Annotated in this window: 51 protein-coding genes (2 of these 51 running past the window's edge); 30 read left to right on the forward strand and 21 right to left on the reverse strand. The window is 50.9% G+C overall.

Annotated features, from left to right (window positions below; translation table 11 throughout):
• The 3 genes in view from ACS5NO_RS13095 to ACS5NO_RS13105 are tightly spaced (at most 29 nt apart) and all read left to right on the forward strand, a layout consistent with a single transcriptional unit that may run on beyond the window.
• A protein-coding gene (locus tag ACS5NO_RS13095) for a histone deacetylase family protein (RefSeq protein ID WP_439415564.1) crosses the window boundary here: on the forward strand, positions 1-810 show its 3' portion. The gene continues 93 nt to the left of window position 1, outside the view; 810 of the gene's 903 nt are visible here — the last part of the coding sequence; its start codon lies off the left edge, out of view; it ends in the stop codon at positions 808-810.
• A gap of 19 nt (positions 811-829) precedes the next feature.
• Positions 830-1,336: a Cif family virulence factor gene (locus tag ACS5NO_RS13100; RefSeq protein WP_439415565.1), complete on the forward strand. Its 507-nt coding sequence runs from the start codon at positions 830-832 to the stop codon at positions 1,334-1,336.
• Positions 1,337-1,365: 29 nt separating this feature from the next.
• A complete protein-coding gene (locus tag ACS5NO_RS13105) occupies positions 1,366-2,670 on the forward strand; it encodes a hydantoinase/oxoprolinase family protein (RefSeq protein ID WP_439415566.1) in 1,305 nt (434 codons plus the stop codon).
• 97 nt (positions 2,671-2,767) lie between these two features.
• Here ACS5NO_RS13105 and ACS5NO_RS13110 read toward each other — a convergent pair whose 3' ends face one another.
• From ACS5NO_RS13110 to ACS5NO_RS13120, 3 genes are all read right to left on the reverse strand, one after another.
• A complete protein-coding gene (locus ACS5NO_RS13110) occupies positions 2,768-3,742 on the reverse strand; it encodes a transglutaminase domain-containing protein (RefSeq protein WP_439415567.1) in 975 nt (324 codons plus the stop codon).
• Between the two features lie 81 nt (positions 3,743-3,823).
• A complete protein-coding gene (locus tag ACS5NO_RS13115; RefSeq protein WP_439415568.1) occupies positions 3,824-4,837 on the reverse strand; it encodes a bestrophin family protein in 1,014 nt (337 codons plus the stop codon).
• Positions 4,838-4,938: 101 nt separating this feature from the next.
• Positions 4,939-5,478 (reverse strand): DUF6580 family putative transport protein, encoded by a 540-nt coding sequence (locus ACS5NO_RS13120; protein ID WP_439415569.1) that lies wholly within the window; start codon positions 5,476-5,478, stop codon positions 4,939-4,941.
• A gap of 134 nt (positions 5,479-5,612) precedes the next feature.
• Here ACS5NO_RS13120 and ACS5NO_RS13125 point away from each other — a divergent pair, with 134 nt between their 5' ends.
• Positions 5,613-6,107 (forward strand): DUF421 domain-containing protein, encoded by a 495-nt coding sequence (locus ACS5NO_RS13125; protein WP_439415570.1) that lies wholly within the window; start codon positions 5,613-5,615, stop codon positions 6,105-6,107.
• 60 nt (positions 6,108-6,167) lie between these two features.
• Here ACS5NO_RS13125 and ACS5NO_RS13130 read toward each other — a convergent pair whose 3' ends face one another.
• Positions 6,168-6,725 carry an RNA polymerase sigma factor gene (locus ACS5NO_RS13130; protein WP_150874878.1) on the reverse strand — a complete coding sequence of 186 codons (558 nt, stop codon included), beginning with the start codon at positions 6,723-6,725 and terminating at the stop codon, positions 6,168-6,170.
• Positions 6,726-7,134: 409 nt separating this feature from the next.
• On the opposite strand from ACS5NO_RS13130, the gene ACS5NO_RS13135 reads away from it, so the two are divergent.
• From ACS5NO_RS13135 to rplT, 8 genes are all read left to right on the forward strand, one after another.
• Positions 7,135-7,689, forward strand: a complete 555-nt coding sequence (locus tag ACS5NO_RS13135) for a DinB family protein (protein WP_114409361.1) — start codon at positions 7,135-7,137, stop codon at positions 7,687-7,689.
• Positions 7,690-7,747: 58 nt separating this feature from the next.
• Positions 7,748-8,155: an EVE domain-containing protein gene (locus ACS5NO_RS13140; protein WP_439415571.1), complete on the forward strand. Its 408-nt coding sequence runs from the start codon at positions 7,748-7,750 to the stop codon at positions 8,153-8,155.
• On the forward strand, positions 8,152-9,051 hold the full coding sequence (locus tag ACS5NO_RS13145) for a class I SAM-dependent methyltransferase (RefSeq protein WP_439415572.1): 900 nt from the start codon (positions 8,152-8,154) through the stop codon (positions 9,049-9,051). The genes ACS5NO_RS13140 and ACS5NO_RS13145 overlap by 4 nt, the downstream gene beginning before the upstream one ends.
• Before the next feature lie 135 nt (positions 9,052-9,186).
• Positions 9,187-10,311, forward strand: coding sequence for a tetratricopeptide repeat protein (locus ACS5NO_RS13150; protein WP_439415573.1), 1,125 nt, complete (start codon positions 9,187-9,189; stop codon positions 10,309-10,311).
• Positions 10,312-10,457: 146 nt separating this feature from the next.
• Positions 10,458-12,407, forward strand: a complete 1,950-nt coding sequence (gene thrS / locus ACS5NO_RS13155; protein ID WP_439415574.1) for a threonine--tRNA ligase — start codon at positions 10,458-10,460, stop codon at positions 12,405-12,407.
• 207 nt (positions 12,408-12,614) lie between these two features.
• A complete protein-coding gene (gene infC, locus ACS5NO_RS13160) occupies positions 12,615-13,175 on the forward strand; it encodes a translation initiation factor IF-3 (protein WP_114409339.1) in 561 nt (186 codons plus the stop codon).
• Between the two features lie 172 nt (positions 13,176-13,347).
• Positions 13,348-13,545, forward strand: a complete 198-nt coding sequence (gene rpmI, locus ACS5NO_RS13165; protein WP_114409338.1) for a 50S ribosomal protein L35 — start codon at positions 13,348-13,350, stop codon at positions 13,543-13,545.
• Positions 13,546-13,751: 206 nt separating this feature from the next.
• Positions 13,752-14,096, forward strand: coding sequence for a 50S ribosomal protein L20 (gene rplT / locus ACS5NO_RS13170; RefSeq protein WP_114409337.1), 345 nt, complete (start codon positions 13,752-13,754; stop codon positions 14,094-14,096).
• A 38-nt stretch (positions 14,097-14,134) separates the two neighbouring features.
• Here the strand turns inward: rplT and ACS5NO_RS13175 are convergent, their stop codons facing one another.
• Positions 14,135-14,551, reverse strand: a complete 417-nt coding sequence (locus ACS5NO_RS13175) for a nuclease A inhibitor family protein (RefSeq protein ID WP_439415575.1) — start codon at positions 14,549-14,551, stop codon at positions 14,135-14,137.
• A 131-nt stretch (positions 14,552-14,682) separates the two neighbouring features.
• Between ACS5NO_RS13175 and ACS5NO_RS13180 the strand changes: the two genes are divergently transcribed.
• The 4 genes from ACS5NO_RS13180 to ppsA all read left to right on the forward strand — a co-directional run bounded on the left by ACS5NO_RS13180 (position 14,683) and on the right by ppsA (position 20,738).
• Entirely contained in the window at positions 14,683-15,261 is a 579-nt protein-coding gene (locus ACS5NO_RS13180; protein ID WP_439415576.1) for a hypothetical protein, read from the forward strand.
• 289 nt (positions 15,262-15,550) lie between these two features.
• Positions 15,551-17,482, forward strand: coding sequence for a molecular chaperone DnaK (dnaK, locus tag ACS5NO_RS13185; protein WP_138991961.1), 1,932 nt, complete (start codon positions 15,551-15,553; stop codon positions 17,480-17,482).
• 145 nt (positions 17,483-17,627) lie between these two features.
• A complete protein-coding gene (locus ACS5NO_RS13190; RefSeq protein ID WP_439415577.1) occupies positions 17,628-18,092 on the forward strand; it encodes a MarR family winged helix-turn-helix transcriptional regulator in 465 nt (154 codons plus the stop codon).
• Positions 18,093-18,104: 12 nt separating this feature from the next.
• Entirely contained in the window at positions 18,105-20,738 is a 2,634-nt protein-coding gene (gene ppsA, locus ACS5NO_RS13195) for a phosphoenolpyruvate synthase (protein ID WP_439415578.1), read from the forward strand.
• A gap of 27 nt (positions 20,739-20,765) precedes the next feature.
• Here ppsA and ACS5NO_RS13200 read toward each other — a convergent pair whose 3' ends face one another.
• Positions 20,766-21,413: a methyltransferase domain-containing protein gene (locus ACS5NO_RS13200; RefSeq protein WP_439415579.1), complete on the reverse strand. Its 648-nt coding sequence runs from the start codon at positions 21,411-21,413 to the stop codon at positions 20,766-20,768.
• A 100-nt stretch (positions 21,414-21,513) separates the two neighbouring features.
• On the opposite strand from ACS5NO_RS13200, the gene ACS5NO_RS13205 reads away from it, so the two are divergent.
• Positions 21,514-22,293, forward strand: a complete 780-nt coding sequence (locus ACS5NO_RS13205; protein ID WP_439415580.1) for a hypothetical protein — start codon at positions 21,514-21,516, stop codon at positions 22,291-22,293.
• Position 22,294: 1 nt separating this feature from the next.
• Here ACS5NO_RS13205 and ACS5NO_RS13210 read toward each other — a convergent pair whose 3' ends face one another.
• Both ACS5NO_RS13210 and ACS5NO_RS13215 read right to left on the reverse strand, forming a co-directional pair.
• A complete protein-coding gene (locus ACS5NO_RS13210; RefSeq protein ID WP_439415581.1) occupies positions 22,295-24,748 on the reverse strand; it encodes a hypothetical protein in 2,454 nt (817 codons plus the stop codon).
• Positions 24,711-25,763, reverse strand: coding sequence for a hypothetical protein (locus tag ACS5NO_RS13215; RefSeq protein WP_439415582.1), 1,053 nt, complete (start codon positions 25,761-25,763; stop codon positions 24,711-24,713). The genes ACS5NO_RS13210 and ACS5NO_RS13215 overlap by 38 nt, the downstream gene beginning before the upstream one ends.
• A 158-nt stretch (positions 25,764-25,921) precedes the next feature.
• Here ACS5NO_RS13215 and ACS5NO_RS13220 point away from each other — a divergent pair, with 158 nt between their 5' ends.
• Positions 25,922-26,545 carry a response regulator gene (locus ACS5NO_RS13220; RefSeq protein ID WP_439415583.1) on the forward strand — a complete coding sequence of 208 codons (624 nt, stop codon included), beginning with the start codon at positions 25,922-25,924 and terminating at the stop codon, positions 26,543-26,545.
• A gap of 360 nt (positions 26,546-26,905) precedes the next feature.
• Positions 26,906-30,994 (forward strand): DUF7452 domain-containing protein, encoded by a 4,089-nt coding sequence (locus ACS5NO_RS13225; RefSeq protein WP_439415584.1) that lies wholly within the window; start codon positions 26,906-26,908, stop codon positions 30,992-30,994.
• A gap of 91 nt (positions 30,995-31,085) precedes the next feature.
• Here ACS5NO_RS13225 and ACS5NO_RS13230 read toward each other — a convergent pair whose 3' ends face one another.
• From ACS5NO_RS13230 to ACS5NO_RS13245, 4 genes are all read right to left on the reverse strand, one after another.
• A complete protein-coding gene (locus ACS5NO_RS13230) occupies positions 31,086-33,431 on the reverse strand; it encodes a glycoside hydrolase family 65 protein (protein WP_439415585.1) in 2,346 nt (781 codons plus the stop codon).
• Between the two features lie 116 nt (positions 33,432-33,547).
• Positions 33,548-34,120 (reverse strand): DinB family protein, encoded by a 573-nt coding sequence (locus tag ACS5NO_RS13235; RefSeq protein ID WP_439415586.1) that lies wholly within the window; start codon positions 34,118-34,120, stop codon positions 33,548-33,550.
• Between the two features lie 197 nt (positions 34,121-34,317).
• A complete protein-coding gene (gene pgmB / locus ACS5NO_RS13240) occupies positions 34,318-34,983 on the reverse strand; it encodes a beta-phosphoglucomutase (protein WP_439415587.1) in 666 nt (221 codons plus the stop codon).
• A gap of 90 nt (positions 34,984-35,073) precedes the next feature.
• Entirely contained in the window at positions 35,074-36,951 is a 1,878-nt protein-coding gene (locus ACS5NO_RS13245; protein ID WP_439415588.1) for a glycoside hydrolase family 13 protein, read from the reverse strand.
• A 141-nt stretch (positions 36,952-37,092) separates the two neighbouring features.
• Here ACS5NO_RS13245 and ACS5NO_RS13250 point away from each other — a divergent pair, with 141 nt between their 5' ends.
• The 4 genes from ACS5NO_RS13250 (at position 37,093) to ACS5NO_RS13265 (ending at position 40,778) form a co-directional block, all read left to right on the forward strand.
• Entirely contained in the window at positions 37,093-38,979 is a 1,887-nt protein-coding gene (locus ACS5NO_RS13250; RefSeq protein ID WP_439415589.1) for an alpha-amylase family glycosyl hydrolase, read from the forward strand.
• 123 nt (positions 38,980-39,102) lie between these two features.
• Complete coding sequence (locus tag ACS5NO_RS13255; protein ID WP_439415590.1) at positions 39,103-39,339, forward strand: hypothetical protein; 237 nt, start codon at positions 39,103-39,105, stop codon at positions 39,337-39,339.
• The gene (locus ACS5NO_RS13260) at positions 39,336-39,743 is read left to right on the forward strand and encodes a type II toxin-antitoxin system VapC family toxin (RefSeq protein WP_439415591.1); all 408 of its coding nucleotides are present in this window, start codon (positions 39,336-39,338) and stop codon (positions 39,741-39,743) included. Before ACS5NO_RS13255 ends, ACS5NO_RS13260 begins: the two co-directional genes overlap by 4 nt.
• Before the next feature lie 138 nt (positions 39,744-39,881).
• Complete coding sequence (locus ACS5NO_RS13265) at positions 39,882-40,778, forward strand: N-acetylmuramoyl-L-alanine amidase-like domain-containing protein (protein WP_439415592.1); 897 nt, start codon at positions 39,882-39,884, stop codon at positions 40,776-40,778.
• On the opposite strand, the gene ACS5NO_RS13270 is transcribed toward ACS5NO_RS13265, so the two are convergent.
• From ACS5NO_RS13270 to ACS5NO_RS13280, 3 genes are all read right to left on the reverse strand, one after another.
• Positions 40,751-41,767 (reverse strand): GntR family transcriptional regulator, encoded by a 1,017-nt coding sequence (locus tag ACS5NO_RS13270; RefSeq protein WP_114409311.1) that lies wholly within the window; start codon positions 41,765-41,767, stop codon positions 40,751-40,753. The two genes, ACS5NO_RS13265 and ACS5NO_RS13270, sit on opposite strands and share 28 nt — an antisense overlap.
• A gap of 9 nt (positions 41,768-41,776) precedes the next feature.
• Positions 41,777-42,601: a 1,4-dihydroxy-2-naphthoyl-CoA synthase gene (menB, locus tag ACS5NO_RS13275; RefSeq protein WP_439415593.1), complete on the reverse strand. Its 825-nt coding sequence runs from the start codon at positions 42,599-42,601 to the stop codon at positions 41,777-41,779.
• A gap of 150 nt (positions 42,602-42,751) precedes the next feature.
• Positions 42,752-43,210, reverse strand: a complete 459-nt coding sequence (locus ACS5NO_RS13280) for a DUF2452 domain-containing protein (protein WP_439415594.1) — start codon at positions 43,208-43,210, stop codon at positions 42,752-42,754.
• Positions 43,211-43,385: 175 nt separating this feature from the next.
• Here ACS5NO_RS13280 and ACS5NO_RS13285 point away from each other — a divergent pair, with 175 nt between their 5' ends.
• Positions 43,386-44,438 carry an AMP-binding protein gene (locus ACS5NO_RS13285; RefSeq protein WP_439415595.1) on the forward strand — a complete coding sequence of 351 codons (1,053 nt, stop codon included), beginning with the start codon at positions 43,386-43,388 and terminating at the stop codon, positions 44,436-44,438.
• Between the two features lie 44 nt (positions 44,439-44,482).
• Positions 44,483-45,262 carry a hypothetical protein gene (locus tag ACS5NO_RS13290; RefSeq protein ID WP_439415596.1) on the forward strand — a complete coding sequence of 260 codons (780 nt, stop codon included), beginning with the start codon at positions 44,483-44,485 and terminating at the stop codon, positions 45,260-45,262.
• 9 nt (positions 45,263-45,271) lie between these two features.
• Here ACS5NO_RS13290 and ACS5NO_RS13295 read toward each other — a convergent pair whose 3' ends face one another.
• Positions 45,272-46,516 carry a hypothetical protein gene (locus ACS5NO_RS13295; protein ID WP_439415597.1) on the reverse strand — a complete coding sequence of 415 codons (1,245 nt, stop codon included), beginning with the start codon at positions 46,514-46,516 and terminating at the stop codon, positions 45,272-45,274.
• 529 nt (positions 46,517-47,045) lie between these two features.
• Positions 47,046-48,146, reverse strand: a complete 1,101-nt coding sequence (locus ACS5NO_RS13300) for a helix-turn-helix transcriptional regulator (protein WP_439415598.1) — start codon at positions 48,144-48,146, stop codon at positions 47,046-47,048.
• A gap of 73 nt (positions 48,147-48,219) precedes the next feature.
• On the opposite strand from ACS5NO_RS13300, the gene ACS5NO_RS13305 reads away from it, so the two are divergent.
• Both ACS5NO_RS13305 and ACS5NO_RS13310 read left to right on the forward strand, forming a co-directional pair.
• Positions 48,220-49,650, forward strand: a complete 1,431-nt coding sequence (locus tag ACS5NO_RS13305) for an aldehyde dehydrogenase family protein (RefSeq protein WP_439415599.1) — start codon at positions 48,220-48,222, stop codon at positions 49,648-49,650.
• 73 nt (positions 49,651-49,723) lie between these two features.
• Positions 49,724-50,725 (forward strand): hypothetical protein, encoded by a 1,002-nt coding sequence (locus ACS5NO_RS13310; RefSeq protein ID WP_439415600.1) that lies wholly within the window; start codon positions 49,724-49,726, stop codon positions 50,723-50,725.
• A 13-nt stretch (positions 50,726-50,738) separates the two neighbouring features.
• On the opposite strand, the gene ACS5NO_RS13315 is transcribed toward ACS5NO_RS13310, so the two are convergent.
• Positions 50,739-51,179 (reverse strand): response regulator, encoded by a 441-nt coding sequence (locus ACS5NO_RS13315; RefSeq protein WP_138991940.1) that lies wholly within the window; start codon positions 51,177-51,179, stop codon positions 50,739-50,741.
• Between the two features lie 164 nt (positions 51,180-51,343).
• Here ACS5NO_RS13315 and ACS5NO_RS13320 point away from each other — a divergent pair, with 164 nt between their 5' ends.
• Positions 51,344-54,232: a TolB family protein gene (locus ACS5NO_RS13320; protein WP_439415601.1), complete on the forward strand. Its 2,889-nt coding sequence runs from the start codon at positions 51,344-51,346 to the stop codon at positions 54,230-54,232.
• A gap of 72 nt (positions 54,233-54,304) precedes the next feature.
• Here ACS5NO_RS13320 and ACS5NO_RS13325 read toward each other — a convergent pair whose 3' ends face one another.
• The gene (locus ACS5NO_RS13325) at positions 54,305-55,186 is read right to left on the reverse strand and encodes a bifunctional 5,10-methylenetetrahydrofolate dehydrogenase/5,10-methenyltetrahydrofolate cyclohydrolase (protein ID WP_439415602.1); all 882 of its coding nucleotides are present in this window, start codon (positions 55,184-55,186) and stop codon (positions 54,305-54,307) included.
• 190 nt (positions 55,187-55,376) lie between these two features.
• Here ACS5NO_RS13325 and ACS5NO_RS13330 point away from each other — a divergent pair, with 190 nt between their 5' ends.
• Both ACS5NO_RS13330 and ACS5NO_RS13335 read left to right on the forward strand, forming a co-directional pair.
• The gene (locus ACS5NO_RS13330; RefSeq protein ID WP_439415603.1) at positions 55,377-55,718 is read left to right on the forward strand and encodes a hypothetical protein; all 342 of its coding nucleotides are present in this window, start codon (positions 55,377-55,379) and stop codon (positions 55,716-55,718) included.
• Between the two features lie 157 nt (positions 55,719-55,875).
• Complete coding sequence (locus ACS5NO_RS13335; protein WP_114409298.1) at positions 55,876-56,766, forward strand: YitT family protein; 891 nt, start codon at positions 55,876-55,878, stop codon at positions 56,764-56,766.
• Here ACS5NO_RS13335 and ACS5NO_RS13340 read toward each other — a convergent pair.
• Positions 56,744-57,454, reverse strand: a complete 711-nt coding sequence (locus tag ACS5NO_RS13340; RefSeq protein ID WP_439415604.1) for an SIR2 family NAD-dependent protein deacylase — start codon at positions 57,452-57,454, stop codon at positions 56,744-56,746. The genes ACS5NO_RS13335 and ACS5NO_RS13340 overlap by 23 nt on opposite strands.
• 155 nt (positions 57,455-57,609) lie before the next feature.
• Positions 57,610-57,671, reverse strand: the final stretch of a protein-coding gene (gene topA, locus ACS5NO_RS13345; RefSeq protein ID WP_439415605.1) for a type I DNA topoisomerase. Its footprint extends 2,491 nt past the window's final position; only the last 62 of its 2,553 coding nucleotides appear in the window; its start codon lies beyond the right edge, outside the window — the gene reads right to left on this strand; the stop codon is at positions 57,610-57,612.

Below are 57,671 nucleotides of genomic sequence, written 5' to 3' on the forward strand. Positions count from 1 at the left end.
TTGCTGTATGAGGGAACATGCCAGCCCGCCAACTTTTTTTCCCCCGGTCTGGTCGATGATCGCTGGGTGCTGGCGGTCCATACTTCCGACTATGTCCGCCAGTTAAAAACGCTGCGTGTTCCGCCGGTTATGGTGCGCCGGATCGGTTTCCCGCTGTCAGAAGAATTAATTCAGCGGGAGTGGATGATTACGCAGGGAACCATCGATTGCAGTCTGATCGCCTTACAGACCGGCATTGCCCTCAACATTGCCGGCGGCACCCACCACGCCTTTCCGGATCGGGGTGAAGGCTTTTGCCTTTTGAACGATGTAGCCGTGGCGGCCCGGTATGTACTCGATCATCAACTCGCTAAAAAAGTGCTGGTTATCGACCTGGATGTCCACCAGGGAAACGGAACGGCGGTTATTTTTCGACAGGAGCCCCGGGTTTTCACCTTCAGTATGCACGGCAAAGACAACTACCCGCTGCACAAGGAACAGTCGGATCTGGACGTGGCGTTGCCGACCGGAATGACCGACGAAGACTACCTTAATCAGTTGGCCGAAACCTTGCCCCGTCTGTTAAAAGAACAAAAGCCCGATTTTCTGTTTTATATTTCCGGCGTCGATGTGTTGAAATCCGACCGGCTTGGGAAGCTGAACCTGACCCGTGAAGGCTGCAAACAGCGCGACGAGTTTGTCTTTGAGCAAGCCCGCAAAGAAGGCTTGCCGATCGTGGTTTCGATGGGGGGCGGTTATTCCCCCCGAATGGCCGACATTGTGGAAGCGCATTGTAATACGTTTCGATTGGCAGAAAAACTTTACTTTTGAGCGACGAAAACGAAAACAAATGAAACTACAACTGTTGACACTCGTGTTGGGAATGGGGTTTTCGGCATCTGCCCTAGCCCAGCAAACGACGCCAAACCAGGCAAAAGAGGATACGCAACGGCGTTTGCGTCGGACGGAAACCCGCACCACGACCACGAAACTGTATCCGGAGCGGGATTCGATTCTGGTATTGCTCAAAAGCCGCATGGCCGTTCTAAATCCGGGTTCGGGTACCACCGGCAGTGTGGCAACCTGGTTTACGGAAGAGGCAAAGATTACCGATTCGGACGGCAGCCGGAAAACACCGGCGGAATACCAGGCGTCGGGCGGGAAAATAAAGTACCAGCATTACCGCGTACGGAAACTGGAAATCAACGAAAATACCGCTCAATCTGTTGAAGTATACTCGTATGTTCCGGTCGAAAGCACCGGTACGGCATCCCGATCTGCAATGGTAACCAGCCAATTGCGGAAAGATCCGGACGGTCGGTGGCGGATTACGGATATGCGCATTACCTCGAAATAGAATCGTTTCTCACAGCCAAAAAGACCACCATGAGTCGTTACCGTTTTAGCATTGATTTGGGAGAAACGTTTACAGATTTTGTGTTGATGGACGACGCGGGCCGGCTATCCATCAAGAAAATCCCCACCACCATTCATGATTCAACCGAGCGTTTGAAGGAGGAAATCGGGTATTTCATGGCGGAGAAAAAGGTAGATCCGGCGGTGGTAGAGGCCCTGGTGGTGGGGATGAGTGTACAAATGCCGCCGTCCATGGCCATCACCTGTGCCCGGAATCTGGAAGAGAAACTGCTGGCAGCCGGGTGGGCAACGCCGATTCGCCTGGTAACCAGCCACGGGCGTCTGCTCCCCATCGATGAAGCGGAGGAAAACCCCGAATCCATCATGTCGCCCCGCATTGGTGGACTCATGACCGGGCGGTATTTTGGGAACCAGATCGGGCAGAAAAATCTTGTGGTACTGCGAATTGGCGGATCGTCGGCGTTTGTTTCACTGCAGAACGAACGATCGGCCACATCGATGGATTCACTGGATCAATCGTTGGAAAACCAGGTGCGTAGTTTTGAAATGGGCGGTAATAGCTACATCGGGCTGAATGAAGAAAAAGAACCCGTTCTGCTCGCCGAACATGCTACACCGGGTCCAGGGCCGGCTTGCTTCGATCGGGGCGGCACGGTGCCAACACTGACGGATGTGGATTTGGTGTTGGGTTTTCTGAATAAAGATTATTTTCTATATGGGGCCATTCCACTTAAAGTGGATTTGGCCAAAAAGGCCATTCGGGAACACCTCGCAACACCCCTCAACATTTCGGTGGAAGAAGCCGCCATGCGGGTCTCCAACAGCGTTGAAGCGAAACTGGCGGCCCAAATCCGGGAATTGACCGGGGCGCATACCGCTGAGCTGGAGACGTATAGCCTGCTGGCATTTGGGGGTGCAGGACCGGTTCATGCCTGTGAAATTGCCCGGCTGTTGGGGATTCAGCAGGTGGTGGTGCCGGTGGGAGCCGGGGTGTCGTCGGCATTGGGGTATCTGCTGGTGTTGGCCGAAAATGACCCGGAATGGCAAATACCGGCGGCTATGCAACGGGCGGGCTATTACAACTCCACCCAGCGGACGGGAGATTTTCACGCCCTGAAGGGATACCGATCGGTGTATTATGAAAAGGATTTGACCCCCTGTGGTTGCCCGATCTACGACCGCGCTGGTATTCGTGCCGAAGACACCTTGTCAGGACCGGCGATCATCGAAGGCCCGGAATCCACCGTGGTGATGCACGAAAAAAGCTACGCCCGCATGGACGCGTTCCGAAATCTGCGGATTTTCTTACGATAGATAAGAGAGATTAGACAAGAGAGGTTAGACAAGAGAATAAAGACCCCAAAAGGGAACTTCACAGTCTCTACTCTCTTGTCTAACCTCTCTTGTCTATTCACGAATTATAGATCGAAAACGACGCGATGCAGTCGTATTTCTTCACGCGGGCATTGCCCCGGGAGCGGGCAAAAATATGGAGCGTCGACCAGCCCCGGATCGGGACATTGAACTGCAACTGGTGCTGATTGCCATAGCGAGCCACTTTAACCGGAACTTCAGAACCTTTCGACTGTCCGAAACGACTGACCGTGCAGAGGTATTCCAGCGCCTGTTCGTTTTGCAGCGTCAGTTCCGCTTTTCCCTGCGTCCGGATTTGTCCGTTTCGCGGAAAGTCTGGCCCGAATCCCAACTGAAAATACGGATCATAGAGTTTTGGAAACCGGTCGAACTCGGTCTTGCTGAGTGGCTGATCCAGAAACTGCCAGCGAGAATCTGTAGGAAAGTGTTGGGAAACAAACACTTCCGGTGGCGTAAGGAAATAAAAATCATTGCTGCCAGCGCCTTCCGAAGCGGTGGTAACGGCCCAGGCTAAATCCAGCAAAAACCACTCATCTTCAATATTGACGGCATTCCATTCGTGGTCGACCACCGCAATGGGGCGTCCTGCTTCCTTGTCCTCCGTGCGGGCATACCCCCGGATGTTGACGGCCTGAACGCCCGCCCGTTTCAGGAGGTATTTGAACAACAGTGCATAGCCGGTGCAGAGCCCTTTTCGCTGGCGCAGAACCCGGTTGGCGTATTCAAATTCGGAATAATATTTCTGGGAACTCCGGTTGTGAACGGCCTCCAGATCGTAGCGGATGTGGGAAACCATCCAGGCGTAAATCACCCGGACCTTGTCCATATCCGTGCGGGCAGGAGCCGTCAGGTAGTCCGACAAACTGGTAATGCTTCGGGCGTACGAGTCCGGAGCATGACGTGCGTAGTAATCGATCTGGCCGTAGTGATCGCTGGGCGACACAACCGACGCAGGCTTCAATCCGACGCAAAAAACCAATACAAGTACGATGGGCAGGAATCGGCGACACATATTCGTTCTACACTTGTCGATAAAACTGAAAACCGTTCCCGTTTATTGTTTTCCGCCGATGAATTCCTCCCCTGGTACCATCTAGAGCAGGATATTATCCACCGCCTGCATACGTTCCGGCAGCTTGGTTTCGCCCAGCATTTCACGCAAATCGATCTCCACATTGCGGCAGATGGCCGTCATTGGAACGTCGTTGATGCTGTTTTCGAACGGGTTTTCGCTGGTGTCGCCAATGATTTCCATCGTGTTGAACACCCAGGAAATCAGGGTGTAGAACGGAATGGTGAGCCAGACATACCAGTCGCCCAGTTTAGCCATTTCACCAAGCAAACCGTAGGGCAGGATCAGGACGAAAAGCCAGATGAAGACGTAACTGAAAAAGGCGTACTGGCGGGGAAACGGAAACGTTTTGATTCGCTCGCAGGCGCCCTGCTGGTTGTAACATTCGACCAGCAAGCGTTCCATTTCAGCGTGGTAGTACTCCGAAATCAGTCCTTTGGCCCGCAGTTCTTTGAGTTGGGCGGATTGGTTCCGGATCAGATGCGTGGCGGCATTCTGTCGCTTGATGATGAATTCGACTTCTTCAGTGGTTAAAAACGGTGCCAGGTCTTCATCCAGTTGGTGCAGCCGAAAGGCTTCGATGCGTTCGATCAGGGTATGCTCGGCCCCCACACAGGCCTCCCAAACCGTGCGTCGGCGAAGCTGGAGCCGCAGGGCGTTCAGAAAAGCCAGTTGGCGGTAGACCAGACTTTGGTGAATGGTTTTCAATTCCTGTTCCGAAACCGGAGCGGTGGCGTTCAGATTGGTCACGTAGTCCAATGCCATAATGGCCCACGACCGGCTGACGTTGACCAGACTGCCCCAGATCCGTCGCCCTTCCCACAGCCGTTCGTAGGAGGAATTGTTTTTGAAACCCACGTAGAACGCGACGGCGGTTCCGATCAGGCCGATGGGCAGAAAAGGGATGGCCAGACACTGCCAGCCCGCCATGACATAGAGCAGACAGATGAGGGTGGAATACCCGAGAAAGAACAAGACCGAACGCCAGGCGAACGGGAAAATATGGTGAAATCGAACCCGCTTAGAGGTATACATGATGGATAGGAAGTTGGTTGAGTCGGTGTAAGATCACTAAAAAAAGACCTGCAAGGTTTGAAAGCTTACAGGTCTTTAGGGTATCGATAAGATGACTGAATTTATCGGGCGAGCCTGAAAACCGGAAACTGTCGTTGTAAAATATAATAACTGCCGAATAAAACTGTGCTGAAGGTCAGGTCGCCCAGCACGGCATTCAGAAAGAACGACTGGCCATCGTAGAACGCCAAACCGGCGGCATAACTGGCCATCAGGCCCTGGGGCGTTTGCGGGTAGAACGAACTGCCGTACCAGACTGCGAAATTGGTGATCAGAAAAAACAGGGCTGAGGACAGGAGCGAAGCGGTTAAGACCCGGCCAAAGGTGACTTTGCGCAGCAGAACAACGCCCAGCAACCAGATTACGGTGAAGGCACTGTAGACGCTCATCATCCCACTGTGGAAACCAATGAAGAGGTCACTGAGCAACATGGCGGCCAGCGGAATGGCCAGCCCGAGCCATTTGCGCTCAAAGGTGGCCGCGCCAAACAGGGCCAGGGCAGCAATGGGTGTAAAATTATACGGGTGAGGTAACAAACGACTCAGAGCCGTGACAACGATGATGGCCGCTAACGATGCCGTACGAATGTGAATAAGCTTCATGGCGTGAAGTTACACCGAAAATTAAAAACTGTCAAAACCTGAATCAATTTGGGGGGCCGGACACTCAATTTGCTGTCGTATTTCCGCTACTTTCCGTCGCAGATCCGTTTCAGCATTCAAACCTTTTGTAAGCTATGGAAAAACTCATTGGCGTTGACTGGCATTCGGTCTTTATCCCCACAACATCTGTTTTGGAAATGATGGTGCGCGGCACCCTCACGTATTGGTTTATCTTTTTATACCTGCGGTTTTTCAGGCGCGGCACTGGACAACTGAATCTCAGCGACTTGCTACTTATTACGATGATTTCGGATGCCGCTCAGAACGCGATGGCCGGGCCGTATGAATCCGTGACGGAGGGTTTGTTTCTGGTCGGAACGCTGGTTTTCTGGGACTATACGCTCGACTGGTTGGGTTACCAGTCGGTTTTTCTAAAAAGATTGATTGAACCCGATCCGATTTTACTGGTAAAGGATGGGCAGTTGATGCGCCAGAACATGAAGCGAGAGATGATCACGGAAGACGAATTGATCAGCATCCTGCGGGAAAACGGCGTTGACGATTACCACAATGTGAAAAAATGCTACCTCGAAGGCAGCGGAAACATTAGCGTAATCGAAAAAAAATAACCGGATAAAATCGCCTAAAATCCAGACAATTAAAGGTGATTTTATCCGGTTTATTCGGGATCAATTCAGTTGATAAAAAATGAGTATATCTTTTACTTTATCCCGAACGCGTTTCAGCCGCATTTTGACGGCGCTGTCTTTAACCTGTAGTAGTATTGCCATTTCCCGGATGTTCATGTTGTCTTCATACTTCATTCGCAAATACATCGACTCGCTGGGGGCGATTTTTTCCAGAATCAGATCCACAAGCTGGTAGCGTTCTTCCATCCCGGCGTAGTCGTTGGTTTCGGCCAGCGTCTTGACGATCTCGTGATCCAGTTCGACCCAGTCGCTCCGCCGACGGCCCATTTTCATGCGATCCATGCAATAGTTGGTCGAAACCGTGTAGAGCCAGGTCGAGAAGGTGGACTTTTCCTTGAAATTGTGTAGCCCGGACAAAACCCGCATGAAAATGTCCTGCGTGAAATCTTCCGCATCGACCGGGTCTTTGGTAATGGTCAAACACCGGCGGTATACCTTGTTTGAATAACGCTTGTAGAGTTGACCAAAATAGTCGCTTTGTTGGGTAGCAAGGTAATACCGTACCAGCTCCTCGTCGGTGTGACGATTGGTGTTCATAAGTTGATAGCACAGAAATCGTGAACTATGTATTGAACACAAAGAGGAGGCTGACCCTTTGAGTAATAATAACTGAGCAATCGCTCAATGATCCAAAACTATTGATTGTCCATACAAATGTCAAGGGGTAACTTTACTTTTATTTGATTTTCACCATTAGTTTATAATCAGTCCATCCTAAAAAAATATTGGATTGATTTTAGGAGATGAACCGGATTCAGAAGACGGACTTGTATTATTGTCAGGAGTGGGAAAAAGTGCCTTTTTGGTCATATTCTTCAATAAGTTATATCTATTTTTTGGGATAGAATCGGGAAGTAACACAATGAAAAAATAACAAACCCTTTTACCTTTGCCGAAAGAACCGAACGAGGCCTCAGGCCCTCCGCTCATTTACAACACGATTCCAATGGTACAGAACGACGAATTGATACGAATCATTGACCTGCTCAACACCACCTATGAAGGGGAAGAAGCCTGGCACGGGCCTTCGCTGGTGGAAGTGCTGAGTGGCGTTTCTCCCGAAATGGCGGGTCACCGGTTGACGCCTAACACGCATTCCATCGCCGAACTGGTCTTCCACATGACGAGCTGGCGGATTTTTTGCGTTAAAAAAATGCAGGGAGATAAGGATTTCGACATCAAGACGCCGGAGAAAAATTTCGGGTCGTTTCAGGTTATCGACGATTTTGAATGGGAAGCCCTGCAAATGGAACTGAGCCTGAGTCAGGAAGAATTGATCAACGAACTCGACAAACGCGACGATGATGAATTTCTGGAAGATATCGTTCCCGGTAGGGACTATACGTACTACGATATGTTACACGGGATTATCAACCACGATACCTACCACTCCGGGCAGATTTCTATCATTAAGAAAGGCTTGAAATTTAAAGGGCTGGACGAAGATCATTCGCACGACGAGTTCGGTTCGAAATACGGCGACGAATTCGACGACTATTAAACCGTGGGTGACCCGTTCCTGCCATTTTAACCATCAAACCATTTAATACTCCAACGCTTTGAACTACTGGCTCGTTAAGTCCGAACCGGACGCCTATTCGTGGGACGATTTCGTTAAGCAGGGAAAAGCCGTGTGGGATGGCGTACGGAACTACCAGGCCCGCAACAACCTCGCTTCGATGCGCCTGGGCGATCCGGTCCTGTTTTACCACAGTGTGGAAGGCAAGGAAGTGGTCGGATTGGCCAAAGTGAGCCACGAAGCCTATCCTGATCCGACCATTCCGGAAGATCCGCGGTGGGTGGTGGTGGAACTCGAACCCGTCACCCGGCTTTCGAAACCGGTTTCACTACAGCAGATCAAAGCGGAACCGCTGTTGCAAAATCTGTTGCTGATCCGGCAGTCCCGGCTGTCCGTCGTTCCCGTGAGCGTCAACGAATTTGAGTGTATTTTAGCCCTGGGCTCATGAGTAACAACCATTTGACGCTGCTGACCCCCGAAAGCTGGTCTTCCTATGAATTAATCGACACGGGCGGTTTCGAAAAACTTGAACGCTTTGGCGCGATTGTGCTTAGTCGCCCGGAGCCGCAGGCCATCTGGCCCAAGTCATTGACGGATGCCGAATGGCAAAACCGTGCTCATGCGGTTTTCAAAAAAGACAAGGGGTCGCAGGAAAAAGGGGAGTGGGTGCTAAACGCCAAAATGGACGAGAAATGGTTCATTCCGTATCAGCAACAAGGTCTGGATCTGACGTTCAAACTCTCGCTCTCGTCCTTCAAACACGTCGGAATTTTCCCGGAGCAGGCCGTCAACTGGCCGTTTATTCATCGGAACGTATCGGCTCTACCCGTTGAAAAACCGCGTGTTCTGAACCTGTTTGCTTATACCGGTGCGGCATCGTTGTCGGCCCGGCAGGCTGGTGCGGAGGTGACCCACGTCGATGCCGTTCGGCAGGTCATTACCTGGTCGCGGGAAAACATGGAAGCCAGCGGGCTCGACAACATCCGCTGGGTGGTGGAAGATGCGCTGAAGTTTGTGAAACGGGAAGTTCGTCGCGGCAATACCTACCACGGCTTGATTCTGGACCCTCCGGCCTACGGTCGCGGACCGGAAGGGGAGAAATGGCTGCTGGAAGAACACCTCAATGAGTTGTTGCAGGTTTGCGCCGAATTACTGGACAAGCAGCACTATTTTTTAATCATCAACCTCTACTCCCTCGGCTTTTCCGCGCTGATTCTGGATAACCTCATGAAAGCCCATTTTGGCGAGCGTCCCAACACTGAATTTGGCGAACTGTATCTTAGCGACGGTTTTGCCAAACGCCTTCCCCTGGGCGTATTTTATCGGTTTTCTTCCATCGAATGACCTATATTTGCAGTTGGAAACGAACTGGGCTGTCTGGCCATCCGGTATTTCGGAAGCGGCAGTCCGCCTTGATTTCCGGGAATTAGAATGGGCAAATTTTGTAGCCTCTGGTGTCTGATTACTGTTTGTTTTCTGATGGCCTGTTCCGACGATGACCGCCGGCAGACCCGGATTCCCGCTGTGCCGGAAAATTCGGCTGACACCCGGAATCAGGCCGCTCTGGAAGCCCTGACGCGGGCGATCAACCAAAGCGGCCCGGCCTCGGCCTATGCCAAACGTGCGGCACTTTATATGGATCTCGGAAAAACCGACGAAGCCCTGGCCGACATCAACGAAGCCCTCGAACGGGAAAACAACGAAGGACGGTATCACTTTGTGAAGGCGCAGGTTTTGCGGAAAAAGCAGTTGTATGACGATGGGTTGGAAAGTGCCTTACGGGCCGAAGGGCTGGGCGTCAACACCCCGGAATTATACATTGCCATCGGGGATTTGCTCCAGCACGAAAAACAGTTGGACCGCGCCCGGTTTTACCTCGTGAAAGCCCTGCAAATGGCGCCCTACGAAGGCGAAGCGTTTTACCTCAATGGTCTGGTGGCGGCCAAATCGGGAGACACCACCCGGGCGGTTACGTTTTATAAACGGGCCCTGACGCTGAAACCCCGGTTTCTGGAGCCGTATGTGCAGTTGTCGATCATCCATTCTGTTCGGGGTGATTATGCGTCGGCCATTGCCTACAACAAACGGGGCGCCAGTTACTTCCCAAACGACCCCGGTTTGCTCTATGCCCTAGGCCACATTTACCAGCAAACGGCTGCGTCCGACAGTGCCTACTTTTTTTACCAGAAAGCCTTGCGACTCGACCCCACCATGGTGCAGGCGCATTTTCAGTCGGGTCTGGTAATGATGAAGCTGCGGAACATGGCGCAGGCCCTGCAGCACTTCGATCAGGTGGTGAAACAGGCCCCGCAATTTCCCCGCATCCATTATTACATCGCCATGTGCTATGAACAATTCCGGGAGTGGGAACAAGCCGGTAAACAATATGCGTTAGCGATGCAGGAGAATGCCGCCGATCAACAGGCCTATTATGGCTACTGGCGGGTGCAGAAGAGAAAAATGTATGGCGATGCCACCGATCTTCCGTACGAAGAACGCCCCGCTCCGCTAACCCGTCCCGGTCAGGTGCTCGACACCACGCGCGTTCGCGTCATGATGATTCAGCCCCGATCCCGATTTAGCCGTGATTCAACCAGAAATTGAGATGAAGAAAAATGCTAAATGTAAAATGAGAAATGTTGAATGTAAAAGTAGTTAGAGTGTATTCAATTTTACATTCAACATTTCTCATTTTACATTTAACATTCAAAAGAATTGCCGATTGAGTACCACTGATAAACTTTATAAAAATGAGTGACCAAATTCGCATTACACTGCCCGACGGCAGTGTCCGGGAGTATCCCAACGGAGTAACCAGTCTGGAAATTGCCCTGAGCATCAGCGAAGGGCTGGCGCGCAATGTGTTGGCTGCCAAGGTGAATGGCACCGTGCAGGATGCCACGCGCCCCATCACAACGGATGCAGCGGTTACCCTTTTGACGTGGAACGATACCGAAGGAAAAGCGACATTCTGGCATTCATCCGCCCACTTGCTGGCCGAAGCCCTGGAAGAACTTTATCCGGGCATTCAGTTCGGGATCGGACCGCCGATCGAGAAAGGCTTCTATTACGACGTCGATCTGAACGGGCAGCATTTCTCGCAGGAGGATTTTAAAAAGGTGGAAGACAAAATGCTCGAATTGGCGCGGCAGAAACAGGAATTTATCCGTCAGCCGATCAGCAAAGCCGAAGCCGTCGCCTATTTTGAAAAGAAAGGTGATCCCTACAAACTCGATCTGCTGGAACGGCTCGAAGACGGAACGATTTCGTTCTACACCCAGGGGAACTTCACCGACCTCTGCCGGGGACCCCACATTCCGCATACCGGTTTTATCAAAGCCGTGAAGCTGATGAACGTGGCCGGGGCCTACTGGCGGGGCGACGAGAAGAACAAGATGCTGACCCGCGTTTATGCCGTCACGTTTCCGAAACAGAAAGAACTGGATGATTACCTGCACCTGCTGGAAGAAGCCAAAAAGCGCGATCACCGGAAACTGGGCAAGGAACTGGAACTGTTTGCTTTTTCGGAAAAAGTCGGCGCCGGTTTGCCGCTGTGGTTGCCAAAAGGAACGATGCTGCGCGAGCGGCTGGAGAATTTTCTGCGGAAAGCGCAGGTTCGGGCCGGTTATCAGCAGGTCGTTACGCCCCACATCGGTTCGAAGCAATTGTACGTCACCTCGGGCCACTGGGAGAAATACGGTGAAGACTCGTTCAAGCCCATTCTGACGCCGGAAGCGGGCGAGGAGTTTCTGCTGAAACCCATGAATTGCCCGCACCATTGCGAAATTTACAAAACCAAACCCCGTTCCTACCGGGATTTGCCCCTGCGGCTGGCGGAGTTTGGCACGGTTTACCGGTATGAACAAAGCGGTGAACTGCACGGTTTGACCCGGGTTCGCGGTTTTACGCAGGACGATGCGCACATTTTCTGTCGCCCGGATCAGGTGAAAGAGGAATTTATCAAAGTCATCGATCTGGTTTTGTACGTTTTCAAATCGCTGGGTTTCGACGATTACAGCGCCCAGATTTCGTTGCGTGATCCCGAAAACAAGCAGAAATACATTGGTTCGGATGAGCTGTGGGAAAAAGCCGAAGCGGCCATCATCGAAGCGTCGGCCGAACGGGGCCTGAGAACCGTGACCGAACTGGGCGAAGCGGCTTTTTACGGCCCCAAGCTGGATTTCATGGTCCGGGATGCCCTGGGCCGCAAATGGCAATTGGGAACCATCCAGGTCGACTACAACCTGCCCGAACGGTTTGAACTGGAATACACCGGTTCCGACAACCAGAAATACCGGCCGGTGATGATTCACCGTGCGCCGTTTGGTTCGATGGAACGGTTTATTGCGATCCTGATCGAGAACTCGGGAGGCAACTTCCCGCTCTGGCTGTCGCCCGACCAAATTGCGGTTTTGCCGATTTCGGAGAAATATGAGGATTATTCCAACGAAGTTTTCCTAACTTTGCAGGAAAGCGACATTCGGGGGTACGTCGATCACCGCGATGAGAAGATCGGTCGCAAGATCCGGGATTCGGAATTGAACAAAGTGCCATTCATGCTGATTCTGGGCGAAAAAGAGCAAGCCGAAGGGCGTGTTTCCGTTCGCAAGAAAGGCGAAGGTGACATTGGATCGATGACCATTGCTGAATTTGTGGCGTTTTTCCAGAATGAAATCAAGCCCGTAGCGAAGGCAGTTTGATGAAATAAATGAACAAGGAACGGGGTTAATGAACAGACCGGACGGTTTTCCGCTATTCATTACGCCCGGTTAATTGTTCATTAACCTCATTTTCTTGCTCCGAATGCTCAAAATGCGTATTTTACGGGAAACTTTATAATACACATTACGTTATAGGCACGTAATCACCCGCAACAGCGGACCCATTTTCAACTCTAAATATTATCTATGGCATTACAGCGCAGACCCATGCGCCCACCGCGTGTGGTCGAAGAACCTTACCGGATCAACGGCCGTATTCTAGCCCGTTCGGTTCGGGTAGTTGGTGAAAACGTCGAACAGGGCGTTTACGATATTCAGCAAGCCCTTGACCTGGCCAAGTCGCAGGCCCTCGACCTGGTCGAAATTTCTCCCAACGCCGTGCCGCCCGTCTGCCGGATTGTCGACTACTCGAAGTTCAAATACGAACAGAAGAAGAAGCAAAAGGAAATCAAGGCGAAGGCTCAGAAAGTCGTTATCAAAGAAATCCGGTTCGGCCCGAACACCGACGACCACGATTTTGAATTTAAATTGAAACACGCCATCAACTTCCTGAAAGAAGGCTCGAAGGTGAAGGCTTACGTCCAGTTTGTCGGGCGTTCCATCGTCTTCAAAGAGCGGGGTGTTGAACTGCTGCAGCGGTTTGCCAAAGGGTTGGAAGACATCGGCCGCGTTGAGGCTGAGCCCAAACTGGAAGGCAAGCGGATGAGTATGTTCCTGGCACCGAAGGTGGTTCAAGTGAAAAAATAAATTCGTTTAAGGTTTAATACGATTTGAGGTTTAAGGTGTAAAGTTTAACGTCGCCACTATCCCGGTAACGTCAAACCTTACACTTTAAACCTCAAATGCTTACTAAACCTTACACTTTTTTTACCTATCTTTGCGGCCTGTTTCACAATCAGCAACATTTCTGTTTAAAGCAATGCCAAAAGTAAAAACCAATTCGGGCGCCAAGAAGCGTTTCAAGCTGACTGGTACCGGCAAAATCAAACGGAAGCATGCCTTCCACAGCCATATCCTGACGAAAAAGTCGACCAAACGCAAGCGGAACCTGGTTCACGATGCGCTGGTTTTCAAAGGCGATGAGCGTCGGATCAAGGTTATGCTCAACCTGGCGTAAGCAACGCCCACTTTCGCGGATTCTCCGCGCGGTTTCATGTTCAACCCGATCTCAGGCCTTTCAAGTGCAGTTAAAGGTTAAAAGTTAAAAATTAAAAGTGAAAACCGGTTTTCGAATACTGCGGTGTTCAGGCCTATTTTTAACTTTTCATTCTTAATTTTTAATTGATTTTTGTCGCCTGTTGTCAAAAACAAAAAAAATCAAAAATGCCACGTTCAGTGAACCACGTAGCCTCCAGGGCGCGTCGCAAGAAAGTAATGAAATTGGCCAAAGGATACTTTGGTCGTCGTAAAAATGTTTGGACGGTAGCGAAAAACGCGGTTGAAAAAGGCCTCGTTTATGCATTCCGCGACCGTCGCCAGAAGAAACGCGATTTCCGCGCTCTCTGGATTCAGCGGATCAACGCCGGTGCGCGTCTGCACGGTGTTTCCTACTCGGCCCTGATGGGAAAAATTCACTCAGCCGGTATTGAATTAAACAGAAAGGTACTGGCTGATCTGGCCATGAACCACCCCGAGGCTTTCAAAGCCGTTGTTGAAACTGTGAAATAACTAGTCCGCAGGCAGCCCTCACCGGCTGCCTGCTTTTTTTAGAAAGCGGTATCCACTAACAGCGTCTTCAATCCGGCCCAGCAGCCGTCCGCTTTGCGTCCGAGTAAATACAAATCCACTTCGTTTTCGCCAACCCGGAACACCTGACGATCGCTCAAGGCAGCCTGAATGGTTTTTTGCAGTTCGATAAACCGGGTGGTTCTTTTTTTTTCTTCCTCTTCATACCACGCCTGATCGGTAACAACCGGTTCCCAGAAACCGTCTTCCGGGATTTCTTCAACGTAAATTTTCGGTGGAATCAGTAACAAATCCTTCACCTGACTGACGGTCAATGGCGGCTCGAAATCAACCGTATAGTCCACGAATTCAACGGGTTCGTCCGACTCGCTGGGATAAAACAGGTCGGTTAGCAAATCAGATAGCGACAATTCTGGGGTAGATTCTTGGGGCGGCATTGTTACAATCCGTAATTAATTGCGTCTCAATTAAACTGATTCCGTACCGGGAAGTTATTACAAAGAAACAGTATAACACCATCAGTCCGGTGCTTCATAGTATTTTTTAACCAATCAAACCACGTACGATTATGATGGAAACCCTTATGAACTTGATTCGCCAGCAGTCGGGCGATGCGGTCATCAACAACCCTGCCATACCAAATAATCAGAACGAAGACGCCATGCAGGCCATTTCGAGCGGTATTCTCGGCGGGTTGCAACAGCAGGCTCAGGGCGGTAATCTGAGCGACCTGCTGAGCATGGTGACCGGCCAGGGCAATGGAGCCAATGTGCAACAAAGTCCGGTTACTCAGGGCGTGGAGCAGAATGTGCAGCAAAACCTGATGCAAAAACTAGGGATTTCACCCCAGATGGCGATGTCGATTGCGACGATGGTGGTGCCGATGGTGTTGAGCAAACTGATGAATAAATCCCGGGATCCGAACGATTCGAGTGTGGATGGCAACCAGATTCTGGGAGCGGCAACCGGCAACCAGGGCGTCGACTGGATGGGAGCCGCCAGCTCGGCCATGGCCGATGGCAAACTGGACATGAACGATTTGATGCGCGTTGCGGGCGGTTTTATGGGTGGAGGTAATAACACCCAGCAAAACCAGTCGAACAGTGGCGGACTGGGCGGTTTGCTCGGTGGTTTGTTTGGGAAATAGCGGAAATGCCTCCAACTCCTGAAAGCACCAACAACCGTTTGTTGGAAAGCCGCTTTCAGGGGGTTGGGGATTTCGCAATCGGCTCTGCCAGTACGTACACTAGCAGATTCACCACCGGTTTACATCCTGTCAGAAAACGCCGAAGAATTTCATTCAGTAAAGCCATTCAGTCAGCTTTAGCTGTCAATCTGTCACGTTTTGGCGCAATTGAATGGGCTGGCATAGGTCTTGTTCATTAGGCATTTGTAGTTTGTCAAAAGACTAAAAGCAAGACATTCGTAAAAGTATCATGGGAAAGATTATAGGAATTGACTTAGGAACAACCAACTCGTGCGTGTCTGTCATGGAAGGCAACGAGCCGGTGGTCATTGCCAACAGCGAAGGCCGTCGGACCACTCCATCGGTGGTGGCCTTTATGGACAATGGCAACGGCGAACGCAAGGTCGGTGATCCGGCCAAGCGCCAGGCCATCACAAACCCCAAGAACACGATTTCATCGATCAAACGGTTCATGGGGAAACGTTTCAATGAAGTTCAGAACGAAATCAAAACCATCGCTTACACGGTCGAACGGGGACCTAATGACACGCCCCGCGTCCGGATTGGCGATCGTCAATATACACCACAGGAAATTTCGGCCCTGATTCTGCAAAAAATGAAGCAGACCGCCGAAGATTATCTGGGCCAAACCGTTACGGAAGCCGTTATTACCGTACCGGCTTACTTCAACGATGCCGAACGTCAGGCGACCAAAGAGGCTGGTCAAATTGCCGGTTTGGATGTCAAGCGGATCATCAACGAACCCACAGCGGCTGCCCTGGCCTACGGCCTGGACAAGAAGCACCAGGATATGAAAATCGCCGTATTTGACCTCGGTGGTGGTACGTTCGATATTTCCATTCTGGAACTGGGCGATGGCGTATTTGAAGTAAAATCGACCGACGGTGATACGCACCTCGGTGGTGATGACTTCGATCAGGTGATTATCGACTGGCTGGCGCAGGAATTCAAAAACGACGAAAACATCGACCTGCGGCAAGATCCAATGGCGTTGCAACGGCTGAAAGAAGCGGCTGAAAAAGCGAAGGTGGAACTGTCCAGCTCCAGCTCGACGGAAATCAACCTGCCGTACATTATGCCGGTAAATGGTATTCCGAAACACCTGGTGCGGACTTTGAGCCGCGCGAAATTCGAACAGTTGGCCGATTCGCTGATTCAGCGGAGTCTGGAACCCTGCCGCCGGGCGTTGAAAAACTCCGGGTATTCGGCTAGCCAGATCGACGAGGTCATTCTGGTCGGTGGATCAACCCGGATTCCAAAAGTGCAGGACGAGGTGGAGAAACTGTTCGGACGGAAACCGTCGAAGAGCGTGAACCCCGATGAAGCCGTAGCCGTTGGTGCTGCCATTCAGGGTGGTGTATTGACCGGTGAAGTGAAAGATGTCCTTCTGTTGGATGTGATTCCGCTGTCGCTGGGGATTGAAACGATGGGTGGTGTTTTGACCCGCCTGATCGACGCCAATACGACCATTCCGACCAAAAAATCAGAAACATTCTCGACGGCTTCCGACAATCAGCCGAGCGTTGAAATCCATATTTTGCAGGGAGAACGTCCCCTGGCGAGCCAGAACCGCTCACTTGGTCGATTCCACCTCGACGGTATTCCACCGGCCCCGCGTGGTATTCCGCAGATTGAAGTGACGTTCGACATCGACGCCAACGGTATTCTGCACGTAACCGCCCGCGACAAAGGAACCGGCAAAGAGCAGAAAATCCGGATTGAAGCCTCGAGCGGTTTGAGCGATGACGAAATCAACCGGATGCGCGAAGAAGCCAAAGCCAATGAAGCTTCTGACAAAGCAGAACGGGAAGTGATTGAGAAAATCAACCAGGCAGACTCGCTGATTTTCCAAACCGAGAAGCAGTTGAAAGAATACGGCGATAAATTGTCGGAAGGCAACAAAACCGCCATTGAAGGTGCGTTGAGCGAATTGCGTTCAGCCCACAGCAGCCGCGATGCAGCCGCAATCGACGCGGGTGTGGAAAAACTGAATGCTGCCTGGGCAGCCGCTTCGCAGGAACTCTATAACGCCACGGGCGGTGCGCAAGGCCCCAACCCGGCCGACGGTTTCGCGGGTGACGGCGGTCAACCCAACGGGCAGACTGGTCAGCCAACGGGTCAGGACAACGTTTCGGATGTGCCGTTTGAAGAAGTAAAATAAGAAACAAACCTAGAATTGGGAAGCCAGCCTGTGATAAACAGGCTGGCTTTTTTTGTGCTCATACGCCAAGCCTGCCAAAATGAGTTTGAAACTTTAAAGAAGACTATTTATCTTTGTTGATAAGATAATTAGTTACTAAGATAATATGCAAGAAGAAGACGCAATCCGACCCATCCGAAAACTGAGCCAACTGTATGCCTATACCTCTATTCAAATGCACGAAGCCGTTGCCCGAAAGGCTGGTCTATCGGGAACGGACCATAAATATCTGGGATTTTTTATTGAAAAAGGGCAGATGACAGCCGGTGAGCTATCCACGTTAACGGGCCTGACGACGGGCGCGGTTACCGGTTTGATAGACCGATTTGAAAAGAAAAACCTCGTAAAAAGACAATTTGCCCAAGACGACCGGCGCAAGGTCATCCTGGTACCGAACACCGCCACCATTATGGCGCTTTTAGTCCCGCTCTATGCCGAATTCCGAAGCGAGTCGGAAAAATTACTGGCTTCCTTTTCAAACGAGGAAATCAAAATTATTGAAGCCTACTTTTTAAAGGCCATCGACATCATGAAGGCAACGACCCAAAAACTTAATACCAACCAATTGTAAAGTAGGAAAGGGATGAAAAATGCAAGTAAATACCTGCTTGACTTTCAGGATATTGACCGAAAAATGCTTGCCGTGGTTGGGGGTAAAGGGGGGAGTCTGGGGGAATTGTCGCGGATGGAGGACGTGCAGGTGCCGGAGGGTTTTTGTGTGACGACGGACGCTTATAAAGATGGTGTCGGCCATAGCGAAACGTTGAGGGAACTGCTCGATCAGTTGGCTCTGCTAAAAGTAGATAACCGGATAGAAATTAGCGAAATCAGTGCAAAAATCCGGAAGGTGATCGAAGAAACCGCAATTCCGAACGGGATCGAAAAGGAGATTGCCCGCCAGCTTCAAAACCTTGGCGAAGAACATGCGTATGCCGTTCGGTCCAGCGCTACGGCCGAGGACCTGCCAACGGCCTCGTTTGCCGGGCAACACGATAGCTATCTGAATACTGTTGGCAAGGCCGCCATTCTGAAATCGATCAGTCGCTGCTGGGCTTCGTTGTATACCGACCGGGCTGTTGCGTACCGGCTGCAAAATGGATTCGACCACCGAAAAGTCTATTTATCGGTGGTGATTCAGAAAATGATTTTTCCAGATGTCGCCGGAATTCTGTTTACGGCTGACCCGGTTTCCTCCAACCGGAAGGTGGTGTCGATCGATGCCAGCTTCGGATTGGGTGAGTCCCTGGTTTCCGGCCTGGTCAATGCCGACCATTATAAAGTTCGTGCGGGCCAGTTGATTGCCAGAAAGGTTTCTACCAAGAAGCGGGCGGTTTATGCCGTAAAATCGGGCGGTATGCAGGAAGCTGAGGTGGGTTCCAGCCGTCAGAACCGCCAGGCGTTGACCGAGGAGCAGATTTTACAGCTTGAGCGTGTGGGCCGGAAAATCGAAGCCCATTTCGGCTGTCCTCAGGACATCGAATGGGGGTTAGTCGATGACACATTCTTTGTGGTTCAAAGCAGGCCCATCACCACGCTGTTTCCGATTCCGGAAGCAAATAATCCCGGAAATGCCGGGCCCGACCCGCGCGTCTATGTATCGGTCGGTCATAATCAAATGATGACCGATGCCCTAAAACCATTGGGCATTTCCTTTTTCCAGTTAACAACCCGTGCCGTCATGCATCAAGCGGGCGGAAGGTTGTTTGTGGATGTCACACCGCATCTCGCTGCACCGGACAGCCGAAAAAAATTGATCGAAACCTTTGGACAAGGCGATCTGCTCATCAAAGACGCTCTGTTGACCATTGCCGGGCGAAAAGACTTTATCAAACCGGTACCGAATGGGAAAATACCGGCAACGGGATTTATAAACAACAACCTTTCGTGGCGTTATCTGGCGTCATTCGAAAACAAACCGGCTCTCGTTCCTGATCTCATACGACAGAGCCAAACCTCCATTGCAGCGTTAGAGCAAGCTATCCAGGCGAAATCAGGATCCGCCTTATTCGATTTCATCCGGGAAGATATTCCGCAATTAAGACAGATGCTGTTTAGTCCGCAAGGTTTGGAGGTGATCAAGATTGCCCTCTACGCTACGGCCTGGATCAACAAAAAAATGGAGACGTGGCTGGGCGAGAGAAACGCAGCCGATGTGCTCACCCAATCCGTATCTCACAATATTACGTCGGAAATGGGACTGGCCCTGTTGGATGTTGCCGATGTGATTCGTCCGTATCCCGAAGTCATTGCGTTTTTGCAAGAGGTGAAAGACGATCACTTTTTGGATGAACTGGTAAATTTTGAAGGGGGGCAGGAAACCCGGAAGGCAATCGAGGCTTTCCTTACTCGATACGGTATGCGTTGTGTCGGTGAAATCGATATTTCGAAGGCTCGTTGGAGCGAAAAACCGGCTCAACTTGCACCCATCCTCCTCGGAAACATCAAAAACGTTGAACCCGGAGCCGCCAGGCAGAAATTTGAGCAGGGGCGACAGGAAGCGATGGAAAAAGAACAGGATTTATTGGAACGATTGATGGCATTACCGGACGGGAGACGAAAAGCCCGGGAAACCAAACGCATGATCGGCCTGCTCCGGAATTTCATCGGTTATCGTGAATATCCCAAATACGGCATGGTCAATCGCTACTTCGTGTATAAACAGGCTCTCCTCCAGGAAATGGAAAAACTCGTGCAAGCCCGGGTCGTTCCTGAAAAAGAAGACGGCTACTACCTCACTTTTGAAGAGTTTCGCGAAGTTGTACGCACGCAGACCCTGGACCTTCAAATCATCCGCCAACGAAAGGAAGAACACGAAATCAATGAAAAACGAACGCCCCCGCGGGTAATCACGTCCGAGGGTGAAATCATCACCGGTCAGTACAGACGGGAAAATCTTCCAACCGAAGCGATGGCCGGGCTGGCGGTTTCTTCCGGACTGATCGAGGGGCGGGCACGGGTCGTCCTCAACCTGGAAGATGCGGATCTGGAAGCGGGTGATGTGTTGGTCACGACCTTTACTGACCCGAGCTGGACACCCTTGTTTGTATCCATCAAAGGCTTGGTGACCGAAGTGGGCGGACTGATGACTCACGGAGCCGTGATTGCCCGGGAATATGGCTTGCCGGCAGTGGTCGGCGTGGAAAATGCGACCCGATTGATCAAAGACGGCCAGCGAATCCGGGTGAATGGAACGGACGGTTATGTGGAAATTCTGTAAAAAAGTGATGCGATTATGGCACCGGCCTTACAAAGCGGTTTTCTGCCAGTAACCACTAAGAATCATTCTTCCAAAAAAAGGTTGTGATTGGCCGATGTGCAGGGAGGGATGTGCATTCAGCAGCATCAACCAGTTGGGCAATCGATTGGCTTCAATGCGGCTGAGCGTGCGAAAGAACCAATATTGGCCCCAGAGCAGCAGGCGTTGCCACCAGAAAACCGGTTGAACGAAATCGCAGCAAAACCAATAACCGTAGTTGTCTAAACAGTTCAGTAGCCGGGGCAGGATCTGGGTTTGCAGCCGTTCCTCCGTAAACAGATCAAGCACAAACGGTGTAAAGAGAACCTCAACCCGGTCGTCGGGCCGAATAGCGGTTTCGGTTCCAACCCGGAAGTCGACCCGGCTGTCGTTATTCACTGCCTTCTTTGCCAAAGAAATCATCACCGGCGAAGCATCGATGTAGAGGACAGTTTGGGGATCGCAAACCGCCAGAATGCGCGACAATAGCCAGCCCGAACCGCCACCCAGAACAAGAATATTCGCTTTTTTAGGAACCGATCCGAGCCAGTGAGCCTGCGCTTTTCGAAGCGCATTGCCAAAAACCAGCCGGGAAAGAGAGTCGTAGAAAGGAGCAATACCGTCAAAACCAGCGTCAACGGGTGGGGAAGTAGCCATAGCCTGGTAACCGGTTTCACTTCAAACTACAAATGAAGGCAATTAAGATGACTTTTTTACCGGTTTCACGTCTAAGGGAAACACATAAACCTGTTGACGGATGAAAAGAAAACTACGCCCCGGTTTTAGTCTGTTTCTGCTCAGCCTGAGCATTCTACAGGCCTTCGCTCAGCCTAAATCAACATCGCCTAAGACGGCTTCGCAACCCGCGAGCGTCGCGATTCGGGCCGGATTCAATCAGTTATACGGTGATCTGAAAGATCCCATATCGACGCCGTTCGCCGGGGCTTCGCTGTTGGTTCCCATCACAAAAACCGTAACGGTTGAATTGCCTTTCGATCTGGGAACGTTGCAATCCCAGCAGGATGACTATTATCATTCCAGCGCCAAAACACGCTTTATTCAAGTAGCCGGTGCCGTATCGGTGGATATTCTGGAATGGTTCAAACAGGGGCAGAAGCTGGTGGAACTACGCCCCTATGGCGGGGCCGGTTTGGTGTTTTTCCGGGCAGAGGCCGTTGATCTGACCACCGGAACGGTACAGCGGGTAACCAACAGCGCAGGGAGTCACCGGTCGCGCGACGGAATTGAAGCGCGCGGAAAAGCCGGGGTCAAACGCACCCACGAACTGGTCTGGCTGGTGGGGCTGCGGGGCGCAACCGCCCTGTCGCGCCGGATGAGTATTTTCGGTGATGTCCGGCTCAATTTCGTTCGTACCGACAAACTGGATGCCACCCTGGACGATAACAACCAGGTGATGCAGGCCACCGGTCCTGCGTTTACGGAGGGAAACCATTATGGGAAAAATAGCCCCGACAAATGGGGCTTTGTGACCGTGGGCCTGAATTTTTACTTTGGCGAGCGGTTTTCGAAAAACTGAGTTATTTCCCGGCCAGAAAATCCGAGTAGGTTGCACATTCCCGAATCATCTCTTTGTGAAACCGGGTTTGCGCATACGCATTGGCCAGTTTGGTCAGAGAGGCACTGTATTGCTCCCGACGCAGGGTTTTCATTTCAGTATCGAACTGTTTGGGATCGATCGCGTAATTGCGCTTTGCATATTCAATTTCTTGGCGGGTACGGAACGCATTTTGTTCGCAGCGAGCGGCCATAAAGCAGGCCTTGGCGGCCAGTTCGGGGTTTTTGGCGGCCGCCATCGCCTTCTCGAAAAAAACCTTAGCGGTTGCATTGGTATAATAATCCTGCTCGCCAACCAATTGAAGCCCGCGATCCCGTTGGGGCTGCTGAACCTGCCGGTAGGTATACTGATAAAGAACTGGTTCTGCTCCGCTCCAGCGCGCCCGCACCAGGAGCCAGCCATTGCCAAACCAGCTCATATTGTACGCCCCGCAACCCAGTTGGTAATACAGGTCGGCGGCTGCATCACCCGATGCGGTTTTGGCCTGGTTTTCCAGGTCGACCATTTTTTTGAGGAATGAAACCGGGGTGTAGGCGTTGGCGGGTTTCGTTCCGCGCTGCTTGCCGAGGAGCGTAACGACGAACGGATTTTCGTTGAAATACGACGTAAAGGGTTCCGTGTTCCAGGCTTTCGGGGAAACTTTCGCATAGGCTTCGGCGGCTTCCGCATACTGGTTTTCGGCCAGCAACCGTCTTCCCAAAAGCAGATACAGCGCATCGTTGGTAAAACCGGTCAGTTTCAACAGCCGTTGGTCAAACCCGGTAGGTTTGGATTGAGTCGCAAACTGCACGACGTTCCGAATCGTGGCGGATGAGGTCGTATCTTCAATGTCGTACAGATCGGAATGGCTGTCAAAATAGAGGTCATTCCGGTTCAGTTGCGATGATGTCAGGGTGGTGAGTAAAAACGCTTTGGCGGTCGAAGGGCCATCCGGCTGGCCCGACTTGGACCGAAAACAACCTGCCAGCCAGCCGCCTGATTCTTTTTCAGCGGGTTTTCCGTAGCCGTATTTCACAGCCAACTGTTTGCAGGTTTCGACAAATGCATTGGTCATGTGAAAGCTCGTCGAATTGCCGAACTGTTCGAGGTAGCCAATCAACTGGGTTTCAACGTCCGGCGTAAGGCTTTCCGTTTGGGCAGTAAGTAAAAGCATTTGTTGCAACGCGATCTGCTTTTTCAACATCGGGTTGTTGGTCGGTTGCTGACTGGCCAGATCGAGGTTGGTTTTGGCATCAGGATAGGCTTTGGCCAGATAGTCCAGGTACGCAGTTGCCGTGTACCAGAATGCCGGATTTCCCAATTTGGTATTCCCGGCCGACTGTAGCGCAAATTCCCGAAGCTGTTGGAAATAATCGGGGGCTTCTTTTTTCCGGTCAACGAAGTTGAGCGAGTCTTTCCGCGTTTTGTCGTCATAGACGTTGATGGGTGACGAGTCCTGAAAGAAGAAGTATTCATTCCGGTTGATTTCCCGCGCCATTACCAACTCGATCAGCGGATTTTCGGGGTTCAGGTTAACCATTTCTTTCAAAAACGGCAAGGCATCCTGTTTCGGCTGAATGGCACAAATGGCGTAGACGGCGGCTTTTTCGCGGTCATTTTTGCAAAAATCCAGGGCTTTTTCCCGAAACCGAATGCCGTAAATCCGCAGGCTGGTTTCCGCTTCGCGACGGCGTGACGGACAGCGGTCAAAAACCTGCGCGAATTCATACAGGGCCTGGGCCGTATCACCCAACGCCATCGTTGCCCCCGCATGACGGCACAACGACCAGTCGCTGAGGAAGGTTTTTTTTGATAACGGACGAACCAGGTCGTCATAAAGTGTGCGGCTCAGGGCGTAGTTCTTCGCCATAGCCGCCAGTTTGACGGCCTGAAAAGCGTAACGCTCTTTCAAAAACGGATCCTGCGTGGACTCAAAACCGGCCCGGGCTTCGGCCAGAAGCGTTGGCAACACCGACCCCGAGGTGTCCTGACGAGCCGAATCTGCTTCCCAGGCATTGACCGGACGCGGGGCGGCTTCCTCGGCTTGCCAGGCCAGTTTCAGGTAAGTCAAAGCCGCCGGGTTGGTGGCTGCTGCCCAGCGAACCAGGCCGTTCGACGCCTGGTTGTCGCGGCTATAGAGGGCGGCAGAAATCTCGGTGTCGGACACTTTGCCCCGGCTGTAGGCTTTCCACGCCAGCACGTTTTCATCGGTTACGACCGTATCTTCATCCGTATCGTAATAATCATCATACCGGTAGAGTTGTGGCGTAAAGTGATAAATCTGGTCCCGCAGAGAAGTCTGGCTGCTTTCCGGCATGAAAAAACTCATGAACTCGTTGATGTCGTACGAACTCGGGCCACAGGCAAAGCCGATCAGGATGGCAGCCGACAGCAAGGCACTACGGAGCCGACCGGACAAGAGAGTGAAGAAACGCATCGGTATAGGAAGATGTTACGGTAGAATCGAGATGATAGAGGGCAAATGTAAGTTTTTGATTTTGAATTTTCGATAGCAAAAGCTGCTTCCCCGCCGTCAAATCGTCGTTTTGGCAGGCTTCGGCCCGGAAGACGTCACCCCGGCGGATGGAAAAGCCGAGGGCGGTGGTGTCGCGGGTGGCGACGAAGCGGTTTTCGGTTTCGGGTTTCAAAAAAGAACACGTTGCCAGCATGTTGGAATCGAGGTTGTTGAGTAAGCTCAGAAACCGGTTGTTCCGGTAAACCACCGTCCAGCGGAACAGTGGCAGAACCACATCCAGCGGTAAAGGATAGTGTTCCAAAAAGTCGGTATACCGTTGGGCTACATCCAGATCATAAATAGAATTGCGGGTATCGGCACGTTTCCAGTCGGCCATATTGTAAAACATCAACATGCCCCGGTCGACGGGCGGCAGTCCGGTTTGTTCCGGGTACTTGATCTGGTGGAGCCGGATGGTGGCCGAAACCGGACCCTTGAAGCGGTTTTTAAGTTCCCGGAGCAGGTGAAAATATCGCTCCCGGCTTCCCGCGCTCCAGTCGCAATCCAACTGGATTTCCGGACTGCGAATGCCATTCAGCCGGGAGATCTGCGTGATTTTCCGATAGAGGTTTTCGGCCAGCTCCGGAATGGCCGAAGCATCACTGTGAAGGAGCGTCTGATTTGTGATAAACACCACCGGAACGATGGTCAGGCCAACGGGTTTCTGGGTAAACCGGACGACGGCTTTTGGAACTGCCGATTGGGTGGCCGGGTCCCAGTCTACGTCGAAATACCGGAGGTAGAGTTTCCGGATTTGAAGCTGTTCGAGCAACCGACGTTCGGTAGCGGAGGGGTTGTAGGTGGTTTGCCAGGAATAAAAAGCCGGGGTGAGTAGTTTCGAATCGGGCGTCTGGCAGGAAAGCGTTACGACAAAAAACGCTATCAATAATAGGCACAGCCCATTGGGAAGTTTGAAACAGCAATGGGTTGTATTCATAGGTGGACAAATTCTGAAAAACGAAGTAAACTGGTAAATAACGCAGCGAGTATACGCATTCTTGCGGTTTTATTCCAGGCCTTCTGTCCCATGAATATGGGATGGCATATCAGTGTTTGTCTGATTAACTTTGTTCGCAAACGTCTACCCATTCGAGAATGGATTCCATCCGTGTACTGATTTACGAAGACAATGTCACCCTGCGTGGGGCTCTGGAAGTCCTGATCGAGGGAAGCGAGGGCTACGAAGCGGTGGGCGCTTATGGAGACACCCTCAACATTGAAAACCAGGTGGAGCAACTCCGGCCGGATGTGATCCTGATGGACATCAGTATGCCGGGGCAGAGTGGCATTCAGGCCGTTCAAAAGCTACAGACCCGGTTTTCGCACGTCGAGGTATTGATGCTCACGGTTTTTGACGACGATGATTCGGTATTCGATGCGCTGAAAGGTGGGGCGACGGGTTATCTGCTCAAGAAAACACCCCCGGCCGAGATTTTGAACGCCATCCAACAGGTCTACGAGGGTGGGGCTCCCATGTCGCCGGTTATTGCCCGACGGGTGCTGATTTCACTGCAATCCGGAAAAGAAACCCCGGAAATGGCCCGGCTGACGGCGCGTGAAAAGGAAATCCTGGATCTGCTGGCCCAGGGACTCAGCTACAAACTCATCGCCAGCGAAGCCGGCATCAGCATCGAAACCGTGCGGACGCACATCAAGCGAATCTACGAAAAACTCCACGTCCACTCCGTTACCGAAGCCCTGGCGCACTACCGGCACTGATCTCGAAAAAATCTTTGCGGGAAAATCAGCCGATGCCAGTCTGGCATCGGCTGATTTTGTATTGACCAGTTTTTAGGAAAATCAGGGTTTAAAGCCTAAAATCAGGTATTTCAACGGGGCCGCTGCGTAGTTCCCTCGTCCCCTTTTTATGGGATTGACGGGCATCGAGGGGCGCTCTACATTTGAATCATTCAAATCTGCCCAGACATTCAACTGTATTCGTAATCAATCATTTACATCCAATTGCCAATGTTGTTGTCTAACTGCATGGTATGGCAATTGGATCCAACAGCCATACCCTACGGTGATTGATAGGGCTGTTTTGTACGACTTTCGGTTCACTCTTCAACCATTTTTTCAATGAAAACGCGATGCTCTACTCTATTTCTGTTGCTTTTGACAAACCTGATTCAGGCACAGGTTTCTTTTCAGCACGCTACCTCCCCCGCGAATACGGCGGGGACCTTTACCAGCTTAAATCATCCCCAACTGAATGGCAATCCAGCGGCTGTTGTCTTTGTATCTCCGGTTTGGGAGAAAACCGGAGACTTGAATCCCACTTATCCAATTGGTGTTCGCTATGTGAATAACCGGTGGGCGATTTATCAGCAAAACCAGTATGCTTTACCCGCTAAAGAAACGCCCCGGCTTCGGTTCAGCATCTGTTTTTATCCGGCAACAAGCCAGAATGTGTTTGTTCATCGGGTAAGCGCGGGCAACAAATCTGCTCACATTTCTACCCTGGATCATCCCCAATTGAATGGCAATCCAAATGCCGTGTTGCTGGTTACCCAACGATTTGGTACCTATAACAACCATGAAGTTGGCGTTTGGTACAACGGAAGCCGGTGGACCATTTTCAATCAGGATCGGGTCGAAATGCCGGTCACTGCCGAGTTTAATGTGCTGGTGGTTGCCAGTGGAAAAGCACCTGGTTTACCCAATTCCGTTGCATTTGTCCATACCCATACCGAAACTGGCAAAATAGCACCTCCCAATGTCGGATACAGTGTTTTGAATCATCCGGCGATCAATAAGAATGAAAATTATCGGGTATTTGCCACGCAACGGTTCAATGGACCCTACAACACGCATACGTACAACATTTGGTACGACAGCCCGACGGATAGTTTTACAAAATACAGGGATGGTTACTGGATGGTATTCAACGGACAGAATCAACCCATGCCGGTCAATGCGTCGTTTAATGTGGTGGCGCTACCCATTGGAGGAGTGTCAGCAGAGACACCATTGTGGGGCTTTGCCGATCTGCATGCTCATCCGGCATCCCATCTGGCTTTTGGAGCTCGTCGGTCTGGTGGGAAAAATATGTTCTGGGGAAGTCCCGGGTTGGCCCTGCGCGATGCTGCTGCCACCATGCCAAAGGATCTGGCTCCGAGTAAACACAAAAGCAACGATTGGGACAATGGTGATCCCATTAATAATGAAACCCGGGAAAGTATTGTAAAGACTTTAAAAGCCCTTACCAATTTTACCAGTAACCATTTGTCGGGTGGTTATCCGGAGTTTGATGGGTGGCCGCATTCGCAGAATGTTTTTCACCAGCAGATGCACATTTCCTGGATTCGGCGGGCATACGATGGCGGCATGCGTTTGATGATTGCCAGTGTGACCGATAACCAGGTCTTGGATATGCTCTGGGATCGCCGAAGCTTACAGGGAGGGCCAAGTCCTGATCCGAATTTTGATTTTGAAGCGGCCAAACGGCAGATTCAGTTTATCAAAGAATTAGCTAAAAATAACGCGGACTGGATGGAGGTGGTAACGACTGCCCAGCAAGCAGAGCAGGCTATCCGAAACAACCGGATGGCGTTGATTTTAGGCCTGGAGATGGATAAACTAACGCTGGAACAGACCCTTGATCTGGTTAAAAACAACGATGTCCGCTCGGTTATTCCGATTCATTTAACCAACAACACCTTTGGCGGAACTGCAGCTTACAATGATGTTTTCAACGCGGCAAACAGCTACCTGAATGGCGGCTATATCCATGTGAAAGGAGATCCTAAGTTGACATTTCGGTTGGGACGACCGCAGAAACTGGTTCACGACTATGTTAGCGGTGCGGTGCAACCCCAACTGGTTTCGGAGCAGGAATATGCCCAACTGGGATACGACTGTTCGGTGGGTTTGCCTTTTGGGAAGGCTGCATTTTGTGTAGCGGGTTGTGTAGGGCATAAGAATGTGCAGGGAGCTTACAAACAGCTTCTTATTCAACTCATGAAAGAAGGACTTTTAATCGATCTCTCGCACATGTCAGAAGCCGCTCAACATGATGCTCTTTCACTGGCTGAAGAATTTAAGTATCCGGTACTGAATTCACATACCGGATTGCGGGATGGTGATAGTACAAGTTACGATGAACGGGCTATGCGTAATAAAGATGCGCGTCGGATGGTGAATCTGGGGGGAATGCTGGGGATGGGAACCGGCGGGAGTTATGAAGAGAACTACAAAGGAACGGTATTTTACCAGCGAACAGTTGATCACCGTTTTTCGGGCACCGATTCGGTTTGGAAAGTTTCGTTGAATCAGTCGGCAACCCCTCAATTGATTGTTACAATCCGAACGGGGGGCGATAACCTGCGGGGAAATAATGACAATGCGTATGCGTATATCATACGGCGGGATGGCACAAAAACCGAATTTGACCTCAATCAGCGGGGAGAATGGGGCAACAACTCGCTCCACAGCCGCACATTTGTTCTGCCTGTTGGTATAAATTACTCCGATATTGCGACATTCGGGATCAGAACAACACTGGCTGGTGGCTTAGGTGGTGACAATTGGAACCTTGACCAGATTAAAGTCGAATATTTGCTTGGATCATCCAGTAAAATTCTGCTGGAGCGAAGCGGCCAACCTTTCAAGCGGTTTACGGGAGGAAACAATGGGTATCAGAACTGGTCTGAGTCAGTCACCATTGCCGATGTTACAGTAAAACCGTCTACTACCGTCCGGCGTTTAAAACTGACTTTAAAAACCGGTGGGGATAATCTGCGGGGAAATAATGACAATGTTTACGCCATTGTTAAACTGAAAAATTGTTCACAACTGCGCTTTGATAACCTCAACAAGCGATTGGAATGGCCTAATCACTCAGTCAATGAGGTATTACTGCCCGATTTTCCGGTCGGCACTCAACTCAGCGACATCGAAGGAATCAGTTTGAAAACGACTTTTTCGAATGGGTTTGACAATGACAACTGGAATTTGGACGCTTTTCGCGTAGATTATGAGTTGGCAAATGGCCAAACCGGTTTGTTGGTTAAACAGGAAGGGCAACCCCTGATCCGGTTTACAGGCAGCATGCAGGAAAACAACTGGCCTTTTACTTCCTCAACCATTGCGCAGGATTTGCCTGATGACCATCTTTTGTCAGGTATCTTGATCAAAATCAGGACCGGAAGTGATGATTTGCGGGGAGACAATGATAACGCCTTTGCCCAGATTGAGTTAATGGACGGGAGAAGTTTAGACAAAATTCCTCTCAATCGCCGTGGGATATGGGAGCCCAATTCCGTCTATAAAACGATCTACCTTTTTCCTGAAGGAATAATGCGGAAACAGCTTAAAAATCTGGTTATCACTACTACATTTGATGGTCGGGTTGCGAGTGACAACTGGGATTTAGCCGAACTGGAATTGAAGTCTATCGATTCGGATCCAATTGACACCTGGATTACTGGAGCTAAAGCGGCTTTAGAAACATTGGGTGGACAAGGTCTTGCCCTTGGAACCGATTTAAACGGGATGCAGGCCCAGATGCCTTTTTCACTTGTCAATCAGGAAAATATCAAGATCAGCAGCTCCATAACAGGCTGGGCAACGATAAACCTACCGCTTTATCAGAGTGGGAAAAAAACTTTTAAGATCCGGAATGATGGATTGGCCCATTATGGGTTACTTCCTGATTTTTTAGCCTTAGTAGCACAAAGGGAAGAAGGTGCTCCGGTTGTAAAGGAAATGTATAGGGCCGCTGGCAATGTGGTCAGAATGTGGAAACGGGCTGAAACCGCAGCCAACAATGTGAATGGGGAACGGATTAACCGGGAAGTCGTAAAACTAAAATTTGACATTTTGACTGGTTCTGACAACCTGCGTGGCGACAATGACAATGCGATCGGTTTTGTCTTTCTGCGTGATGGGGGCTATTTTGAATTCGATCTTAACCAGCGTCGGGAATGGGCCAACGGGACCCGAAATGCCGCTATGTTTGATTTGCCATCTGGTGTGCGTGCTGAGGATATTCAACGGGTTGGTGTTCGGACCACATTTAGTGGAGGGATTGCCAGCGATAACTGGAATATGAACGAACTGAAACTTACGGCGATTAGGAACGGTGTTGAGCGGTTATTGCTTTCCATATCGGGTTCTCCCCAATTCAGATTTACGGGAGACCAGAACCTTTGGAGTGTTGAAATCTAAATCGCCATTCAGGTTCAAAATTCGGAGAATGTAAAACTTCGGTTCGTTTCTACGCAGGTAGAATTACTTCTGCGTAGAAACGAACCCTTTTTTATAAAACCGCATCCGGTTCAGACTCTGAGCTCACCAGTCGTTGCATGGTTTTCTGGGTTTTTCCATCAAGTACCAACAAACTACCAAAAAGAACAACCTCAGCGGTTTTGTCCGAAAAGTTCTGCACACTTACATCGGTTTGCGTTACTTTGATTTCCAGCAAAGCCCCGCGAAACCGGACTTTAAAGGCCAGCGACGCCCAGTTGTCGGGGCAATTGGGATCTAAAACCACCTGCTCATCCTTGATCCGGAAACCACCGAACCCCTTCACCACCGCCAGCCAGGTACCGGCCATCGAGGTGATGTGGCAACCGTCTTCGGTGTCGTTGTTGTAGTCATCGAGGTCCAGCCGGGCGGTGCGCAGGTACATTTCATACGCCTTTTCCTTCATCCCCAGTTGCGACGCCAGCACCGAGTGGACGCAGGGCGAGAGCGATGATTCGTGAACGGTCATCGGCTCGTAGAAATCAAAATTCCGGCGCAACGTCTCCCGGTCGAAATCATCTTCGAAGAAATAAAGTCCCTGCAACACGTCGGCCTGTTTGATGAAACACGAGCGCAGAATCCGGTCCCACGACCAGTGCTGGTTCAACGGTCGCTGCCCTTTCGGAATCTCGCTCACCGGCATCAGTTCTTTGTCCAGGAACGACTCCTGTTGCAGGAAAACCTGCCGGTTTTCGTCGTAAGGGAGGTGAATATTGTTCGCGATGTGCAGGGCGGTGGCCACTTCCTTTTCCTCCCGAAAATGAATTCGGTCACACAACTCGTTGAATTTCTCCAGGTTCAGCTGCTTCACCCGGCCAACCACTTCGACGGTATAGCGTAATGTCCAGGCGGCCAGGTAACTCGTATACCAGTTGTTGTTGACGTTGTTTTCGTATTCGTTCGGCCCGGTCACACCCAGCATCACATACTGCTGTTTGGCCTCCGACCAGTTGACGCGCTGGCTCCAGAACCGGCTGATGGCAATCAGCACTTCCAGACCGTAGTCGGTCAAATAGTCCTCGTCACCCGTATACCGGACGTAATCGTAGATGGCGTAGGCAATGGCGCCGTTGCGGTGGATTTCCTCAAACGTGATTTCCCACTCATTATGACATTCCTCGCCGTTCATCGTGACCATCGGATACAGCGCAGCCCCAGCCTTGAAACCCAGTTTTCGGGCGTTCTCAATGGCTTTTTCGAGGTGCTTGTAACGGTACAGCAACAGGTTCCGGCTCACTTTCTGGTCGGCGGTGGCGAGGTAAAATGGCAAACAGTAGGCTTCGGTGTCCCAATAGGTCGAGCCGCCGTATTTTTCTCCGGTAAACCCTTTCGGTCCAATGTTCAGCCGTTCGTCTTCTCCAGTATAGGTCTGGTTCAGTTGAAAAATCGAAAACCGGATGCCCTGCTGGGCCGCAACATCGCCTTCGATGGTAATGTCGTTCATTTTCCACTTGTCGGCCCAGGCCTGCTGTTGTTCGATCAGCATCCGGTCGAACCCTTTTCCGGTAATCCGCTGCAGGTATTTCCGGGCTTCCGAAACGACTGAATCGCTGTCGTAGTTGAGCGATGACAGGTTGACGGCGTATTTATAAATCGCCGTTTCCTGTCCCTGTCCACATTCCAGCGTGATGCGGTTGGCGACGTATTTTTCCTGCCGGATGGGCTGGGATTGAAAATCGATCCGGGCGTTGTCCTGCTCAATTTCGATGGCCATACCGGTGCAAACATGAAAGCCGGTTTTTCGGGTCCGCAGCTCAATGTAGGCTTCCCCGTATCCGGTTTCTTTCCGCACTTCATCCCAGAACGTTTCGTCGTAGTTGGAGTCGCGGTTGCGGATGTTGCCATCGATATAGGGTTCAATCGTGATTTTGGCGTCGAAATTCAGGGGCATCAGACTGTAGCGGATCACCCCGGCTTCGTCGTCGACGATAGAGCAAAACCGCTTCGCATTAACCTGGAGTTCTTTGCCACTTTTCAGCAACGCCACAAAAGACCGTTCAAGATACCCTTCCTGCATGTTCAGCACCCGCCGGAAGTCGCGGACTTCGCAGGTGTTCAGATCCAGCGTTTCGTATTCGATGTTGATGGAAATACCGATCCAGTTGGCCGCGTTCAACACTTTGGCGAAGTACTCGGGATACCCGTTTTTCCACCAGCCAACCCGGGTTTTGTCGGGGTAATAGACCCCGGCGACGTAGTTACCCTGCAAGGTTTTACCCGAAAAATTCTCTTCAAAATTCCCCCGTTGTCCCATGCGCCCGTTACCGAGGCTCATGACACTCTCCGTAATTTCATTGTAGGAACGGTGGAAATCCTCTTCAACAATCAGCCAGGGGTCGTGCTTTAAGTACTGTTTCATTCCGGGGTAAGGTTATTTTTAGCGAGATGGAAAACACTATGTGATAGGGTGCGCTGTTAATAAATTGATTGGTAAATACTTATGGTTTTTTGATCGAGGGCTGGGCGTAAATATAATTATTTCGCCAGAAAACCAGCGGCTTCCTGCTTTACCCGCAGCGCCTGGTTGAGGTGACGCTCGGTGTGGGCCACCAGCATTTGAAACGCATCGCCGACGTTGATTTTAAGCCAGTTGCCAAAGAGGGTCATCATTTTTTCCTCGTTCCAGTCGATGTACGGTGCCTTATCGAGCAATTCGTGCAACAGTTGCTGCAATTCCACAAACTGCTTCATCACATCGCGGGCGTCCAGATCGTTACGGGGCATCATGAACGAAACCGTTGGCAGCTTCAGGCTGCTGTTTGGGTCAATGGCTTTGCGTAGCATCCGACCGACCATAGTGCTTTTCAACGGTTGATCAATCGGGCTGGTCTGAATGAAGCCCAGGTCATCGATTTTTTTCTGGAGATTCCGGATGTAAAACCGTTCGGCCAGATTGAGGTGTTGCAGACACTGCGTGATGCTCCAGCGTTTGGTGTCGGGTTTCCAGTTCAATTGCTCGTCGGACAGCGGACGAAATTCCCGCTCAACGGTTTCCAGAACCGTTTTGATCCGCTGCTGGAGTTGGTGGGCGGTTTCTATTTTTTGCATATTTTTCTAACCCTGTTAGCGCCGGGCCATCGCATGATCGCTAGACCCTGACAGCGGTTTTGATTTAATAAAAAGGATAACCGCTGCTGGCATGACATGATCGGTTGAGCCACAGTTCGACCGCTGATTGGGTTTCAACCGCTGTTAGGATCTGTCGATCAATCATGCGACGGCCTTGGAAAAAGTCTTCACCGCTGTCAGGGTTTTTCGACCGCTGACAGGGTTAAGACCTCCTCCACTGTCAATTTCGCCAGCGACGGCACCACCAGGTCGGCTTGGGTCAAGACCGATGGCAAGCCAATACCAATTGCCAGCATCCCGCCCCGTTTGGCAGCTTCGACACCCGCAACGGCATCTTCAAAAACCACGCATTCGTCGGGCCGGACGTGTAGTTCGGCGGCACCTTTCAGAAAAACCTCCGGATCGGGCTTGCCCCGGCTGATTTTGGTGCCGTCGATAATCGAATCGAAATCGTCGATCATGCCGATGCGTTCCAGAATCAGGCGGGCATTTTTACTGACCGATCCGAGAGCGGTTTTCAGGTTGGCCGCTTTTACCGCCACGAAAAAATCCGTTACGCCGGGCAAAATGGCTGCGGGTGTCATCTGCGAAATCAGTTCCAGATACCACTCGTTTTTCTGGGTAGCCAGTGCCAGTTTATGATCTTCCGAAACCGTCAGGCCGCCGTGGGCCAGAATAATTTCCAGGGATTCGGTGCGGCTGATGCCCTTCAATTGCTCATTAAATTCTTCCGTAATATCGAAACCCAGCGTATTGGCCATCCGTCGCCAGGCTTGATAATGGTAAATCGCTGTGTCGACAATAACGCCATCCAGGTCAAAAAGTAAGGCTTTTATGGGCATTGGCTGATTGATTATGCAGGTTGTGTACTGCAATAAAGCGATAAAAAAGGACTTATCCGTTAGCGTTCGCCCGTTTTCATCCAAGCCAGATCAGGGAGTGAGTTCGAGCACCACCGCAGTTTTGGCCGGTAATTTAAGGGTAGTCAAGCTGTTGATTACCTCGTCGGTCAGCACGTTTCGAGCCTTTGTAAAACCTGCCATGCGTTCGGCAAACCGGCCGGTTTCCAGATTGATTTCCTGCTCCGTCGAATTAGTCGCTATCATCACGGTTTTGGACGCATCATAGCGAAAATAGACGTAGGTGCCGTTTTGGGGAATATATTGCATGAGTTTTCCTGCATGCAAAGCCGGCGTATTTTTCCGGTAATTCGCCAGTTTTTTTATAAAATTGAAGGCGTCTTTTTCCTTTTCGTTTCGCCCGGCATCGGTAAACTTATTCGCCGGATCACCGGGAAAACCACCCGGAAAATCCCGGCGTACTTCCGCATCCGACGGATTTTTGGTGTTCTTCATCAGAACTTCCGTTCCGTAATACCAAGATGGAATGCCACGCGTCGTCAGGAGCCAGGTGACGCCCATTTTGTATTTTGCATAATCATCTCCAATCACCGACAGGTAGCGATCAGTATCGTGATTGTCCAGAAACGTAACCAGCTTTTGCGGATCTGCATAAACCGCATCCGTCGCCAAAGCCTGATACATCCGGTTGACGCCCGAATCCCAGCTAAAGTTCTCTTTCAGAGCCGCATTAAAAGCATCATAGAGCACAAAATCCAGACCGCCCGGCTGGTTGGATTTGAAGGGTTGATCGATCCGGTTTTTGACAAAAAACGCCTGCGCCACCGGATTGCCTACCCAGGATTCCCCGAAGATATGGAGTTTGGGATACTCACTTAAAAGGGCCTGATTACAGCGGTTCAGGAAGTTCAAATCGTTGTATTTATAAGTGTCGACGCGCCACGCGTCCAGCGCAAAAAGCTCCGTACACCAGATCGCATTCTGAATCAGATACGTGGACAAAAACGAATTCCGCAGGTTCAGATCGGGCAGAAAAGGCGTGAACCAGCCGTCCAGCAGTACTTTTCGGTCCGACGCAGCGGAATAAGGGTCATACAAGGCCTGCTCCTTGTGCGAACTGCCGGTGTAGGTCGGCCACTGGTTGAACCAGTCTTTGAACGGCTGGTTTTTGTAGAGCCAGTGGTCGTCGCTGACGTGGTTATACACCGCATCCTGCACCAGTTTCATGCCGCGCTGGTGGAGCGCCTGACCCAATTTTCGGTAGCCCTCCGTGCCGCCAAACCGCTTGTCGATCTGGTAATGGTCCGTAAAATGATAGCCGTGGTACCCCGCCTGCATCCGGTCGGGAGCTTCCTGTTTCAAGGTTTCGTCGTTCACCAAAACCGGCGTCATCCAGAGGGCCGTGACACCCAGTTCCTGCAAATAATCCAGGTGGTTGGTGATGCCCTGCAAGTCCCCGCCGTGCCGTAGATGAGGAACCGACCGATCGGCTTTGGTGTCGAGCAGGTCAGGAAAAGCATCGTTAGCCGGGTCGCCGTTGGCAAAGCGGTCGGGCATGATCAGGTAAATAAAATCGGCCGCCGAAACGCCCTGCCCTTTCGGCCCGGTTGTTCGGGGCTTTAATTCGTAGGCTCGACTGACGGTTTCGGAGCCGGTTTTCCCCACAATTCGAAAAGTGCCTGGTTGGGCGGTTGCAGAAATTAGCAGATCCAGAAAAACAAAATCGGGGTTTTCGGCCTTTTGTGTTTTCACCAGCTTGACGCCGGGGTAGTTGATCGTGTACGTCATCGATCCGGCTTTGGGGCCGTAGATCAGGAGCTGGAGGTTGGGGTTTTTCATGCCGACCCACCAGTTAGTTGGGTCGATGCGTTGAATGGCAGCGGACTGCGCCAGGGCCCGGCAAAAGACGATCTGGCAGAACAGCAGGAAGAGGGTAATCGAACGGTTCATAACGGTTAGCGGAGAGATGGAAACGCGATCTTAAATATGGTAAAATAAAGGATTTGTTTTCATATTGCCAGCAATTTTGAAATTTGACGCTGAAACCGGTCGGCCGGGTCGGGCCGACCGTGCTAAATTTGTATCTTGGACATGAAGACGAATTCATCCGCTCCAGATTCCATAAAAATAAACCGCCGGGCTTTTGCCGGTGGATTGGTGGCTTCCGGTATCCTGCATACCCTGGCGGCTTATTCCGTTGAACCCTTACTGTCGAACATGAATACATCTGTGCCCATCGAAGAAAAATCAGACAAACTTGTTGTTTACCAAATCTTTACGCGTCTTTTCGGTAATCAGAATACGACCAATAAACCCTGGGGAAGCCGGGATGAAAATGGTGTTGGCAAATTCAACGACATCACCGTTAAAGCCTTGCAGGAACTGAAGAAGTTTGGGGTTTCGCACGTCTGGTACACCGGTATTATCGAACATGCGCTGATGACGGATTACTCGGCATTCGGGATTAGAAAAGACAATCCGCAGGTTGTGAAAGGCCGGGCGGGTTCGCCCTATGCGATCAAAGATTATTACGACGTGAACCCGGATCTGGCGGTCGATGTGCCCAACCGGATGAAGGAATTCGAGGATTTACTGAAACGGTCGCACACCAACGATCTAAAAGTGCTGATCGATTTTATTCCCAACCATGTGGCCCGGGAGTATCATTCCGACGCCAAACCGGCGGGCGTGCAGGACATGGGAGAGGGCGATGACACCAGCAAACCCTTCGATCCGAAAAACAATTTCTATTATTTGCCCGGTCAATCGTTCCAGGTTCCGCAGGGCGTTGTTACGCCGAAAGAATCGGTGGCGAATTACGTTGAGCAACCAGCCAAAGCGACAGGCAATGACGTTTTCAAAGCCCAGCCCGACCTCAATGACTGGTATGAAACGATCAAGCTGAATTACGGTGTCGATTACCTCAACAACCGCCAGACGCACTTCGATCCGGTTCCGTCGACCTGGGTGAAAATGAAGGACATTCTGCTGTTCTGGGCGGCCAAAGGCGTCGACGGTTTTCGTTGTGACATGGCCGAAATGGTGCCGGTCGAATTCTGGGGCTGGGCCATTCCGCAGGTCAAAGCGGCTCATCCCGACGTTATTTTTATCGCCGAAATCTACAACCCGCAACAATACCGCAACTATATTTTTACCGGCAAATTCGATTACCTCTACGACAAAGTCGGTCTGTATGACGCCGTTCGTCGGTTGATGGAAGGCCAGGGCACGACGGAGGACATTACGCGGGTTTGGCAACAGGAGTCGGGCGATTTTGCCAATCACATGCTGCGGTTTCTGGAAAACCACGACGAACAGCGCATTGCCTCCCGGTTTTTTGCCAGTGATCCCTGGACGGCGGTTCCGGCCATGACGCTTTCGGCGACGTTGCACACCGGTCCGCTGATGATCTATTTCGGGCAGGAACTGGGCGTCAACCCGACGCAGGCCGAAGGGTTTCAGGGGGAGGATGGCCGGACGACCATTTTTGATTACTGGGGTGTCCCTGAATTTCAGGCCTGGACCAACGGCAGCGTTGGCAAACCCGCGAAGTTCGATGGTGGCAAGCTCACGGACGACCAGAAAAATCTGCGCAAATTTTACCAGCAGTTGAACCAGTTGGTCAACACCAGCGACGCCATCCGGATGGGTGCTTTTTACGACTTGCAATACGCGAACAACGACCGTGGCGACGGACCGGGCAAAAGCTCCGGCTATGACCAACACCGGCTGTATAGTTACCTGCGGCACTCGGCCAAGCAGAAACTGCTGATTGTCTGCAATTTCGACAAACAGAAAACCGCTAAAACGTCGGTTCGCATTCCGGTGGAAGCCTGGAAAACGATGAAGCTGGACGGGGCTAAAACCTATACGTTCAGCGATATTTTTCGGACAAAGACCAAGTTGAAATCAGCCGCGACTTCCGGTGTTCCGGTCGAATTGCCACCGTTGAGCGTGCTGGTTTTGGAAATCAAATAAACCGAACGGAATGGTTTTATTTTGTCATCTTCGTGAGATCTTTCCCTTAATTCATTTGCAAAAAGGGTAGAACGGGATAAGGTAGAAAAATGTTAAATTGGTGGGTTTTTAAAGCAGCGGGCTATGCAATTAACATACAGAATACCGGCAGATTCGTTGAATAGTAGCTTTTTGGAGTCTATCAAAACCAAATTTGCGGGTAAGGAAGTTAGTATTACGGTTGAAGACGTGCCAGATGAAAAACCAGTCAATCAAAAAGAACTTTATACAAAGTCTCTGGTTTTGCTTGATCGGTTCAAGGATATGAAAGTAGACCCGAATCTAAATCTTTCTGATTTGGCAAATGAAGTGAATCTATGATTTACTTTGATACGGATGTCCTGATCCACCTTCTGGTTCCGCAGGATTCCACCAAAAATAAAAAAGCAAAAGAGCTTTACGAAGCAGCAACATCAGCCAGCAGGTTTCTGATTTCGTTTTTATCGCTGCAAGAAACCGCTTATGTATTACACCGGCTTGATAGAAAGCCGGATGACATTGAGGCCATGTTGCAAACTTTTCTCCCTTTTGGGCCCGTTTTTTATCAGTTGGACGAGATGCTTCGGGCAATCTCAATAGCGAAGGTGATTGGCTTTCAAAATATCAATGATTGTCTTCATACGGCTATTGCCGAAACCCATCGTTGCCAGGAGTTGTATACCTTCAATCAGTCAGACTTTAAGCGAATCCAAAAACTGACAAAGATCAAAATAACGGTATTTTGACATCTGAACAGTGGAGAGATAGTCCAATTTCAATAGTGAATATACAGATTGATGTGGCATCGTGATCCGATTTTTGCTATTTTCACGGAAAACCGGTTCGCTGTCTTGATTCCTGCGTTTTCTTAACCACCGTACTTGATGAAGAAACTGTTTACCGTTCTAGTCGCGTTAGTGCCTTTTACCCGTTCAATTGCCCAGCAAATCCAGCCGCCTTCGCCACTCCGGCAGGTGGCCATTGCGCCCGGAATCTCCCCGGCCGAAACGGCAATTGCGATCAGTAAATCGTTTCAGGGGCGTCCATACGTGGCCCACACGCTGGACGGCAATGAAACCGAACAGTTGGTGGTCAATTTTCGGGCGTTCGATTGCACCACGTTTCTGGAAACCACCCTCGCGCTCTCGCTGGCCCGCCATCAATTGCTCAACGAGCAGGATTCTGTGCAGTTCGACCGGCTTTTTCGCAAGAACCTGACCAACCTGCGGTATCGCAACGGCACCATCGACGGTTTTGCCAGCCGCCTTCATTACTTTTCGGAATGGCTGGTCGATAACGAGCAAAAGGGCATTGTGCAGGATGTGACGCGAAAAATCGGCGGAATGCAGGTGTCAAAACCGGTGTCGTATATGACCAAAAGCACCTGGAAATACCCGCAGCTTTCAGACCCTTTAACCCTTCAGCAGATCGCGCTGGTGGAGTCGGCCATCAGCCAGCAGAGCTTCTGGTTTATTCCCAAAAAACGCATTAAAGAGATTGAAAGCAGCTTGAAAGAAGGCGACATTATCATGCTGACGGCTTCCCGGCCCGGCCTGGACATGAAGCACGTCGGCTTCGTAGTCTGGCAAAATGGCCCCAACGGGGAGAAAAGGGCCCATTTGCTGCATGCGTCGTCGCACTACGGTGAAGTGATGATTTCGGAAGAACCGTTGGCCGATTACGTGTTGTGGAACCGGCAATTTTCGGGCATTCGGGTGGCGCGTTTAAAAGAAAATAGTCTGCAAAACCTCTCTTACAAAGACGCCCGCCGAATCAACTGAAAGGGGTTTTTTACTTTTTCGTGCCGTTTTTCCAGAATCAGCCGGGCCGCGGTTTCGCCCATTTTTTCGTGATCGGTCGAAATCACCGCAATGCCGTCGGCCAGAACTTCCTTCAGGGGCGTTTCGTTAAAGGCCAGCACCCCGATGTCTTGCCCCAGTTTCAAACCCCGCTGTTTGACCTGCCGAACCAGTTCGACCAGATCGCCGTCTTCCAGCACAATGTAGGCCGTACCGGTTTGCAGTTCGCGGCCCGTCAGCGTGTCGAGTAGCTCGAACTCTTTGTGGTAGTGAACGCAGAAATTGCGAAAACCGCGTACGATTTCCCGTGGGTAGTAGACCTCTTTCGGGAAAACCAGCGTCAGTTTTTTGTACTTTTCCAGCACATCCAGACCCGATTCCAGAGCTTCGTAAATATCGCGGTCAAACTGCTGGTAAATCGCCGAATAGTTGCCGTGTAATTCCGAAATCTCCCGATCCAGAATGATCAGTTCATTGGCCGGAATCTGCTCCAGCAACTTGACGACGTTCACCTGTTCGGTTTCTTCGTAAAAATGCGGCATCACCACGTAATAGTGGTATTGCCCCAGATTTTCTTCCAGCAGTTTTTTAAACCGCTGCGCGCTGTGGTGGTGAATGCGAAGGTCGACCACGGCATTGTGGCCCAGCGCATTCACCAGCGAATAGTAAATGATTTTTTTGTAGGCACTAAACTTGTTGATCAGAAACAAAACCCTCAATTGGCCCGGACCATCGCGCCGGATAAAAAAACCTTTGCCCTGAACCGCCTGAATCACCCCTTCTTTTTTCAGGAAGTTGTAAGCTTTCTCGACGGTATCGCGGGCCAGGTAATATTCTTCACTCAGTTCATTGATCGACGGCAGTTGCTGGTCCCGTTTCAGGGTGCCAATTTCAATGCCATTGATCACCGCGTTGACGATCTGACGGTATTTCGGAACGCTCGACTGAGATTCGATATGAAGATCAATCATGGACAGGGATTAAGGGAATTTTGGAAATTTACTGAAATCCGGTTTGCGTTTCTCTAAAAACGAATCTTTGCCTTCTTTCGCTTCATCCGACAAATAATACAACAGGGTGGCATCACCCGCCAGTTGCTGAATGCCGGCCTGACCATCCAGTTCGGCGTTGAACGATGCCTTCAGAATCCGCAGCGCAATCGGACTTTTTTCAAGCATTTTGCGACACCATTCCAGGGTGGTTTCTTCGAGTTGTTCCAGCGGAACGACTTTGTTGACCAGCCCCATCTGCAAGGCTTCCTGTGCGTCATACTGATCGCACAAATACCAGATTTCGCGGGCTTTTTTCTGTCCGACAATTCGGGCCAGATACGATGCGCCAAAACCACCGTCGAAACTCCCGACCTTCGGGCCGGTCTGGCCAAAGCGGGCATTTTCGGCCGCAATCGTCAGGTCGGAAATCACGTGCAGGACGTGGCCACCACCAATGGCCCAACCAGCCACCATCGCAATCACCGGTTTCGGAATCCGCCGAATCTGCATCTGAAAATCGAGTACGTTCAGGCGCGGAACACTGTCTTCACCCACATACCCGCCGTGGCCCCGGACAGACTGGTCACCACCACTGCAAAACGCTTTGCCGCCTTCACCCGTCAGAATCACAACGCCCACACGCTCGTCCTGGCGGGCGAGTTCCATGGCTTCACTCATTTCCTTGACCGTCAAAGGCGTAAAAGCGTTGTGCTTTTCGGGCCGGTTGATGCTGATTTTGGCAACACCTTCGTAATACTGAAACAGGATCTCGCGGTATTCTTTTATGGTTTCCCAGGGATATTTGCTTTGCATTGAATTACACGTTAAAGTTTGATGGCTAGATGGTTAACTATGGTTAAATGGTTAAACAGTTAGTTGCGTATTTTTCAATATTTTAACAATTTCAACCTTCAAAACCATTTAACCATAGTCAACCATTTCAACCATAGTTAATCATCTAATTTATTCTTCAGAAAACTCGCTATCGTGGTAAACGACGTCCCAGGTGTGGTCAGCCATCATGCGAACCGTGGCAACACACCGGCGAAACGGATAGGTTCGTCCCCACTCATTCGGTGCGATCATGGACAGCACATCGGTCCCGTCTTTTTTCTCATAAAAGTAGTACGTATGTCCAACAATAGGTTCGAAACCCATTTGGGCACCGTAAATCCGTTCCGACACTTCCACGCGGTTGCGGATGGCTGTCGCCTGTTCTGCCAGCAACTGCATCTGCCGGTACAACTGCGACAGTTGCAAATCCGTTTGTTCGCGCATGGCCGTCACCGCCCGGCCTTTCATTTTTCCCTTGTCCTCCGGCTTGATCAAGGCGCCACCAACCGAGTGGGCATATTCGAGCAATCCGGGTTTATCCGTAACTTTATCGACTGAAATCGGATTTACAAACGCTTCGTTCGCCATAGTAAAGTGGGTCAGTTTTAAGTTTACGGTTCATCGTTCTGGAAAGCGTGCTCATGATCGGTAGCGATAAACCAGAAACGATAAACTTGAAAACCGATGCGGGCCTTCAGAGTTTTGTCAGGAACAAAAATCGGGGCAAAAGTAGCTTATTTTTACGATTCATACCGTACTCTCCATGCGAATAGCACCCGGTAATTTACCAATACCCCAAACGGAATACGAAGCGAAGGCCATCTCGTTTTGCCGGCAATGGCTTTCCGGCCAGTCGGTGTTCACACTTCATACCTCCGGTTCGACCGGAACGCCGAAACCGATCACCCTGAGTCGACGCCAAATGAAAGCCAGTGCGCTCCTGACGGGCCACACGTTTGGTCTGGTACCGGGCGATCACGCGCTGGCTTGCCTGAATGTGGATTACATCGCCGGGGTCATGATGCTAGTTCGGGGGCTCGAACTGGGGTTGGTGATGACCGTTGTCGAACCGTCCTCCAATCCGTTGCTAGGCCTCAATCCCGAAACCGAACCGGTTAATTTTGCGGCTTTCGTGCCTTTGCAGATGCACGCGATGCTCGACCATCCGGGGCATTCGTTGCCCATTCTGAATCGCATGAAGGCAATTCTGGTGGGGGGAGCCGCCTTGGATCGAACGTTGGAAGACCGGTTGCAAACCGTCTCGGCTCCGGTTTTTAGTACCTATGGGATGACCGAAACCGTCTCCCACGTTGCCATCCGGCGCATCAACGGGCCGGATCGAACAGATGTATTTCAGGCACTGAATGGCGTTGAAATTGGGGTCGATTCGCGCAATTGCCTGTTTATCAAAGCCGCAGCTTCTGACTTTGAGACGATTCAAACCAACGATGTGGTCGAACTAATTGATTCTTTTCATTTTCGCCTTTTAGGCCGTGCTGACTCGATTATCAACAGCGGGGGGGTGAAAATTCAGCCGGAGCGGGTGGAGGAGGTGATTGCGGCACTGCTGGCAAAGGAAGGCATGGCCGCCCGGTTTTTTGTCGCAGGTCTGCCGGACGAGCGATTGGGGCAGCAGGTGGTGTTGTTTCTGGAAGGAAAAGAATGGCCGGAAAGCCGTCATGCGGTTATTAAAGAAGCCGTACTGATTTCCATCGGACCATATGCCGTTCCCCGGAAAACCGTGCAGGTGCCGGTTTTTCCTGAAACACCCACCGGGAAGATCGACCGAAAATCGATTGTTTCGGCGTACCAGTAGCCGGTCGTCTTTTTTCTCCGGTCTTTAATCCCTATTCTTGCAACATGATTGAGCAGCGCTTCAAAATGATCGAAATCCGGTACCAGACCGCTCTGGTCGTTCCGCCACCCTATGCCCACTTTTTTACCCTTCTCCTTCATCCGACCAGCGACGGTCGTCTGTCGATCAACCTGACGATGACCTATACCGACCGGGAAGAACTGGACGAGGAGGAAATTGCCGGGGAAGGCTTTACAACCAACGATGACTATCAATGGGCGGGACATCTGCCGGCAATTTGGGAGCAAACCGTTAGCGATCTGGCCCGAAAAACCCAGCTCAAATCGTTTAATGAAGAAAAACTAAGTGACAATCAGGATTATTTTTTAGTGACGATTGAAACATACGCGAAGGGCAACCAGTCCGGAACGCCTTCTCAGCGTTCCGAGTGGCAGTTTTTGAGTCAGGAGCTGATTCAGGCAGTGTATGAAGTTTCGGGAAAAGAAAAACCGTTTGAAGCAACTTACCTGGAAATCGAGTCAGGCAACCGGACGGAAGCACACCTGACCGCATCGTTTGCCGGTCGGGAAGTGCGTTTGGAAACCCGGCGCGCGAACCAGACCCAATCCAAAACCCTGCCGTGGAAAGAATTGAAGGCTCTGATGGAAGTTTTCTTTGCCGTGGATTACAACAGCGAAGAAGCCTTGCTTGATGCACCGCGAAAACCCGGCCGGTATCTAAATCTGGGAACCTCGGAATGGTACGAAACCGGAACAGCCATCGTCGGTGATGAGGGGGCGGTTAGCAAACTTCGCAAGGTTCTGGTTCGGTTGAGTCAACCGTAATCGGCTGGTTTATAGCGTTACGGTTTGTTGCGTCATGATCAGTTCCGATTTTCCGCCGGCTGCTTTCAGCAAACACCCCAAGCGGTAATTCCCCGGTTGCGTGGCCTTTAAAGGCACCGTGGTCGAAAAGCCATTGCTGAAATAAACCCCCTCGGTGAGCAACCGACGCCAGCCTGCCATTTTGGGCAGCGTTCCGGTGATATAGGTTCGCTGGGCGGCTTCATCGTGCAGCACCACAAACAATTCATCGCGCAACTGCCGACGGCGAAGCGGAAACTCGGCGGTTTCAATCAGCAATTGTGGAGGGCCGTTTCCTTCGTGGAGGTAGTGCTTAGTCTGGAAAATAAGTGGTTTGAAACGATTCTGCCGGATGGTAGCTTTCAGCCGTTCGTCAAAATCCGCGAATCGTTCAGGCACCTGCCAATAGCCCTGCTGATAGGCCGGAACCAGAAACTCAATGCTGCTTTCGATGGAGCTAAAGTTGCATAATTCCGTTTGGTTTTTTCGCCAGTTATACGTGTCGGCAACGTAGCGGGTATATTTGTTAACGACTTCAGGCGTGTAGAGAAAGTAGGAACTTAAATAAAAAAGTGTCGCAAAAACGACAAAGAATACATAAGTTCCCCGGCGCAGTTTAGGATACGTGATGAGGAGAAATAAATAAAAGAAAACAGAGCTGAAAGCCGCATAAATTTTAAAGCGGTTTTCCAGAACGATTTCGGAGGAAGCCCGATAAATCGTAATCAATCCCGTCGTTAAAAATATAAAACAAAAAAACGCATATATCGTGTGGATAACCGCTGGTTGGGTCGTGTTTTTTCGAAGACTTTGATAAACCGCCACTAGCATCGAAGGAATGACTACAATGCAGATCAAGGTTCCCCAGATGATTGGAGCACCAATGGATAAAGAAGGCCAGGCCGACAGGGTTGCGCCAATTTTTGCTACAAAAGCCGCTGGAATAAGCGGCCAGTCAATGCTGCTTTTGACTCCGCTGCCGGGCGTGTAGCCCGCCAGATAACCGGCTAAAGCGATCATCATGGCCAGCATCCAGGGCAACAAAACAACATAATGCCGGTTAATCAACAGAATAAAAAAACCGGTTGCGAACACCAGGATGCCATTTCCGTGCGTGTAAGTAGCCAGAAGGGAAAGAAAGACAGCCATCGCGACCCGAACCGGTGCCGGTTCCTGAAGCAGGAGCAGGCAGGCGCAAAGGAGCAGAAGCAGGGTGATGTGCTGTAATCCGGTCAAGGCCCATAGGGTAACTTCATGGTATTGGGGCTGAAAAATAAACAACGGAATCGGAAGAAAATACGCCAGAGGAAGTTTTAACTGCCGAAATAATCCATAGATATAACCCGCCACAAAAATTAAGTTGATCGCAGCAATAAAAATGTAACTTCTAAAATTTAAATGGCCGTTAATCAGATAATCGATGTAGGAAACGAACCGGGGTACGAAGATACGGTGATCGTTATCCGCCCGAAAAAAAGTAGAAATTGTTTCTGGCCAGCTTAACCCTTTTCTAATTTCAGTAATTAACTGAAGGAAAGTGTTGTCATCCTGAAAAGGGAAGTTGACGGAATAAATGGCGACGTAATAGACAAAAAAAACAATAGCACCGACGCTTACAAAACCCGATATCCAATTTAAAATATGGATAAAAGCAGGGGTTTTCGTCGTTGACTGATTGATTAACAGGGTGTTCACACTAGTAAGTCGGTAACGTTGTCAATATACTTTATAAGCGCACTGTATATTTGGTTGATGCCTGCCTGCATTATTTTTTCTGAATGCGATCCAACTCATATTGCAGGTCTTCAACCAGGGTTCGAATGCCATCCAGAGACGGGCTTGCTTCGGGCATTTGCTGACTGATAAAGGCCGAAACCTCCCACACTTCGATCACTTCACGAATGGAAACTTCCCGGCTGTTGATTGAGGGTTGATCGGAAGCCAACAGCAGTGTACCTTTCAGTTTGACCTGATTGAAAACCCGGCGGCACAGGATGCCCTGGTTCTGGATCAGCAGGACATGCAGCTTGTTGTCGGCAATATCATACCAGTTCCGGATGTATTTGCCAATGAGCACCGCGCCCGGAAAGGCAAACTCTTCCCCCGCTTCAAAAGCCCGATAAGTGTCGGGAGGGAGCAAAGGTAATTGTAAAATCGCCAACCGATTCAGAAAATCGGGCTGCTGATACCGCTGCATATAATCGCTGAACTGCCGCTTGCGAACATAAGCAATTGTACTGGTTGAATACGTTTCGGCCGAACTGCGGTGTTCGGGGGGCGAACTGGTTACCGCTCGCGTAGTATCGTAACTATTATTGAAAGACAAAGGTTGTGGCGAAGGTGGATTACCAGACAAAGAATAAGGCGAGAATCCTTCGCGACGCGAAACCGGCCGGGGAACAATCCGTTGCGATACCAGCTTAATTTGCGGCTGGGCTGGCGGGTAATGATCGACCGGTTTCTGAAAGTTTACCGGGGGCTTGGAGGCTGGTTGCTGGTAGTATTTTTCAAGAACGGACGACAGCGCCTGGGGAGCAGACGCGGTATTTTCAGTTTCGACAATCTCTTTTGGCAGGGGCGAAGCCGGAAAACCGGTGGAGGGCTGGGCACCGGACGACGGTCGGTCGAGCGGCAACGCCAGATCGGGGGTTTCACGGATTTTCCGCAAGTCACTTTTTAGCAGATTGTCGACTGTGGTGCTGAAAGCGCGGGCAATCGACATCAGATTGTCCAGATTCGGGTTGGCCCGGGCTTCTTCATAAGCCCCCAACAGCGATCGTTTGATGCCAATCCGCCGGGCAAACTGTTCCTGAGTTAACCCATTGAGCCGGCGAAGGTATTTAATGTTGTTGCTGACAATACTCATCGGGCAGTGTTTTGACAAAAATATTAGTATTTCTGTATTATTACCTGTTTTTTCATGAAAACGTAATCATGCAATGATTTTGCCGCCATTTAATCGCGAAAATAAGACACAGCTCCGGGATTTGTTCGATGCCCAACGCCGACAGACGGTTTTTCTGAAAGAATCATCGGCCGGGGAACGGGTGGTTAAATTGAAGAAGATACGAGCATATCTCCTGGCCAACCGGACAGTTTTAGCAAAGGCACTTTATGCCGATTTCCGGAAACCAGCGACCGAAACCGATTTGACCGAGGTATATGGTACGATCAACGAACTGAATGTGGCCATCCGTCATCTGAAAAGTTGGATGAAACCCCAGCCGGTTCCTACTCCGCTGGGTATGCTGGGAACGACCAGCTTTATACAATATGAACCCAAGGGTGTTACTCTTATCATTTCACCGTGGAATTACCCCATTTATCTGACCCTAAAACCACTCATTTCGGCCATTGCTGCCGGAAATACGGCGGTTATTAAACCGTCGGAGCATTCTCCCGGTGCTTCAGCCTTCCTTCGAACGCTGGTGGAGGAGCTATTTCCGCCGGAAGAGGTGGCGGTTTTGGAGGGCGACGCTACGTTGGCTCAATACTTATTGGAATTACCATTCGACCATATTTTCTTTACGGGCAGTACGGAAGTGGGGAAAACGGTGATGACGGCAGCGGCCCGGAACCTGACATCCGTTACCCTGGAACTGGGTGGAAAGTCGCCCGGCATTATCGACGAAACCGCTGATGTCCGGACCGCAGCCCGGCAGATTGCCTGGGGAAAATGGATCAACAACGGACAGACCTGCGTAGCTCCGGATTTCATTCTGATTCAGCGGTCGGAGAAAGACCGGTTTATCCGGGAGATTCGTGAAGCAATTCGGGTCATGTACGATGCGGAGGGGAAGGGGGTTCAGGCTTCCGAAAGTTATGCCCGGATCATCAATGACCGGCATTTTCAGCGGCTCAAATCCTTGTTGGACGATGCCCTACAGAAAGGGGCCACCGTGTCGATCGGTGGGCAAACGGATGCCGGTGACTGGTTGATGGAGCCTACGCTGCTCGAAAATGTGACGGTAAAAATGACCGTGATGCAGGAAGAAATTTTTGGCCCTCTTTTGCCCGTTATTCCGTATGATACCCGCGAAGAAGTGGTTCGTTTTCTGGGCGGTCTGCCCAAACCGCTCGTTTTGTATATTTTTAGCGGGAAAGAATCGAACCGCCAGTTCTGGCTGAACCGGACGACGGCCGGGAATACGGTTATCAATGACACGATCATTCACTTTGCCCACGCTGAATTGCCGGTGGGGGGAGTCAATCAAAGTGGAATTGGAAAATCGAACGGTTTTTATGGTTTTCAGGAATTTTCCAATTCCCGCGGGGTGGTGAAGCGTCAATTTGGAAACTTAAAGTTACTATATCCGCCTTATTCAGACAGAGTTAAAAGACTGGTCAAAATAATTTTAAAATACTTTTAAACGAATCGAATTCATATTGGGTCAATTGATAAGATTGCTATATTAGTATCAGGTTTTACTCAACAGCTTCTGTATGATTAATACGTCTCCTTCCTCTGCCGACTTGAAAGAAACCGTTCCCGGTACCACGCGGGACCAAAACCAAAAGTCGGGAGGTCGATCGGGCATTCCGATCATTTTCGTTCATCAGCACTACAGTTTTTACCTGGAATATACCTTGCGGCAAGCTGCTCATTCCAATCCCGACAGCCCGATTCACCTTCTGGGTGATGCCGACAATAACCGGTTCCCGTTTTTGATTCACCACAATGTCAGTGATTTGTTAAATTCGGAAACGGACTGGTTTAAAAGTGTATATCAGCACCAGTCTCCCAATCATTACGACTACGAACTGTTCTGTTTTGTGCGCTGGTATCTGGTGAAAGAACTGATGCGACGCGAAGGCTATCAACAGGTTTTTGTGGCCGATTCGGATGTGATGATTTATTCGGACATTACCCACTATGTTAGCCAGGCCGGCTTGACGAAATACCAGGCTGCTTACAATGTCGGCGTTGACTATCAATGGGTTCGGTCAGCATCGGGCCATTCTTCGTACTGGACCTGGGAGGGAATCAGCCAGTTTTGCGATCTGATGAGTAACCTGTATACCCTGCCCCGGTTTGTTACATTCATGGATCAGATCCGGGCGGAGAAGATCATAAAAAACGACCGGGCCGGCATTTCGGACATGACGGCGTTGTACGTTTTTTTCGAGGAAGAGAATTCGCGCATCCGTAATCTGTCGGCTTGTCTGAATGGGTCGGCTTTCGATCACAACATTTCAATGGCCACCAATTACGATCTGGATGAATACGAATTTGGTCTGGGGCGCAAGAAAATCGTGATCAAAAATGGACACCCTGTTGCCTACAACCTGTTGTTGAAAAAAGAAATTATTCTCCATACGCTACACTTTCAGGGCAATAGCAAAAACATTATCCACCGGTATTATACGGGGGGAGGATTGCTGGGAAACAAAGCCTTAAGAGAGATTCGTTTTCGGGCTTCCGTGCTCTATCACATGGTGCGATAAGGCTGGGAATGTATCAATATTCATTGTAGGGCAGATTGACGGTGTCCCGCCAATACGTCGTAACGTCGCTGATCATCTGAATCAATTCCGTAAACTGGATGGGTTTGACAAGGTAGGAATTGGCACCCAACCGGTAGGCTTTTTCCACCTCCTGCCGCGATGAAGTCAGAATCAATACCGGAATATTCTTTAGCTGGTGGTCGGACCGAATGGCCTGAAGGGTCTCCAATCCATTCCGGAGTGGCATATTGATGTCCATAATGACCAGCGACGGAAGCGGGTTGACGGCCTCCGGGCCAATACAATTCATTAGGTAGTCGATAACCTGATCCCCATCTTCAACAAACCGTCCGCAGTCGAACAACCCATTTTGCATAAACGCTTCATCCAGCAATAGCCGATCTTCTTCATCGTCTTCGGCAACTAATATGGTAAAAGGTCGGTTGGGCAACATAAAGAAATGAATAGGTGCCGGACAATGGCCCTAAATGAGAGATTGAAGGTAGCAGTTTTCCGGTTTATTGCCAACTTGTAAATCATATTTCGCCCCAGTTCGATTGTTTAGCGCTTTTGTGTACCTTACCGGTCCAATTTTTTTTGATGGCCTCTTTCGAAATTATGCGCTATTGGTTGCCGGTTTTTCTGCTTACAACCCTGTCGGCTGCGGCTCAGACCCTCCCCGTTCTGGATCAAAATCCCCCCCGCCTGCACTGGTATCAACTGCAAACACCCCACTTTCGGGTTCTGTATCCGACCGGTTTCGACCAAACCGCCCAGCAAACCGCCCGGCGTCTGGAACAGGTGTATGAACCCGTCAGTGCGACGCTGCAAAAGAGACCCCGCAAGTTGTCGGTGGTTCTCCAGAACCAGACGATGATTAGCAACGGTTTTGTGACCATGATGCCCCGGCGCTCGGAGTTTTTTGCCATTCCGTCCCAGGACCCTTTTCTGGCCGGAAATCTCGAATGGCTCGATCTGCTGGCCGTTCATGAGTTCCGGCACGTGGTTCAATACGATAAAGCATTGCAGGGACTGACGCGGCTGGCGTACACGGTTTTTGGAAATTCTGCCTTTTCGGCCCTGACCCTGGGCGTGCCGGACTGGTTTTGGGAAGGCGACGCCGTGGGTACGGAAACTGCGCTGACGCTGGGAGGTCGCGGACGGATTCCGAACTTCGATCTGGGCATGCGGGCCAATCTGCTGGCCGGAAAACGGTTCCGGTATCCCAAAGCCGTCGGCGGATCGTACCGGGACAATGTACCCAATCATTACGTTCTGGGATACTTTATGTCTACGTATTTAAAACGGACCTACGGCTCAGATGCCTGGAGCAAGGCCCTCAATCGCTATTACCGTTTTCCACTGTATCCGTTTTCGTTTTCCAACAGCGTGAAAAAAACGACGAATTACCGGATTGAGGAACTCTACCGACGGTCGATGGACGATATCGAAGAAAGCTGGCGGAAACAACAGGAAGGTCTGCGTTTAACAGATGCAATACCTTTTCCGGTTAACGCATCGGGAAAGGTGTTTACCAATTACCAATACCCGCAGTATGTCTCAGACCACGAGGTGATTGCCTTGAAATCCGGGTTGGGGGATATTGCGCAGTTTGTGCGGCTAGATCGGAATGGCGTTGAAACTAAAGTCACCGTACCCGGTTTGTACAATAATCCCGAGATGCTGTCGGTGGCTGCCGGAAAAATTTGCTGGACTGAATTTCGGTACGACGTTCGTTTCGGCCAGCGGGTTCAGTCCGAAATCAAGGTTTTCGATTTGAACTCCCGCCAACTCAAACGATTGTCCAGCCACAGCCGCTATTCGGTGGCGTCCCTGTCGCCCGACGGAACCCGGGTGGTGGCCGTCCGCAACGACGAATCGTACCAAATCCGGCTGGTCATCCTCGATGCCCAAACCGGTCAGGAACTGCGGGTTCTGGACAATCCGGAGAATGACTTTTACGTTCAGCCCCGCTGGCAGGACGACAACCGGATGCTGGTGGTGGTGACCCGGACAAAAGCCGGAAAAACGATTCAATCCATTGATTCTGAAACGAATATTCGACGTGATTTGATGCCGGTTTCCGGGCAGAACATCAGCCATCCCCAACCCTGGAAACAGTACGTTTTTTACAATTCTCCCCAGTCTGGCATCGACAATATCTATGCGCTCGACACCAAAACCGGTCAGTCGTATCAGGTAACCTCCCGTTCGCTCGGGGCCTATCACCCGGCGATCTCCGCCGACGGGCAGAAACTCAGCTTCCATGACTTTCACGCCGAAGGCTACCGCATCGCCGAAATGCCACTCGATCCGTCCCGGTGGACTCCCGTCGGCGAGGTTCGCGATGGCACCGTCCGCTATTTTGGCCCCTTGATCAGCCAGGAAACGGGTGGTGCGCAGGTTCGGACGGCCCTGGCCGATTCGTTGACCCCAACGACTGACTTTCCCAAAAAGCGGTTTAGTCGGTTGCTGAACGCTGTCAATGTCTATAGCTGGGGGCCGGTGGTGAGTTCCGACGGCCAAAGCGGAACGATCGGTTTGCGGTCGCAGGATCTGTTAAGCACCACCCAAATCGACCTGGGTGTGGGGTATGACCAGTCGGAACGAACGGTGAATTACTACGGAAATCTCAGCTATCAGGGTTTTTTCCCGATCATCGACCTCGGTTTTCAACGGGGTCGTCGGTCCACATCCGTCTACATCGACCGCCGGGCACCACTCGATTCGCTGCGGAGCGACACCTGGAATTACAACCAGTTGAACGTCGGCATCCGGATTCCGCTCCAGCTCACGACCTCAAAATACTTTCAAAGTGCTTCTTTGTCCGCTTACTACAATTTGCAGCAGGTGAGCGGGTATGACCTGCCGGTGCGTCCCATCACGGAAGTGGGTTTTGACCGCGTGCTGCACGGCATGTCCTACGCGGCATCCTATTCACGCACCCTGAAACAGAGCAAACGCGACGTCGGCCCCCGCTGGGGACAGGCGGTTTCGGCCGTCTGGCGAAACACGCCGTTTGGCGGAAAACTGACCGGCGAGGTGTGGGCGGTGCAGGGAAGTCTGTATTTTCCGGGGTTAGGAAAACACCACGCCCTGCGCCTGCGGGCTGGTTATCAACAGCAAATGCAGGGAACATACCGGTTTGCACCGGCGGTTTTCTATCCGCGCGGTCAGTCGTATGTCAGTTATGATCAGTTGATGACAGGTAGTGTGGAATACCGCCTTCCGCTGCTCAATCCCCACTGGTCGATTGGGCGGTGGCTCTACATCCAACGCGTCAAAGCCACCGGTTTTTACGATACAGCGCAGGGTGAAAGTCAGGTGCTCGTGCAGGGGCAAAACCGGGTCGTCACCGATCAGTATTATACAACGGGGCTGGATCTCTCGTTTGTTTTCAACGTCATGCGGTTACGCACGCCGTTCGAAGCGGGTATGCGAACCATCTACAACCTCAAAACCGGTGAGCTGCTGGTTCAACCGCTGGTGATTGGGCTGGGATTCTAATCTTGATTGAGTGATTTGTGATTGAGTGACACTGCATCCTTCTTTTCACTCAATCACTCAATCACAAATCACTCAATGATAAACTTCTTTGCGGGCCGATTTGAGCGTATTTTGCATCAGGGAGCAGATCGTCATCAGGCCAACACCACCGGGAACGGGGGTGATGTAGCTCGTTTTGGGGGCCACCTCGTCGAATTTTACATCACCTTTCAGGGCAAAACCGCTTTTTTTGGAGGCATCCGGTACGCGTTCCAGCCCGACGTCGATTACCACAGCCCCTTCTTTCACCATGTCGGCGGTGATAAATTCCGGTCGGCCCAGAGCCGCTATCAGAATATCCGCCGAACGACAAATTTCGGGCAGATTTTGGGTCCGGCTGTGGGTCATGGTCACCGTGCAATTGCCGGGGTAGGTGTTGCGCTGCATCAGAATGCTCATCGGCAATCCCACAATCTGGCTGCGACCCACCACCACGCAGTGTTTGCCGGCGGTTTCGATCTGATACCGTTGCAGCATTTCCAGAATGCCCTGCGGAGTGGCCGAAATGTAGGCCGGTAATCCCTTGGCCATGCGGCCAATATTGATCGGATGAAAACCGTCCACGTCTTTGGCCGGATCGATGGTTTCCATGACTTTGTCGGCCGAAATGTGGGCGGGCAGGGGCAACTGAACAATCAGGCCGTCCATGTCCGGATTGGCGTTAACGGCCTGAACGGCGTCGATCAGCTCCGCTTCGGAAACCGTATCATCGAATCGGATAAGCGTCGAGGCCATGCCGATTTCTTCGCAGCTTTTCATTTTGCTGGCCACATAGGTTTCACTACGCCCCGCCGTGCCGACCAGAATGGCGACCAGGTGCGGAGTTTTGCCGCCCTGGGATTTGATTTCGGCGACTTCTGCCGCGAGTTCCTGCTTGATTTGTTGGGAGAGAACTTTTCCGTCGAGGAGTTGCATGCGCTAATTCGATAAAACGCAAAGGTAGCGGTTTTACGCAGACGATTGACCGGAATTCTTCCACATTGTTTGAAGGCAAGCTGGTTTTTAAGCGAAAAATTTAGTATACTTGTAAAAACCGCATTGTGGTTTTGCCTGTCGTTTTAATAAAAATGGTTCGTTGATGAAGTTTTATCGCCCTCTTTTTCATGTGATTACTTTCCTCCTGATCGGGTGGACGCTGGCTTCCTGGGCTAGGGTGTCCGACGGGCGGGTGAAGGAATCGTCCGTGAGAGTGGCGACGATCGATGTCTCATCCGGGTACGAACTGACAGATCATTTGACGGACGGGTTTGCACACTTGTTTGTTCACGAAGCCCTGGTCACCCCCACGGTTTCTCACCAGGTTCCGCTGCCTTTTGTTGCGATTATTGCTGCGATTTGGGTGTTGATCAAAGCTGTTGCCCTTTTCCTCCGGCGCGACGTTTTCTATTATTTCTTCTTCTGGTTTCGGCGTCTTTTTGGCCACCAGATCGCCATTAACGCCCCCTGAAGGTCCTTTTTCGATGAATTTTTCCTGATATTCCGGCGACCCTTCGTTGGGGTTCTATCAGCCGATGACATCACCTAGGTTGTCAACGGATCAGGGCAAGACTGTAAATACGTACGGTTTTGATAATCATTAATTATCCACCATCAACTCAGGTATCATGGTAAAGAAACGCATACAACGGGCTCGAAATTCGGCCGTTTTTCGGGAAATAAAAGAGGTAATATTGATCGTTCTGGGTGTACTCAGCGCCGGGATGGGATTGAAAGGGTTTTTGTTGCCCAATGATTTTCTGGATGGGGGCGTTATCGGTATTTCGTTGCTGCTTCAAATCAAAACCGGTATCGACCTGGCCATTCTGGTCGTGGTGGTCAATATCCCGTTTATCTGGATGGGATTTCGTCAGGTATCCTGGACTTTTGCCCTCAAAACCGCCGTCGCCATTGGATTACTGGCTTTGTGTCTGGCTTTTATCCCGTATCCTGTTGTGACAACGGATAAACTGCTGATTGCCGTTTTTGGCGGTTTTTTCCTCGGTGCAGGCATAGGATTGGCCATTCGGGGGGGCGGAGTGCTGGACGGGACGGAGGTGCTGGCAATCTACGTGAGCCGCCGTTCGCCCTTGTCGGTAGGGGATGTCATCATGATCATCAACGTTCTGATTTTTGGGTCTGCCGCCGTGTTCATCAACGTCGAAACCGCTCTTTACGCCATGTTGACGTATCTCTCGGCCTCCAAAACCGTTGATTTTATCATCCACGGCATTGAAGAATACATCGCCGTCATGATCGTTTCGGATCGGCACGAAGAAGTGCGTCAACTGATTACGGAAGAACTCGAACGCGGGGTTACCGTTTTGAAAGGTGAAAAAGGATTCGGCAAACGCGGCATGCGGGAAAACGACATCAATATTCTGTACGCGGTTGTTACCCGCCTGGAGATCACCCGCTTAAAAGATAAAATTAGTGAAGTCGACGAAAAAGCCTTTCTGATTGAACACAGCATCGCCGACGTCAAAGGCGGGATGATCAAGCCCCGCCCGCTGCATTGACGATCAACTGCTCGGCCAGCCGCGACAAACCCGTCGTGGCTGGTTCGGGAATAAACGTCAGGTTTTTGCGGGGACGTATATCCGGCACGTTCGGGTCGACCACGTAAATCGGGACGCCCGGCCGAACGTAGTCGATCAAACCTGCCGCCGGGTAAACGACCATCGAGGTGCCGACAATGATCAGAATATCGGCGGCATAGGTCAGTTCAACGGCGGTTTCCATCATCGGTACGGCTTCGCCAAACCAGACGATGTGGGGGCGCAACGGCGACCCTTTCTCACAGCGGTCGGTTCGTTTCAATTCCCAGCCGTCGATGTCGTAAACCAGGTTTTCATCCCGCGTGCTGCGTGATTTGAACAGTTCGCCGTGCAGGTGAATGACGTTCGATGAACCGGCTTTTTCGTGCAGATTATCGACGTTTTGGGTGATGATCGTTACTTCATAGAACTTCTCCAGGGATTTTAACGCCAGATGGCCGGCGTTGGGCTGGGCGGCCAGGGCCTGTTTCCGGCGCTGGTTATAAAATTCAAGCACCAGATCCGGATCTTTCGCCCAGCCTTCGGGCGTGGCAACATCCTCAATGCGGTGATTTTCCCACAAACCGTTGGAGTCGCGGAAGGTTTTCAAACCGCTCTCGGCACTAATCCCGGCACCGGAAAGCACAACCAGTTTAAGACGTTTGGGCATGATACGAGCAAATGAGTAGGCATTGAAAATAGTGCATCTTTCGGAAACTAGAAAGCGGTTGTTTCTGAGGATGAACAATCGGGTTGGAAACCGCCCGGAAAGGAAAAGCCCCCCAATCAGAATTGAGGGGCTTCGTACCTGACAATCGGCGGTATTTATTTCTTTTTTACGGCGGTTTTCTTGGCCGCAGCGGGACGCGTTGCCGGTGCTTTTGTAA

Origin of the sequence: Larkinella fluvii (genome assembly GCF_051857545.1) — a bacterium.
Classification (GTDB): Bacteria; Bacteroidota; Bacteroidia; order Cytophagales; family Spirosomataceae; genus Larkinella.

Coding starts and splice junctions, on each gene's coding strand:
- ACS5NO_RS13100 (WP_439415565.1), top strand. CDS start 830: ATGAAACTACAACTGTTGACACTCGTGTTGGGAATGGGGTTTTCGGCA.
- ACS5NO_RS13105 (WP_439415566.1), top strand. CDS start 1,366: ATGAGTCGTTACCGTTTTAGCATTGATTTGGGAGAAACGTTTACAGAT.
- ACS5NO_RS13110 (WP_439415567.1), bottom strand. CDS start 3,742: ATGTGTCGCCGATTCCTGCCCATCGTACTTGTATTGGTTTTTTGCGTC.
- ACS5NO_RS13115 (WP_439415568.1), bottom strand. CDS start 4,837: ATGTATACCTCTAAGCGGGTTCGATTTCACCATATTTTCCCGTTCGCC.
- ACS5NO_RS13120 (WP_439415569.1), bottom strand. CDS start 5,478: ATGAAGCTTATTCACATTCGTACGGCATCGTTAGCGGCCATCATCGTT.
- ACS5NO_RS13125 (WP_439415570.1), top strand. CDS start 5,613: ATGGAAAAACTCATTGGCGTTGACTGGCATTCGGTCTTTATCCCCACA.
- ACS5NO_RS13130 (WP_150874878.1), bottom strand. CDS start 6,725: ATGAACACCAATCGTCACACCGACGAGGAGCTGGTACGGTATTACCTT.
- ACS5NO_RS13135 (WP_114409361.1), top strand. CDS start 7,135: ATGGTACAGAACGACGAATTGATACGAATCATTGACCTGCTCAACACC.
- ACS5NO_RS13145 (WP_439415572.1), top strand. CDS start 8,152: ATGAGTAACAACCATTTGACGCTGCTGACCCCCGAAAGCTGGTCTTCC.
- ACS5NO_RS13150 (WP_439415573.1), top strand. CDS start 9,187: ATGGCCTGTTCCGACGATGACCGCCGGCAGACCCGGATTCCCGCTGTG.
- thrS (WP_439415574.1), top strand. CDS start 10,458: ATGAGTGACCAAATTCGCATTACACTGCCCGACGGCAGTGTCCGGGAG.
- infC (WP_114409339.1), top strand. CDS start 12,615: ATGGCATTACAGCGCAGACCCATGCGCCCACCGCGTGTGGTCGAAGAA.
- rpmI (WP_114409338.1), top strand. CDS start 13,348: ATGCCAAAAGTAAAAACCAATTCGGGCGCCAAGAAGCGTTTCAAGCTG.
- rplT (WP_114409337.1), top strand. CDS start 13,752: ATGCCACGTTCAGTGAACCACGTAGCCTCCAGGGCGCGTCGCAAGAAA.
- ACS5NO_RS13175 (WP_439415575.1), bottom strand. CDS start 14,551: ATGCCGCCCCAAGAATCTACCCCAGAATTGTCGCTATCTGATTTGCTA.
- ACS5NO_RS13180 (WP_439415576.1), top strand. CDS start 14,683: ATGATGGAAACCCTTATGAACTTGATTCGCCAGCAGTCGGGCGATGCG.
- dnaK (WP_138991961.1), top strand. CDS start 15,551: ATGGGAAAGATTATAGGAATTGACTTAGGAACAACCAACTCGTGCGTG.
- ACS5NO_RS13190 (WP_439415577.1), top strand. CDS start 17,628: ATGCAAGAAGAAGACGCAATCCGACCCATCCGAAAACTGAGCCAACTG.
- ppsA (WP_439415578.1), top strand. CDS start 18,105: ATGAAAAATGCAAGTAAATACCTGCTTGACTTTCAGGATATTGACCGA.
- ACS5NO_RS13200 (WP_439415579.1), bottom strand. CDS start 21,413: ATGGCTACTTCCCCACCCGTTGACGCTGGTTTTGACGGTATTGCTCCT.
- ACS5NO_RS13205 (WP_439415580.1), top strand. CDS start 21,514: ATGAAAAGAAAACTACGCCCCGGTTTTAGTCTGTTTCTGCTCAGCCTG.
- ACS5NO_RS13210 (WP_439415581.1), bottom strand. CDS start 24,748: ATGCGTTTCTTCACTCTCTTGTCCGGTCGGCTCCGTAGTGCCTTGCTG.
- ACS5NO_RS13215 (WP_439415582.1), bottom strand. CDS start 25,763: ATGAATACAACCCATTGCTGTTTCAAACTTCCCAATGGGCTGTGCCTA.
- ACS5NO_RS13220 (WP_439415583.1), top strand. CDS start 25,922: ATGGATTCCATCCGTGTACTGATTTACGAAGACAATGTCACCCTGCGT.
- ACS5NO_RS13225 (WP_439415584.1), top strand. CDS start 26,906: ATGAAAACGCGATGCTCTACTCTATTTCTGTTGCTTTTGACAAACCTG.
- ACS5NO_RS13230 (WP_439415585.1), bottom strand. CDS start 33,431: ATGAAACAGTACTTAAAGCACGACCCCTGGCTGATTGTTGAAGAGGAT.
- ACS5NO_RS13235 (WP_439415586.1), bottom strand. CDS start 34,120: ATGCAAAAAATAGAAACCGCCCACCAACTCCAGCAGCGGATCAAAACG.
- pgmB (WP_439415587.1), bottom strand. CDS start 34,983: ATGCCCATAAAAGCCTTACTTTTTGACCTGGATGGCGTTATTGTCGAC.
- ACS5NO_RS13245 (WP_439415588.1), bottom strand. CDS start 36,951: ATGAACCGTTCGATTACCCTCTTCCTGCTGTTCTGCCAGATCGTCTTT.
- ACS5NO_RS13250 (WP_439415589.1), top strand. CDS start 37,093: ATGAAGACGAATTCATCCGCTCCAGATTCCATAAAAATAAACCGCCGG.
- ACS5NO_RS13255 (WP_439415590.1), top strand. CDS start 39,103: ATGCAATTAACATACAGAATACCGGCAGATTCGTTGAATAGTAGCTTT.
- ACS5NO_RS13260 (WP_439415591.1), top strand. CDS start 39,336: ATGATTTACTTTGATACGGATGTCCTGATCCACCTTCTGGTTCCGCAG.
- ACS5NO_RS13265 (WP_439415592.1), top strand. CDS start 39,882: ATGAAGAAACTGTTTACCGTTCTAGTCGCGTTAGTGCCTTTTACCCGT.
- ACS5NO_RS13270 (WP_114409311.1), bottom strand. CDS start 41,767: ATGATTGATCTTCATATCGAATCTCAGTCGAGCGTTCCGAAATACCGT.
- menB (WP_439415593.1), bottom strand. CDS start 42,601: ATGCAAAGCAAATATCCCTGGGAAACCATAAAAGAATACCGCGAGATC.
- ACS5NO_RS13280 (WP_439415594.1), bottom strand. CDS start 43,210: ATGGCGAACGAAGCGTTTGTAAATCCGATTTCAGTCGATAAAGTTACG.
- ACS5NO_RS13285 (WP_439415595.1), top strand. CDS start 43,386: ATGCGAATAGCACCCGGTAATTTACCAATACCCCAAACGGAATACGAA.
- ACS5NO_RS13290 (WP_439415596.1), top strand. CDS start 44,483: ATGATTGAGCAGCGCTTCAAAATGATCGAAATCCGGTACCAGACCGCT.
- ACS5NO_RS13300 (WP_439415598.1), bottom strand. CDS start 48,146: ATGAGTATTGTCAGCAACAACATTAAATACCTTCGCCGGCTCAATGGG.
- ACS5NO_RS13305 (WP_439415599.1), top strand. CDS start 48,220: ATGATTTTGCCGCCATTTAATCGCGAAAATAAGACACAGCTCCGGGAT.
- ACS5NO_RS13310 (WP_439415600.1), top strand. CDS start 49,724: ATGATTAATACGTCTCCTTCCTCTGCCGACTTGAAAGAAACCGTTCCC.
- ACS5NO_RS13315 (WP_138991940.1), bottom strand. CDS start 51,179: ATGTTGCCCAACCGACCTTTTACCATATTAGTTGCCGAAGACGATGAA.
- ACS5NO_RS13320 (WP_439415601.1), top strand. CDS start 51,344: ATGCGCTATTGGTTGCCGGTTTTTCTGCTTACAACCCTGTCGGCTGCG.
- ACS5NO_RS13325 (WP_439415602.1), bottom strand. CDS start 55,186: ATGCAACTCCTCGACGGAAAAGTTCTCTCCCAACAAATCAAGCAGGAA.
- ACS5NO_RS13335 (WP_114409298.1), top strand. CDS start 55,876: ATGGTAAAGAAACGCATACAACGGGCTCGAAATTCGGCCGTTTTTCGG.
- ACS5NO_RS13340 (WP_439415604.1), bottom strand. CDS start 57,454: ATGCCCAAACGTCTTAAACTGGTTGTGCTTTCCGGTGCCGGGATTAGT.